Annotated in this window: 45 protein-coding genes, 1 tRNA gene, 2 pseudogenes and 1 riboswitch (1 of these 49 running past the window's edge); of the genes and pseudogenes, 19 read left to right on the top strand and 29 right to left on the bottom strand. The window is 40.8% G+C overall.

Annotated features, from left to right (window positions below; all coding sequences use genetic code 11):
• The 3 genes from N482_RS16090 to N482_RS16080 all read right to left on the bottom strand — a co-directional run.
• Positions 1-636, bottom strand: partial view of a hypothetical protein gene (locus tag N482_RS16090; protein WP_063377998.1) — the beginning only. It extends 1,017 nt beyond the left edge of the window; the window shows 636 of its 1,653 coding nt (coding positions 1-636); the start codon lies at positions 634-636; the stop codon falls past the left edge of the window.
• A 67-nt stretch (positions 637-703) separates the two neighbouring features.
• Positions 704-2,635: an alkaline phosphatase PhoX gene (locus tag N482_RS16085; RefSeq protein WP_063377997.1), complete on the bottom strand. Its 1,932-nt coding sequence runs from the start codon at positions 2,633-2,635 to the stop codon at positions 704-706.
• Positions 2,636-2,778: 143 nt separating this feature from the next.
• Positions 2,779-3,327 carry a lipocalin family protein gene (locus N482_RS16080; protein WP_155730614.1) on the bottom strand — a complete coding sequence of 183 codons (549 nt, stop codon included), beginning with the start codon at positions 3,325-3,327 and terminating at the stop codon, positions 2,779-2,781.
• Between the two features lie 116 nt (positions 3,328-3,443).
• Between N482_RS16080 and N482_RS16075 the strand changes: the two genes are divergently transcribed.
• Positions 3,444-4,004, top strand: a complete 561-nt coding sequence (locus N482_RS16075; RefSeq protein WP_063377995.1) for a DUF6942 family protein — start codon at positions 3,444-3,446, stop codon at positions 4,002-4,004.
• Positions 4,005-4,014: 10 nt separating this feature from the next.
• Here the strand turns inward: N482_RS16075 and N482_RS16070 are convergent, their stop codons facing one another.
• From N482_RS16070 to N482_RS16055, 4 genes are read right to left on the bottom strand one after another with little or no spacing between them, the layout of a single operon-like run.
• Complete coding sequence (locus N482_RS16070) at positions 4,015-4,686, bottom strand: class I SAM-dependent methyltransferase (protein WP_063377994.1); 672 nt, start codon at positions 4,684-4,686, stop codon at positions 4,015-4,017.
• 49 nt (positions 4,687-4,735) lie between these two features.
• Positions 4,736-8,389 (bottom strand): AAA family ATPase, encoded by a 3,654-nt coding sequence (locus tag N482_RS16065; RefSeq protein ID WP_063377993.1) that lies wholly within the window; start codon positions 8,387-8,389, stop codon positions 4,736-4,738.
• Positions 8,389-9,606 carry an exonuclease SbcCD subunit D gene (locus N482_RS16060; RefSeq protein ID WP_063377992.1) on the bottom strand — a complete coding sequence of 406 codons (1,218 nt, stop codon included), beginning with the start codon at positions 9,604-9,606 and terminating at the stop codon, positions 8,389-8,391. Before N482_RS16060 ends, N482_RS16065 begins: the two co-directional genes overlap by 1 nt.
• 55 nt (positions 9,607-9,661) lie before the next feature.
• Entirely contained in the window at positions 9,662-9,898 is a 237-nt protein-coding gene (locus N482_RS16055) for a hypothetical protein (RefSeq protein WP_063377991.1), read from the bottom strand.
• A 501-nt stretch (positions 9,899-10,399) separates the two neighbouring features.
• Here N482_RS16055 and N482_RS16050 point away from each other — a divergent pair.
• Positions 10,400-10,897, top strand: a complete 498-nt coding sequence (locus N482_RS16050; protein WP_063377990.1) for a DUF6702 family protein — start codon at positions 10,400-10,402, stop codon at positions 10,895-10,897.
• A gap of 52 nt (positions 10,898-10,949) precedes the next feature.
• Here N482_RS16050 and N482_RS16045 read toward each other — a convergent pair whose 3' ends face one another.
• Together N482_RS16045 and rtcR are read right to left on the bottom strand one after the other, a co-directional pair.
• Positions 10,950-12,389 carry a metallophosphoesterase gene (locus N482_RS16045; protein ID WP_063377989.1) on the bottom strand — a complete coding sequence of 480 codons (1,440 nt, stop codon included), beginning with the start codon at positions 12,387-12,389 and terminating at the stop codon, positions 10,950-10,952.
• A 95-nt stretch (positions 12,390-12,484) separates the two neighbouring features.
• Positions 12,485-14,101, bottom strand: coding sequence for an RNA repair transcriptional activator RtcR (gene rtcR / locus N482_RS16040; protein WP_063377988.1), 1,617 nt, complete (start codon positions 14,099-14,101; stop codon positions 12,485-12,487).
• A 299-nt stretch (positions 14,102-14,400) separates the two neighbouring features.
• Here rtcR and N482_RS16035 point away from each other — a divergent pair.
• From N482_RS16035 to N482_RS16015, 5 genes and pseudogenes are all read left to right on the top strand, one after another.
• Positions 14,401-14,476: transfer RNA gene (locus N482_RS16035), tRNA-OTHER, on the top strand.
• Positions 14,477-14,682: 206 nt separating this feature from the next.
• A complete protein-coding gene (locus N482_RS16030) occupies positions 14,683-16,305 on the top strand; it encodes a slipin family protein (RefSeq protein WP_081228004.1) in 1,623 nt (540 codons plus the stop codon).
• Positions 16,298-17,524 carry an RtcB family protein gene (locus N482_RS16025; protein WP_063377987.1) on the top strand — a complete coding sequence of 409 codons (1,227 nt, stop codon included), beginning with the start codon at positions 16,298-16,300 and terminating at the stop codon, positions 17,522-17,524. The genes N482_RS16030 and N482_RS16025 overlap by 8 nt, the downstream gene beginning before the upstream one ends.
• A gap of 2 nt (positions 17,525-17,526) precedes the next feature.
• Positions 17,527-18,566, top strand: a pseudogene (gene rtcA / locus N482_RS24430) (RNA 3'-terminal phosphate cyclase).
• A 2-nt stretch (positions 18,567-18,568) separates the two neighbouring features.
• Positions 18,569-19,375 carry a nucleotidyltransferase domain-containing protein gene (locus tag N482_RS16015; protein ID WP_063377986.1) on the top strand — a complete coding sequence of 269 codons (807 nt, stop codon included), beginning with the start codon at positions 18,569-18,571 and terminating at the stop codon, positions 19,373-19,375.
• Positions 19,376-19,409: 34 nt separating this feature from the next.
• Here the strand turns inward: N482_RS16015 and N482_RS16010 are convergent, their stop codons facing one another.
• Entirely contained in the window at positions 19,410-20,279 is an 870-nt protein-coding gene (locus tag N482_RS16010; protein WP_063377985.1) for a LysR family transcriptional regulator, read from the bottom strand.
• A 91-nt stretch (positions 20,280-20,370) separates the two neighbouring features.
• On the opposite strand from N482_RS16010, the gene N482_RS16005 reads away from it, so the two are divergent.
• Positions 20,371-20,871, top strand: a complete 501-nt coding sequence (locus tag N482_RS16005; RefSeq protein ID WP_063377984.1) for a lactoylglutathione lyase family protein — start codon at positions 20,371-20,373, stop codon at positions 20,869-20,871.
• 159 nt (positions 20,872-21,030) lie between these two features.
• Here the strand turns inward: N482_RS16005 and N482_RS16000 are convergent, their stop codons facing one another.
• From N482_RS16000 to N482_RS15995, 3 genes are all read right to left on the bottom strand, one after another.
• Positions 21,031-21,306, bottom strand: a complete 276-nt coding sequence (locus tag N482_RS16000; protein ID WP_063377983.1) for a response regulator — start codon at positions 21,304-21,306, stop codon at positions 21,031-21,033.
• 2 nt (positions 21,307-21,308) lie between these two features.
• Complete coding sequence (locus N482_RS24930) at positions 21,309-21,473, bottom strand: hypothetical protein (RefSeq protein WP_155730612.1); 165 nt, start codon at positions 21,471-21,473, stop codon at positions 21,309-21,311.
• Between the two features lie 307 nt (positions 21,474-21,780).
• On the bottom strand, positions 21,781-22,170 hold the full coding sequence (locus N482_RS15995; protein ID WP_063377982.1) for a DUF3224 domain-containing protein: 390 nt from the start codon (positions 22,168-22,170) through the stop codon (positions 21,781-21,783).
• A gap of 101 nt (positions 22,171-22,271) precedes the next feature.
• Here N482_RS15995 and N482_RS15990 point away from each other — a divergent pair, with 101 nt between their 5' ends.
• Both N482_RS15990 and N482_RS15985 read left to right on the top strand, forming a co-directional pair.
• Complete coding sequence (locus tag N482_RS15990) at positions 22,272-23,069, top strand: helix-turn-helix transcriptional regulator (RefSeq protein WP_063377981.1); 798 nt, start codon at positions 22,272-22,274, stop codon at positions 23,067-23,069.
• Between the two features lie 412 nt (positions 23,070-23,481).
• On the top strand, positions 23,482-26,286 hold the full coding sequence (locus N482_RS15985) for a methyl-accepting chemotaxis protein (protein WP_231100877.1): 2,805 nt from the start codon (positions 23,482-23,484) through the stop codon (positions 26,284-26,286).
• Positions 26,287-26,440: 154 nt separating this feature from the next.
• On the opposite strand, the gene N482_RS15980 is transcribed toward N482_RS15985, so the two are convergent.
• The 3 genes from N482_RS15980 to N482_RS24420 all read right to left on the bottom strand — a co-directional run bounded on the left by N482_RS15980 (position 26,441) and on the right by N482_RS24420 (position 27,994).
• Positions 26,441-27,040 (bottom strand): hypothetical protein, encoded by a 600-nt coding sequence (locus N482_RS15980; RefSeq protein ID WP_063377979.1) that lies wholly within the window; start codon positions 27,038-27,040, stop codon positions 26,441-26,443.
• Positions 27,041-27,120: 80 nt separating this feature from the next.
• Positions 27,121-27,657, bottom strand: a complete 537-nt coding sequence (locus N482_RS24425) for a LysR substrate-binding domain-containing protein (RefSeq protein ID WP_081227999.1) — start codon at positions 27,655-27,657, stop codon at positions 27,121-27,123.
• 49 nt (positions 27,658-27,706) lie between these two features.
• Positions 27,707-27,994, bottom strand: a complete 288-nt coding sequence (locus N482_RS24420) for a LysR family transcriptional regulator (RefSeq protein ID WP_081227998.1) — start codon at positions 27,992-27,994, stop codon at positions 27,707-27,709.
• Positions 27,995-28,406: 412 nt separating this feature from the next.
• Here N482_RS24420 and N482_RS15970 point away from each other — a divergent pair, with 412 nt between their 5' ends.
• The 3 genes and pseudogenes from N482_RS15970 to N482_RS24415 form a co-directional block, all read left to right on the top strand.
• Positions 28,407-29,012, top strand: a complete 606-nt coding sequence (locus N482_RS15970) for an HAD family hydrolase (protein WP_063377978.1) — start codon at positions 28,407-28,409, stop codon at positions 29,010-29,012.
• A 124-nt stretch (positions 29,013-29,136) separates the two neighbouring features.
• Positions 29,137-29,862, top strand: a complete 726-nt coding sequence (locus tag N482_RS15965) for a YebC/PmpR family DNA-binding transcriptional regulator (protein ID WP_063377977.1) — start codon at positions 29,137-29,139, stop codon at positions 29,860-29,862.
• A 150-nt stretch (positions 29,863-30,012) separates the two neighbouring features.
• A pseudogene (locus N482_RS24415) lies at positions 30,013-30,180 on the top strand (transposase domain-containing protein); the annotation flags it as partial.
• Between the two features lie 156 nt (positions 30,181-30,336).
• On the opposite strand, the gene N482_RS15960 reads toward N482_RS24415, so the two are convergent.
• Positions 30,337-31,044: a TorF family putative porin gene (locus N482_RS15960; protein ID WP_081227994.1), complete on the bottom strand. Its 708-nt coding sequence runs from the start codon at positions 31,042-31,044 to the stop codon at positions 30,337-30,339.
• Between the two features lie 481 nt (positions 31,045-31,525).
• Between N482_RS15960 and N482_RS15955 the strand changes: the two genes are divergently transcribed.
• Together N482_RS15955 and N482_RS15950 are read left to right on the top strand one after the other, a co-directional pair.
• Positions 31,526-33,103: an alkaline phosphatase D family protein gene (locus N482_RS15955; protein ID WP_063377976.1), complete on the top strand. Its 1,578-nt coding sequence runs from the start codon at positions 31,526-31,528 to the stop codon at positions 33,101-33,103.
• A 229-nt stretch (positions 33,104-33,332) separates the two neighbouring features.
• Positions 33,333-33,782: an Hsp20 family protein gene (locus N482_RS15950; protein ID WP_063377975.1), complete on the top strand. Its 450-nt coding sequence runs from the start codon at positions 33,333-33,335 to the stop codon at positions 33,780-33,782.
• 85 nt (positions 33,783-33,867) lie between these two features.
• Here the strand turns inward: N482_RS15950 and N482_RS15945 are convergent, their stop codons facing one another.
• From N482_RS15945 to N482_RS15930, 5 genes are all read right to left on the bottom strand, one after another.
• Positions 33,868-34,263: a hypothetical protein gene (locus N482_RS15945; protein WP_063377974.1), complete on the bottom strand. Its 396-nt coding sequence runs from the start codon at positions 34,261-34,263 to the stop codon at positions 33,868-33,870.
• Between the two features lie 204 nt (positions 34,264-34,467).
• Complete coding sequence (locus tag N482_RS24920) at positions 34,468-34,638, bottom strand: hypothetical protein (RefSeq protein WP_155730609.1); 171 nt, start codon at positions 34,636-34,638, stop codon at positions 34,468-34,470.
• Positions 34,639-34,741: 103 nt separating this feature from the next.
• Entirely contained in the window at positions 34,742-36,973 is a 2,232-nt protein-coding gene (locus N482_RS15940; protein ID WP_063377973.1) for a DUF4955 domain-containing protein, read from the bottom strand.
• A gap of 88 nt (positions 36,974-37,061) precedes the next feature.
• A riboswitch (cyclic di-GMP riboswitch) is annotated at positions 37,062-37,159 on the bottom strand.
• A gap of 496 nt (positions 37,160-37,655) precedes the next feature.
• A complete protein-coding gene (locus tag N482_RS15935) occupies positions 37,656-38,657 on the bottom strand; it encodes an ATP-binding protein (RefSeq protein ID WP_063377972.1) in 1,002 nt (333 codons plus the stop codon).
• A gap of 136 nt (positions 38,658-38,793) precedes the next feature.
• Positions 38,794-40,971, bottom strand: a complete 2,178-nt coding sequence (locus N482_RS15930; protein ID WP_063377971.1) for a malate synthase G — start codon at positions 40,969-40,971, stop codon at positions 38,794-38,796.
• Positions 40,972-41,206: 235 nt separating this feature from the next.
• Between N482_RS15930 and N482_RS15925 the strand changes: the two genes are divergently transcribed.
• The 3 genes from N482_RS15925 to N482_RS15915 all read left to right on the top strand — a co-directional run bounded on the left by N482_RS15925 (position 41,207) and on the right by N482_RS15915 (position 45,995).
• Positions 41,207-42,811 (top strand): isocitrate lyase, encoded by a 1,605-nt coding sequence (locus N482_RS15925; protein WP_063377970.1) that lies wholly within the window; start codon positions 41,207-41,209, stop codon positions 42,809-42,811.
• A gap of 475 nt (positions 42,812-43,286) precedes the next feature.
• On the top strand, positions 43,287-45,323 hold the full coding sequence (locus N482_RS15920; RefSeq protein ID WP_063377969.1) for a tetratricopeptide repeat protein: 2,037 nt from the start codon (positions 43,287-43,289) through the stop codon (positions 45,321-45,323).
• A gap of 192 nt (positions 45,324-45,515) precedes the next feature.
• Complete coding sequence (locus N482_RS15915) at positions 45,516-45,995, top strand: hypothetical protein (RefSeq protein ID WP_063377968.1); 480 nt, start codon at positions 45,516-45,518, stop codon at positions 45,993-45,995.
• Between the two features lie 36 nt (positions 45,996-46,031).
• Here the strand turns inward: N482_RS15915 and rmuC are convergent, their stop codons facing one another.
• From rmuC to N482_RS15885, 6 genes are all read right to left on the bottom strand, one after another.
• Positions 46,032-47,489, bottom strand: a complete 1,458-nt coding sequence (gene rmuC, locus N482_RS15910; RefSeq protein WP_063377967.1) for a DNA recombination protein RmuC — start codon at positions 47,487-47,489, stop codon at positions 46,032-46,034.
• Positions 47,490-47,631: 142 nt separating this feature from the next.
• A complete protein-coding gene (locus N482_RS15905; protein ID WP_063377966.1) occupies positions 47,632-48,321 on the bottom strand; it encodes a response regulator in 690 nt (229 codons plus the stop codon).
• The gene (locus N482_RS15900; protein ID WP_063377965.1) at positions 48,321-48,527 is read right to left on the bottom strand and encodes a hypothetical protein; all 207 of its coding nucleotides are present in this window, start codon (positions 48,525-48,527) and stop codon (positions 48,321-48,323) included. The genes N482_RS15905 and N482_RS15900 overlap by 1 nt, the downstream gene beginning before the upstream one ends.
• Positions 48,528-48,853: 326 nt before the next feature.
• The gene (locus N482_RS15895) at positions 48,854-51,952 is read right to left on the bottom strand and encodes a DEAD/DEAH box helicase (RefSeq protein ID WP_063377964.1); all 3,099 of its coding nucleotides are present in this window, start codon (positions 51,950-51,952) and stop codon (positions 48,854-48,856) included.
• Between the two features lie 146 nt (positions 51,953-52,098).
• On the bottom strand, positions 52,099-53,064 hold the full coding sequence (locus N482_RS15890) for a ParB N-terminal domain-containing protein (RefSeq protein WP_063377963.1): 966 nt from the start codon (positions 53,062-53,064) through the stop codon (positions 52,099-52,101).
• A gap of 18 nt (positions 53,065-53,082) precedes the next feature.
• Positions 53,083-54,312 (bottom strand): AAA family ATPase, encoded by a 1,230-nt coding sequence (locus N482_RS15885; protein ID WP_063377962.1) that lies wholly within the window; start codon positions 54,310-54,312, stop codon positions 53,083-53,085.
• Between the two features lie 706 nt (positions 54,313-55,018).
• Here N482_RS15885 and N482_RS15880 point away from each other — a divergent pair.
• On the top strand, positions 55,019-56,233 hold the full coding sequence (locus N482_RS15880; protein WP_063377961.1) for a hypothetical protein: 1,215 nt from the start codon (positions 55,019-55,021) through the stop codon (positions 56,231-56,233).
• Between the two features lie 57 nt (positions 56,234-56,290).
• On the opposite strand, the gene N482_RS15875 is transcribed toward N482_RS15880, so the two are convergent.
• Complete coding sequence (locus N482_RS15875) at positions 56,291-57,160, bottom strand: DNA replication terminus site-binding protein (protein ID WP_063377960.1); 870 nt, start codon at positions 57,158-57,160, stop codon at positions 56,291-56,293.
• Positions 57,161-57,671: the final 511 nt, after the last annotated feature.

The following is a 57,671-nucleotide window of genomic DNA, read 5'->3' as shown; positions in this document are numbered from 1 at the left end:
GATCATGACATCACCCGTTGAGCCATTCGTTGGCCAAAATGTGCTAGGAAAAGGCTTGTAGTTAAAAGCTACCCAACCACTGCCATCACGAGCAAATCCCAATTCATCAAACGCTTTTTCAGGGAATGCGAGATCTTTAATCGGTGTTATCTCACCCTTCCAACCAGCATCTTTAGAAATTTTTTCGATAAATGAGCTGTAGTTGTCTTGCTTTACCCAGTTAGTAATTTCTTGATCTGAGATCCCTTTGATAAGCTCAGTTCGGTCAATAAACAAATTTTTCCAGTGGTTAGTTAAACCGAGATCTGAAAATTCGTAATCACCTTGAAGATCACCATCATTCATCACATTAGGACGATTTTTTTGTTCATGATAAGACTGATGACACGCATAACATGGGTTGTTAACCCCATCAGTTTTGGTATAGCACTGAGGTGGTATCACAGATTCTGGATTATAGACTTCATCGTGTTCAATATATGCTGTAGCAGGAATATCATCACCATTTTTATACGGTGCTCTCACGACATCTTCTGATGCCTCAGTTGGTAAGTTTTTGCTCTGTTGCAGCATGTCAGAACATCCACTTATAAGCATTGCGGCAGCGATTGTGGTAATAAGTAATTGGTGTTGCATTTGTATGACTTCCATTTTAAAAGCGAAAAAAGCGGTGCCTCAGCACCGCTTTAGTTTTTAGTTATTGTTATTTTGATTTCGGGTCATACATCCACAATGTATTGTTGTACTTCCAAGATGCGCTGTGGTCTTCACCTATTAGAATACGGCCATCACGCATAACAATTACGTTGTCAGGCTGCGCCAGCTGGCTAGCATCACAACGAACGTCTGACGTTAATGAAGAGCGGTAAGTAGAACCCATTACAACAGGTTCGATTCGCGTTAAGCTGTAATTTTCATCAATATGTGCACGGTAAACACCTCCACAATCTTTAACGCGCGAGGAAAGTTGAATATCTCCTTCACCGTCAATCATGGTGTTGTCGATATCTGCAATACCTATGTAGAGATATGCTTTTTCAACTACCTCACCTTCAACCACATCTTGGCCTGAAACCGCCTCTAATACACGATCGTGGTTAATTGCCAAACCTTCTAGCTTGCGCCACTCTGCTGTAGCACCTTTTAGGCGAGCGGCTTGACGTGCTTCAAGGAATGCCACACGGTCATCCATTGGTTTACCAGCTGTGATGGGAGAACCACCTTCTTCGGCTGTGGGGTAAGTGGCTTTACCGTCTACCCATGCCTGTACATCTTCCATTGAGATATAGTTCGTTTGACCATCAACGTAGCTGTCCGGAGCAATCCCATCGTACTCGGTGATCCATTCTAAAATTGCAGCGTTTGTGCCAGTTGCAATCTCAACCCACTCAACATCAAACCCAGTTACAGCTGGATCTGAAAGACCTTTATCCTGAGTTAGTTTCGCACCATATAACGTACCGGAGCTTAAGTCTTCAGCATTATCTGCAACGAACTTGAACAATACGCCACCAGTGTCATCTTGAGATGAATAAACGGTGCGGCGGTCAGGCATTACAACCGCGTTCTCGTGCTCGTAACGACCGATAGTGTAGTGCTTGTCTACGACTGGTGTATTAGAAAGCGGAGATTTCACTTCTGCGATATAACCATAGCGGTAAGGGTTTGGTGACTCCGGCGCCAAAAAGTCTCTAAATTGTTGTAAGCGAGTGCTAACAACTGGTGCATTCCAGTCTGGGCTTGTTGTTGTATCAACGGTTGAGTTTACAATCCACTCTTCAGAAGTCAGTGGAGTACCCCACGGAGATACTGAACCAAAACAGTTTGCAGCAGTCCCTTTCACCGCATCAAAGTCGATCATCATCGCCTGCTCAACGCTCCAACGACCCGTTGCGCTCTTGCTCATTTTCAAGCGACTCATGCCACCTGGGTAGTCTTCCCAGTTAGTAAATAAGTAACCTGTATTTTCTGACTCGAAGATAAAACCATTAAAATCAGGCATATCATTTTTAATGATTTCTTGGCCAGAAGTCATACCATAAATAACACCTAAACCACCATCTAAACCATCCTCTCCTAAGTCAGCATATGTATCACCACTTTGACCTAGGATTTGGTACTGACCGATTGCCGTAACGATAGTTTGTTGTTCAAACTCAGTTTCATGTAAAGGCGCATCCACCAAGTTACGAGGAAGCTCATTAAAGTTCACACCGGTCAATACACCAACTGTGCCGGTGTTAAATGGGCGATTGTTAAATGAGTCAACAGCAGTGTTTTCGTCACTCGGGTGTTGCGCATTAAAGAACAAGTCGCCTTGCTCAGTTAAGAATATTCCCGTTACCTCAGACCCAGTTGGCACCGTTGCAATTCGTACAAGGCCAGAACCACCATTAATGCCATCTATGCCGTCAGCGCCATTTTGACCATCAACACCATTTTGGCCATCAGTACCATTCGACCCATTGATACCGTTTGTGCCGTCTTTACCAGTTGTGCCATTATTACCAGCTTGTCCCGTTTCACCTTGGACACCCTGTTCCCCCTTAACACCTTGTGCACCGTCATCTCCATCACAAGCAGTCAAAGCCAGAACAACAGCACTGGCAATTAACGAATAGGCTATGCGCTTCATTATTATTACTCCGATTAGTTTTGCTACATTGGGTTTGTTTATAAGCGAACATAGCCTGAACGGAGGAAATGACATTAGAATTTATGTACTATGAAACTTTTCCGACAAAAACATGACTAAATTAATGCAACTGTAAAGGGGGCTTACAAATTTTTAGCCATTATATGCTTCATATATATGAGTTCATCTACTGAGTAGCCTAACTGCTTTACTGTTTCTTCAAAGTCTTTCAAGACAGCCTCTGAGACTTTGGGAGTTCGAGATAACAGCCATAAGTAATCCTTGTTATAGCTTGTGACATAGGCATATTCATAGTTCTCCTTGTCTAGTTTAAAAACCACATAACTGCCATAAAAAGGACCAAAAAACGACACTTTCAGATGACCTAAAGTTGGGTCTGAGACAAACTTAGCAACGCCCTCAGCTTGTTTCCATTGACGTTCTTCAACCACATAACCACGATTCAGCACAGACATCGTACCATCATTTTGTAATTCATAAGTTGCGGTCACGCTGTCCATACCTCTTTCAAAGCGGTGATCTAACCTTGCTATCTCATACCATACGCCTTGATATCTCTGAATATCAAAGCTTTTTACGGGCTGCACGCCTTCGGGGATCCCTGTACAACCACCAACACTTATTACACCCAAAATTATAAAAACAATCCTTAAAAATTGACCTTTCAACATGATAAACTCCATGATTCTGATTTAATCTGTAGTATTGCAATCGTTTGATACGGCGTTAATCCCGCATACGATCGCTTCACTGAAAATACATAAGCCATTGAAATAAATAATAGATCATGAAAATACCAACTCAAGGGTTTGGCGCCACACGTGGCCTATTAGCCGTCTATGTAGAAAATCGGCCACCTTTAGAAGAATACAAAAACCTTAATAAAATTATACCATTACAGCAGGGTGAGATAGAGTATATCAATCAGGAGTGCGGTAATGGGTGGCGCAAAGTCTTTAACGTTTTTAGCAAATTTATCGCAGAACTCAGTCACCCAGATCACAATTTTACTAAGTTAAAAAAAAACGACACTCGTTGGCAAACTTATCGCGATAGCACCTTGTTACAGGGCCATAGCCAAGAGGCACTGATTTTCAGCGCGCCGGATCTAGCACAAAGCCACTATACTTGGCATATCATCGCAGGCCGTACTTATGCTAAGCTGTTATTCAAAGATCAGCTTTTTACCAACTCACTAGTTTGGTTAGATGAAGAGTTTGCAATTGATGAAGTGAACAAGCTGATAGTGTGTCCTTACTTTGACTACAGACAACTTAGCAATATAAAAATTGCTAAGTTGGTCGCTTTAATTAAAGATGGGGCAGGGGGAATACACCAATCCACGTAGGCAATGCCTTTTAATTACGCTTATAGCTATTGACGGCGCTAAAACCTAGCGCCTTAAAGTAAACTAAAGGCGTCGAAAACCCAGCCTTTTCAAGTAAAGTGGTTAAACCCTCTAAACTGATGGGATAAAATTCCTCGACGAAATTACGGCGCATTTTTTCGACGCCTTGTTCAGTCAAACCCAATACGGTATGACAAAGTTGAAACTGTGCCTCACGCTCAAAGCTACTCTCAGGAAGCATAAGATCGGCTAAAAATAACTTCCCTTCAGACTTAAGGTTGTGGTTAATCTGAGTAAGTAAATCGTCTTTATCGCCATTGTCCCGAACGAAGTGCATTACTAATAAACACAACGTCGCATCCGCCTGAAATGTATTTTCAGGCAGTTTACCATGATGAATCGTGACGCGGTCGCGAATACCCAAGTTAGTAAAATTTTGATCTGCTATCTCTAGCATATCCGCTGACACATCCTGTGCAATAAAATGCCAACCTTGATTCTGCTCAGCAAGCTCTATAATTTCACGTCCCGTGCCAGCCCCAACTACCAAAATGGTCGCGTCTTGCACCAACGTCACCCTTAATTGAGCAGCCGTAATTTGATGCAAAAGCGCATAACCGGGTACTAGCTTGCCAATACGCTGGTCATAATTGAGTGCTTCTTCACCTGTAAATGCTGGCATTTTCTTTCCTTATCGATGTGTTTTAATCCAGTCAGACCCAGCTTCAGTATCAAGACGCATGAGTTATCACTGTCGAGTACCCGCCGGCTTGTTTCTTTATTTGAACTTGTGTCGCTACTCGTTCTGTCATTTGTGCCACGTGGGAGATCACGCCTACTTTTCTCCCTTGCGATTGCAGTGCATCTAATGCGTCCAACGCCACACTGAGTGTTTCAGGGTCCAAAGTACCAAAGCCTTCGTCTATAAATAGGGAATTGATCTGTACTTGATTAGACGACAAAGATGCCAGCCCCAACGCTAAAGCAAGCGACACTAAGAATGACTCACCACCAGATAATGTATTAACGCTCCGCTGTTCATCAGCCATATCTCTATCAACAATGGCTATTTCTAAAGATTGACCTATTACGGTCAATCGATAGCGCCGAGATAAACTACTCAAGTGGTGATTTGCATAATGAAGAAGAATTTTTAACGTCTGAGTCTGCGCCAAGTTACGCATTGTCTTGCCTGTCGCATCGCCTAATAGTCGATTAAGTAGGTGCCAATTTTCGTAGTCATTTTGCATTCGCAGCAGTTCATCTTGATGGGCTCGTATTTTTTCAACGTTGTCATGATGAGTTTGTAAACTCACTGATAACGTAATTAGTTGCCCATTAAGTGCCTCTTGCTGCTGCGACAATGACTCTAGATGTTCATTCAGCGTTTCTTGGCTTGGCTTAGGGCTGTCAACCGCACAGTGCTCTGCCATATTTTTGTCTACATGTTGCAACTGAGAACGCTTTTCTACCAACTTACACTCGAGTGTTTGCGCCTGTTCAATTAACGGCTGCCATTGTGATTTTTGTAGCAAAAGAAGCTCATTAACCAACGCTTCATTGAGCTCATTATATTGCTCCGATGCCCCCTCCAACCAAGTCAAAAAGCGTGTGTGGTTATCGTCAAGTACAGCTTGGTACTCCTGACACTGCGCTGTTAGGTGTTTTAACTTGATTGCATGTTCATCTTGCTCTTTAAGTAACTGCTGCAACTTATCTTTTTGCGTCTGCAATCGTGCTTTTTTAGCGGCTTCTGACGCTTGCAATTGCTGCTGCCATTGATCCGCGCTTTGCTCGAGGGGCAACAAGGCAGCTCGCTTACTTTTTGTTGTGTCGCACAACGTAACTTGTTGTGAAAGTAGTACAGACACGTCCGCTACTTGTTGTTTAACTTGTGCAAGTAATTGCTCTTTAGCATGAAGTTTGGGCTGAATATCTGTGATATTTTGCCCTAATTGATTCAGCTGACTGATTTTTTGTTGCTGTGACTGTACTTCGTTCGCAAGGGTTTCAGTTGCATTATGTGGTTCTAGCTCAAACTGTGATAACCACAGAGGTTCAGAGTACACTTCTGTAATTCGTACCTTCAGGCTTTTGGATAACCTAAGCAGCTCTTCATTACGTTGCGCCTTGCTGGTTAATAATTGCGTATACTCTTGAACTTGAGCTTGATGTCTACTCAAAGCTGCGTGCGCTGTGTTTAATTGCTGTTGTAATTCTTGTTGTGCCTGAAACTTCTGTTGCTGTGCTTTGCTAAGCACGCTATATCTCGATAATCGCTCTTCTATTTCAAGCAGTTGCAATTCATATTTTGACGCATCAGCAAAGGTCGGGGGCAACTCATTAAGTAGTGCTTTGTTTACTTTTTGCTTTTGCACAATCTGTGCATTTTGCTGCAACGAGGCTTGCAATTGACCGTTAATTTGCTCTAAATACGACACCACCTCATGGTAGCGTGTTTGAGTTTGAGCACGCGCTTTTTCAGCTGCTTGATACTGACTTTCAAAGTCATTGATCAACTGCTGCCAATGCGTATCAATATGCTCGACGTGATAAGGGTGTTCAGTCGCACCACACACCACACACTCTTTACCATGCTCTAATTGTGCTCTCAATGCACTAATGTTGTCACTCGCACGCAATTTAACTTGATGTAAGTTATCTTGCGTAATAAGCAACTGCTGCCTTGTCAGCTCATCTTGATGTTCAGCATCTTTACGTTGCGCATTGGCACTGTGCTGTTGATGTCTGAGGCTGTCAATTTGTGTTTGTAATTGGAGCAACTCATTATCTAATTGAGTTTGCTGCACAATCGCTTGCTGGGCTTTTTGCACTTGAGACTTTTGGAACTGCAATTGCTCGTAATCTAGTTCAGCTAACTCCCGCTGAATTTGAGTTAGCTCAACCTGACTTTGCTCTAAGCTCTGTTCAAATTCTTTGCACTTAGGCTCTGCTGTTTGCAGTGCAGCCTGTGCAGCCTTAAGCTGGGGATCTATAGATTGTTGTGCCCCAACAATCGCGCTTTTTTCATCAAATGCGGCTAAGTATTGTTGTAAAACTTCATTGATCTCTTGCCAATGTTCTGTTATTTCGAACAGGGCAGGTTGCTTAGCCAGCAATGCTTTAGTTTCATCATGCTGTGTCGTTAAACTTTGAATGTGTGAGTTCAATGCTTGATGTTCAGCTACATGATTTTTCTCTGCACTTTGCAGCTGAGTTAATTGACTTCGATGTTGTTCTGCAAGCGCAAAATGCTCGGCACAAATACCATCGAGCTCTCTGACACGTAAAATGTCTGGACCCTGTTTTATTAAGGCTTCTTGAGCACTGCTAACAGCGGCATTTGCTGATTTAAGTTCTTGCTCTTGAGAAGCTATCTGGGGCTTTAAGTCAATTTTCGAGAGCGCTTGGATTGCTTCTTGACTGCGTTGTAGCACCTGTTGTGTTTGCGACTTTTGTTCTCGATTGTCAGAAATTTGCTGGACTACCAACGCGAGTTTAGCGCGCTTAAATTCACTTTGGTGCTTGGACAACTCAGCCTCAGTTTCAGAAACTTCAGTCGCTAACTCGTCATGCTGTTGCTGTAGTTTGTGCTTTGTAATATACCAAGCCAATTGTAACTCGGTTACTTTGAGCTCAGTTTTAAGTGTGTTTTGTTGTGCATTGAGTTGCTCAAGTTGAGCTTGCCTGTCAGCGAGCTCCTCATCACTCAGCAGTACGATATCACCTATTTTCTGCTTAAACCTGTCAAGCGCATCTAATTTACCCTTGTGCGCTTCATAAATGGCCTTTCCAACATGGCTAAATTGTTCTGTACCCGTTAAACACTCCAATAGTTGTGCCCGTTCATCTGCATTGGCTTTTAAAAATGCTGCAAAATCATGTTGAGCCAATAAAACAGCACGAGTAAATTGTTCAAAATTAAGACCCAGCAATTGCTGCAAAAGTTGTTTCGCTTTAGACTTCTGGGCTAAAACCTGCTCGTCATGTAATCTAAGCACCAGATGTTCAGCGTCTTTTATCCTGCCATCAACTTTGTTTCGTGCTCTGGCGACTTGCCAACGAGCGACGTATTGCTCACCGTCTTGTCCGATAAACCCAACCTCGGCAAATCCAGACACCGTGCCACGGCGCAATAAGTGACGCGGATCATTGAGTTTGATGTCATCACCATTAAACTCCACTTTGTTTTTCGAGTCAGATTTAAGCCGTGCAGTTTTGCCATAAAATGCCAAGCATATCGCATCCAACATGGTGCTTTTACCTGCGCCTGTCTCTCCGGTTATGGCAAATAACCCAGTATCTTTTAGAGGCGCAGTGGTAAAATCAATCTCGGCTGTAGGCAAAGAGGCCAAATTCTGGATTTTGATTGTAAGTATTTTCATTATTTATCATGCTCGCTCAACGAAACCAAAACCTCTTCTAGGCACTTTTGGAGTGCGCTAGAGGGTACTCCTTGCGGATCGATTTGCTCTTTGTACGCCAATTCTAATAACGTTGTGGGCGCAAGCTCAGAGACCTTTCCTAGGTCATCGAAGATGACTTCATCATCATACTCTGTCTGCTGAGTAACCCGCTCAATACCGCAAAAATTCACGGGCTTATTTTCTAATGCCTGTTCTATTTTGTGGCGAAATTGACTATCAGTTTCACTGGCATTCAAACGCAAGCGCAAATACGGTTTTGGCGCTTTGTCACATGAGGGTAACTCGAGCGCGTTTATTGCCTCACAAAGCTCTACCAAGGTCGCTCCCCCCTTATCAGGAAGCAGAATAACCTCCTTGTACCTTGGCACATAACGGGCTGACACAGCCTTGACTTGTGACTTTTCAAATTCGACAAGCACAACTTGATGCTTATAGTTCCGCTCAGCAAAAGACATTGGCATAGGCGTACCGCTATAGCGAATACAGTCATTGTTCGCAACTTTTTGCGCCTTATGTAAGTGCCCTAACGCGACATAATCAGGTAACTCTCCAAATACATCTGCATGGATTGAATCAAATCCACCAATTGTTATATTGCGCTCAGAATCTCCAGAAATATCACCCCCTTTAGCGTGCAGATGTCCCATTGCAATTATGGGCGCACCTTTGTCGGCAATTAACGCATAAGCACTTTTATAAGCTTGCCTAACTGCATGCGCGTAACTGCTTTCATCGTTATCTAAATGCGTGATATCTGCACTGCGTAAAAATGGCATGGCCACAACATTAACTTTGCCTGCGGGCATAATCAAAGTCTTAACGACATTTTTTGGATTGTGTTTTTCAAATCGTCCAACAACATGCGTATCAAACTGCTGTAATAGAGGTTTAGCTGTTTCAATGCGATTCGCAGAGTCGTGATTACCAGCAATAATGACAATGTGTAACGCTGGCAAGAGGTCTTTCACTTGTTTGATAAAAGCGTAGAGTTGCTGCTCAGAAGCGGCTGGAGGCGTTGCAGTATGGTATATATCACCACTGACTATAAGCAGATCAGCTTCAATTTGCGCAAGCTCTTGGCAAAGCCAATCTAAAAATGCTTGATGCTCTGTATAGCGACTGTGTTCGTAAAACTGTTGACCGAGATGCCAGTCAGACGTATGTACAACCTTCATGCAGCGTTCCTTTCCTATTTAGGAACGCTAATATAACATTGCTTGGGGCTATTTATTAATAGCTCAAGCGCCACCACATGAAAATTATTACAGGTAAGGCAAGTAACAAAAGCATAGGCGCACGATAAAGCTTGTTTTGCTTCGCTTCTAAACGCTTGATAGCTGAACGCTCATTGCACGCAGCCACTTTATCAACATAACAGTAACCGTTTTCAAGGTACTCTTTACAATTTTGTTCGTCAGCAGGTATTGCAACCAGCTTCTCTTGTTTTTTTAGTATGTAAAAGTCCATACTGCTCACCACATTTCTTTTCGATAAACGGGTATACATAAATGAGCAAAACTAACGCCAGTTTTACCCAAAATGAGAAAGAGCGCGATTTTAATGATAATTCCAACCAAATATCAACAGTCTTATTGTGGTTTTTGAATTTTTTTTCAAAATAGAGACAATAAATTTGAAAAATGCACAACTGACGTACCCGTCAAATTGCTAATTTATCATCACTTTGGTCAGTTTTAAGACTAGCTTTGACTTACTGAATCACTTCTGAACCACTTTTAACGTTGTACAAATTTTTACCAACTACCAATAGCCTACTGAATTTATTACGTAAAATAACAGCACAAGACAAATATTAAATTGTCAGCCTCGCTAAAAAGGTCAAAAAGTCGACTGTTTTGCTTCCCTATTCAATAAAAAAGCACAATAATCCTTCTTCATAATAATTAAAATAAAGTAGACTATAGGTAAGTGAGTAAACACTATCAAATCCTGAGAAGGAGTTATTTTATGCGAACTTGGCTTTTCGCCGGGCTCAGCTTGATGTTGACCTTTGCAGCACAAGCGCACAAGTTAAAAGCATCTATTGCAACAGCAAACATATTTCCCGAGCAGGGAAATATCCAAATTGAGTATCGCTTTCACCTGCATGATCTTGAACATGCCTTAGTACACCTGTTCAATGATCACAAAAATGTGTACCAAAATACAAAGGTTCAGCAAGCATTCGCTGATTATGTATACACACATACATCCCTCCGGCGGTTAAATGGCCAAGCTTTGGCTTTATCAGCAGCGACAGTAAAAATAGATGCTAAGTACCTTTGGGTATATCAAGAGGCACAATTTGCTAAAGGCACACCACTAAAAGGGCTAAAAATGCGCCATGGGGCACTTAGAGATATTTGGCCCGACCAAATTAATCTGGTGAACTTTAGAGGAATTGGAAAAGTCAAAACGATGCATTTTGACAAAGATGATAATTGGTTGGCGGTCGCATTTGATTGAGCCCAGATTGATTAGTTTAAGTAAAAAAGGGCGATAGGCCCCTTTTATACAATTACTGACATACTTGCTCACCACGCGCCGAAAACTGCGAGTCACAGCGCAAAAACGCCTCTCCTTGTTCATCAAAAAATCGGCCATACCAGCCAAAGTAGCGATCCAATTCAACCTCTAAAAAGCCAAATTTTGCCTGCTCATTACCGTTGGCTTCCAATCCATCTACAACGGCTTCAAAATTGGTGTAAGGTAATTCTTCGCTGAGGGTAACCCCACTATTACCCACCACAATTTGTGGCGGACGCTTATCCTGTTTGTCAAAACTAAGAGATTGGTAAATATGCATGTGACCAGATAACAGCAAAGCGACCTGCTCAGGCAAACGGCCTAACGGGGTATTGGCTAAAGCGCGCTGCATCATGATATTTAAAGTATTATCGGTGGCCACATTATTCACTCCCCAAAGTGGCCTGTGTGTAACTGTCCAAATTGGCTTATCTGGATATTTACTTGCAAATTTTTGCAGCCCTTCATATTGAGCTTGATACTGTGCTGTCAAATCATTGGAGAATCTATCATCACATGCATTAGCAGTATCTTGCACCCAAATATTAAGCTTTTCTAGCTTCAGCATATAGGGGTCAATCATAGTAATTGAGGATACCGCAGTCGTAGGTGGGTTAGAAAAGCTACCTTGTATTGGGCAAGCGCGCTGAGCGATACCACTCTCTATATTAGAGCCGGGACCAAAAAAGTAGAACCAACCAAGCCCAGCTCGACTACAAAGTTCATGATTACCTCTTGCAAATACCCAAGGTGCCTTGGTTAAAATCGCATCTGCTGAGCTAAAAAAGTCAGCGCGCCAAGCTCTCCATGTATCTGGTTTTGGGCTACCTGTTGCGTTTTGACTATAGTAGGTTTCGTCTAAACCGCAGGTTTTGCCACCATAGCCGCCATCCCCCGCATCATACGCGTAGACACCTTTACTAATGCTGCCACTGGTTCCGCGATAGTTGTAATCCCCCATATGTAATAGCAGGTCCACTTCACGCTTAGCACCTTCATCAATGAGTGTTTTAAACGGCTCAGCGGGGCCATTGCCATCACAGACATGTGCTTTACAACCCGAATCACCATACACCTGAATACGTTTTGGATTGAGCGTCATCGCATCGAATCTAAGCTGTGTGCCACCCACAAGATAAGATTGCCCTTCAGATACACGAGCTTCACACACTGTTATAGGGAAGTTAGCGCCTGGGTGCAAACCACGAATACGCATTTTGCTGCGCTTGCCCTCTGAGTCTTCAAGCTCTGGACAGAGCGCAGCTTGGTTTTGGATACCGGGTATTATGGCCCGAATATAGAGCAGTGTGTCACCTTGGTTGCTTGGCGCAAGCATTGCGTAAGCAGTGATCACTTCGGCTTTTTTTAAGGGTTTTGGGCTGCTACAACCGGCCAAAATAGCTAACCCCAATATAATACTGACGAATCGCATTGTCGCTTTCCTTCTAATCGCGTCACTAATTCCTTGTTTAGTGTAGTAAAACCTCTGTAAAGGGGTATTACAAAAGCTTACTTACACACAACGCATTATTTTGCCGCTGCAATATCTCGCCACTTAATATCGAACTTGGCCAAGTACTTTTGTAATCGACTTGAGTCATTACTAGTGGCTTTTTGAGTCCTGCTAACGTCAAACAACACGCGCCCAGCGGCAGCCATGCTAGGGCTTTGCAAACATATGGTGACTACATACTCTAATTGCTGACGATCAAACATATCAAGTTGATAAATTTGCTCGTCACTCATGACTAATGATAAGCAAGATCCATGCTGTAACGATTGGCTCGTTTGCCAATTACTTTCGAGCCGTGCGACTTCTTCAGCCACATCCTCTTTGCTGATCCGCGAAGAGTCGGCCAATGTGGCCAAACGGATCATCGACGATCCTAGATCCCTAAAGTTACCTTGCCATGTGGCTTTGGCGCTGTGAGCAAAATTCAGATAAGCAGCTCTTGCCTCTTTATTGAATCGTACTCTTCGGCCTTGCGCTTGACTGTATTTGTCTAATTCAAAATCGATGTTGGCGTCAATATCTTCGCGCCTATCTTTTAAAGCTGGGAGCTGATAGGTCCAAAGGTTGATACGAGCAAGTAAGTCTTCTCTAAATGTCCCCTCTAATACACAAGCTTTTAAATCACGATTAGTACCCGCGATCAGCTGAAACTCGCTCGTCACCTCTTGGTCACTGCCAACAGGGTGAAATTGCTTATTTTCAATCGCTCGCAGCAGCATCGCTTGTTCTTCAAGTCCTAACTCACCCACTTCATCCAAAAACAGTAGCCCCTGATCTGCCGCCTTTAAAAAGCCGTCTCGCGCCTGCTGCGCACCGGTGAATGCGCCTTTTGTATGGCCAAATAGAGCAGCCATCGCATTTTCACCTTTGAGTGTTGCGCAGTTGACAATCACTATCTCGCCTTGCAAGGTTTTACGCTGCTTTTTAAGCAAAAAGATCCGAGAAGCAAGCTGGCTTTTGCCCGCGCCAGTTGGGCCGGTTAATAAAATGGGCGCATTGGAGCGTATGGCGACTTTTTCGATTTGCGCAATCAAGCGGTTAAACGCAGTATTTTTTGTCTCGATGCCCGCTTTGAGAAAGCTCTCACCTTGACGGCGCTCAATATCAAAGCGCTCAGCCAACTGGTCGTATTTTGAGAGATCTAAATCAATGGTCTGCACTTTGCCCACAGATTTATTGTCATTATGCGGGTCAGGTGATGTTTGTATTAATCGCCCTGGAAATTGCCGGCTTTCAGTGAGCAAGTAGCTACATATTTGTGCAACGTGGGTCCCCGTGGTGATGTGAAATAGATATTCTTGCGCATCCAAATCAAATTCAAGTGTGCGGCAAAAGTCATACAATTTGGCGTACACCTCACCAAAATCCCAAGGGTCGTCAAAATTGATTTCAACCAAATGCACGGTTGTTTCAGGTGATACGCTCTCAATGTCAACGGCAACATTATTTGCTAAACGTGTACTTTGTCTGCCATGCAGCAAATACAAGCGATTTATGATCAAATCGTCTTGGCTTACCAATGAAATATTTGGACGCCAGCGATGCCAACGGTCAACCCGTTTACCAATAAAGTCCAATTGCGTGCCAAGCAAGCTTACAGCCACAACTTCTTTCAAAATACACTTATCCATTCGGATATATCAATATCTAAATGGAATCATTTTTAAAATAAAAGCGCAATAAAAAATATACGCACTGACTCACAAAAAATAATTTTCCCTATTTAAATCAATTAACTAAAAATTAATTTCGACGTTTTGAAAACCTTTGGCACATCACTTGGAATACCTATTTCGTAGTTTGATAGCGTGTTTCTGAATAACACCGCGGTGCGACTTACACTGTAAGCACGTATTCCGAGTTCAGCTACGTCAGTGATGGGTACTGGAAATGGAAACACTTTAAGTGTGGGGTTCAATTCCCCTAATTTGATAGATAGCTCAATGGTAGAGCCACGAAATTTATACATTCGTTTGCTGCGGGTTCGAGTCCCGCTCTAATCACCATAAATAAAAGATAGAAACGTTATTAGTTTCTACATTGAACTGCGCTGAAAAGCGCTGAATTATGCAAGTAGCCGCCACTAACACTAAGTTGGGCTTCGCTGAACACACTGAATCAATGGCAAGCTGGATGCTCCCCATTGATGCACTTATTTAGCCGGCCCAACGATAGCTAGCTGGCCGCTGCCATGCAGTACAAGGAATAAAAAATGAAATTTAAAAAACAACAAATCGTTGCAGAGACAAAACGTGTTTTCGTATACAAGAACAAGCAGTTTAAGTGTGTATTGACCTCTGGTAAACACACCTTTTGGGATTTTAAAAATGAACTCGAATTTGTGACACACAACATCGAAACGCTGTTCTTTGTAGCATCGGACGCTGAGCGTCTGTACCACTCAAACCCAGAAGTTCAAGCGCACATCAGCCACTACAAATTAAATGAGCAAGAAATCGGCTTGCTGTACTTCAATGACGCTTTGAAAGGTGTAGTAGCACCGGGTGAGAATCTCTATTTATGGCAAGATGCAGGTGATATCCATTTGGAAAGAGTGGATATCAGCAACGACTTTTATGTCGATGAAAAAACCTTAAAGCTGATTGAAAAAGCAGGGTTAAACCTCGCTTCAAAACTTATCCGAACAGCGAAAACCACCGTTTGTAAACCGGTTTACCAAATACAGATTGAACGCGACCACGTTGGCTTATTGTTTGTAGACAATAAACTTGTCCAAGAGCTACCAGCTGGGAAGTACGGAGTATGGCAGTTTGGTCGAGAGATTGAACTCAAAACGTTCGATAGCAAAAAGGTATCGGCAGAAGATGCCAAAGATATTTATCACAAGAACAGCGAAATGCAGAGCATTGAACATCAAAGGTTGGGAAGCCAAGAAGTTGGCCTATTGTATGTAAATCAAATTTTGAAGGGCATTGTACCGCCAGGGGAATACCTTTACCTGTGGAAAGCAGCGGGAAATATCCATTTAGAACGAGTCGATATCAGCGCGGATTTTTATGTTGAAAAATCGATCTTCGCACAAGTAAATAGTATAGGGTTAAATAACACCACAAAACTATTTAAAACAACAATGAGTGAGGCGTGCAAACCAATTGTCGATATTTCTATCGACAGTGGTCATATCGGCTTGTTGTATGTGAACAATCAATTACAACAAACGTTGACGCCAGAGCGCTATGGCATTTGGCAATTTAACCGAGATATTGAAGTAAAGATCTTCGACTTGCGTACACTGATGTTAGAAGTATCTGGGCAAGAGATATTAAGTAAGGACAGAGTCAGTCTTCGTATCAACCTAAGTGCCAGCTTTCGAATCACCGATGCCGTGCAGGCGGCTTCAAGCGTTGATGACGTAAATTCATTCGCGTATAACGCCCTACAGCTTGCTTTAAGAGAAGCTGTAGGAACACAAAACCTAGATGATTTACTGATCGATAAACTGCATATCAACGAAACCGTGAAAGAGCTTGTTAGTGAACAACTTGCAGGGATAGGGGTACAGTTAATCAGCGTCGGAATGAAAGATATCATTCTGCCAGGGGAGATGAAAGCAATACTTAATCAAGTAGTCGAAGCGCAAAAGGCTGCGGAAGCCAATGTGATTAAACGCCGAGAAGAGACCGCAGCAACACGAAGCTTACATAATACGGCGAAAGTGATGGAAAACAACCCAACACTGATGCGCTTAAAAGAGCTTGAGGCCTTAGAAAAGGTTGCAGACAAAATTGAAAGCTTAACCGTTTATGGCGGCTTGGAAGGGCTCATGAACAACGTCGTAAACCTAGGTCAAAAACAAGGGGGCCAACATGTGTAAGCCACAATACGAGTTACTAGATAACAACACCAAGCATCCGATAAAGGCTTGGACGAAAGGCGTTCCTTTCGAGCCCGAGGCACAGCAGCAACTCAAAAATATAGCGTCGATGGATATCGTACACTGTCACATCGCAGTGATGCCAGACGTGCACCTAGGTAAAGGCGCGACCATAGGTAGTGTTATACCTTCAGTGGATGCCGTTATCCCAGCGGCAGTCGGTGTGGATATAGGCTGTGGCATGGTCGCTACCAAAACCACACTCAAGGCCTGTGACTTACCCGATAACTTAAAATCGATACGCAGCGCTTTTGAAGCAGCTGTACCGCATGGCCGTACAACAGGGCGAGGGAAACGTGATAAAGGCGCTTGGGGAAATATACCCAAGCTGGTGCAAAAGGAGTGGCTGGCGTTGGAGAAACGTTTTGCACAAATTTGTGCAAAACATCCAGCAATCGCCAAGAGCAACCATGTAAACCACTTGGGTACAATGGGTACAGGCAACCACTTTTTGGAGCTTTGCCTAGATGAAATGCAAGATGTATGGCTGATGCTGCACTCAGGCAGCCGTGGCGTGGGTAACCGAATTGGCACATATTTTATTGAGCTGGCTAAAAAAGAAATGCAGCGCCATCAGCAGCACTTACCCAATATGGACCTTGCTTATCTTAAAGAAGGCAGTCTCTATTTCGATGACTATGTAGAAGCCGTTGAATGGGCTCAAGACTTTGCTGCAAAGAACCGTGAGATTATGATGTTCAATGCATTAAAAGCGCTCAAAGATGCACTATCAGTCCCTTTCGAGACCATAGATATTGCGGTTAACTGTCATCACAACTACATCTCCAAAGAAGTGCATTTTGGTAAAGCTTGTTACGTCACACGAAAAGGTGCGCTTCGTGCCGAGCAAGGTGAAATGGGGATCATTCCAGGAAATATGGGCGCCCGTTCATACATCGTTAGAGGTCTTGGCAATGCAGACAGCTTTAATAGCTGTAGCCATGGTGCAGGACGTGTTATGTCGCGTACCAAGGCTAAAAAGGTTTATAGCATTGCAGATCATGAAGCGGCAACACAAGGGGTAGAATGTCGTAAGGATGCAGCCGTGATCGACGAGATTCCGCATGCCTACAAAGATATTGATAAAGTCCTGGCAGCACAGCAAGACTTGGTAGAAGTCGTGCACACATTAAAACAAATCGTTTGTGTAAAAGGATAAGAATGACAACCATAGCAAACAAACCAACTACTATTATTGACGGCTCGAAAGGAGAGGGCGGTGGCCAAGTGCTAAGAACCGCCCTTAGCCTGTCGATGCTACTCAACCAGCCCATAGAGATAAAAAACATCAGGGCGGGACGAAAAAAGCCGGGGCTAAAGCGTCAACACCTGACTTGTGTACTGGCCGCGCAGCAAATATGTGATGCACAAGTAACAGGGGCTGAACTTGACTCACAAAACATCACTTTTGTACCAGACCAAGTACAAGCAGGTGAGTATGAATTTAAAATCGGCACGGCTGGCAGCACAGTATTAGTTTGCCAAACTATTTTGCTGCCACTGGCGCTCAGCGGTAAGGCGTCCAAGGTGGTACCCATAATGGCATGTCACCTTCTCTGACCTTTTTTACTCACTCATTTATGCCTGCACTGCAAGGCATGGGGTTGAACTGCGAAGTAACAACACATAAGCTTGGGTTTTTCCCCGCAGGTGGTGGGAGTTGGCAAATAGACATTGCGCCAATTACGTCCCTTAAACCTTGTCAATTTGAGCAATCGGGTGAAGAATTGGAACTACAACAAAACAATTGTAATGTGCTCTCTATTGTCGCTGGGGTAAAAGACTCCGTAGCCGGTAGAGAAATAAAAAAGGCTCAATCACAACTGAACTGGACAAATGCAGGCACCGAGATTGACAGAGCAAATGCCTTCGGCAGTGGCAATAGCTTTCATTTAAGCGTGGGACAGGCTAAGCAAGTCGCCATGTTTGAGCAAATTGGCGAGCTTGGTCTCTCTGCTGAGCGAGTAGCGGGTCGTGCTGTTAAGTCGCTAAAGCATTACTTAAAGTCCGGTGCTGCGGTGGAAGAGCACCTAGCGGATCAACTGCTATTGCCCATGGCACTCGCTGGGGGCGGAAGCTTCACAACCACAGCACTGAGCAGCCACACAACAACGAATATTGACGTTATTGCGCAGCTCAGTGGCATAACAATTAAAACACAGCAATTAAACGAACACCTTTGGAAAGTATATTTGGACTAATAATGGATAAAGCAGTTACATCAATAGACCCTGAAGTGCACAGCGAAATCATGGCGCGTATTAAAAAGGCCGAACAAGAGCACAATGTAAAGGTCCTTTACGCAATTGAATCAGGCAGCCGTTCTTGGGGATTTGCGTCACCAAATAGTGATTATGATGTGCGCTTTATTTATATTCATCCCAAAGATTGGTATTTGTCTGTGATGTTAGAATACAAACGTGATGTGATTGAATACCCGATAGTAGACGATATTGACATAAATGGCTGGGAACTGCGCAAAGCACTTAAGCTTTTAAAAGCATCAAACCCAGCGGTAGGTGAATGGCTCAACTCACCGATTGTCTACATTAATGATGAAAATTTTAAGTCGCAAGTACAGGTGTTGTTTGCCCGCTACTACAGAACCGACCGCGGTCTATATCACTATGTAAATATGGCAAAAAGCAACTATCGAGGCTATCTCAAACAAGATATGGTGCCTTTGAAAAAGTACCTCTATGTATTGCGAGCTTTGTGTGCTGCAAGATGGATTGAAAGAAATGACAGCCCACCTCCCATAGAGTTTTCAGTGTTGGTAGACGGCGTGATTGAAGATACTCAGCTACTTGCACAAATAAACGCTGTTGTTGTGAAAAAACAACAAGCCACAGAAAAGTCAATGGTGCCTGTAATAACTCCTTTAAATGAGTTCATTGAATCAGAGCTCAATTATTTTGAAAACAATATCAATAAATCGGATAACCATGAACAAGACCCGAGCTATTTAGATGCCTTTTTTCAAAATAGACTCTCACATATTACCTGTTAGTAAAAATTTGATCTTTAGTGGTAATTAGTTACCACTACAACAAGCTACATACCTCTTGCACTACCACCTCAATGCGCTTTGGCCGCGATGAGTTTTGCCTTTTACATAAATATACCGTTTCAAAAACTGGCTGTGCTAATCTGTGAATGGCGATCTTTGATTTCTGCGTAAAGGCGTCAACGGCATATGCGGGTAAGATAGTAAACCCAAACCCCATCGCAACAGGCTGTAAAATTAGGCCTATTTGATTCGAAAAACCTTTCTTCTTCAGCATATTTGCATGCCCAAACTCAGCATAGTTTGCACCCAAGAGTAAACTGGCGTGGTGATTACCATCAGGGTGGTCAATAAAGCCAAGTTCACTGAGAGATTGCCAAGTAGGCTGCTCAAAACCGGCGGGAGTAATGAGCAAAAGCTGCTCTTTAGCAATTGCTTCACTATGCACTTCTTCCAGCTGACTTTTTACCGTCATTAAACCAATATCGACTGATTTATTGGAAATAGCCCGCTCGATTTCGGTATTCGGAGCAAAACGATGATCGATCAATAATTTAGGGTGCTTATCCTGCAAGGCCAGTAAGTGAGGATACAACTTTAAACCCAAACTGCCGGGAGATTGGATACGCACACAGCCTTCAAATGCGGGATCGTCACCAATTGTCTGTTCTAAATCAGTGAGGTCATCCAGTATTGACCGCCCTTTTATATAGAGTATTTCACCGACAGGGGATAACGAAAACTGCTTGCCTTCACGTTGAATAAGCGTTTGTTTCAATTGGGCTTCTAATTTACTTATATGCTGACTCACGCCCGACTGTGTCATATGCAGTTTTTCAGCTGTACGTGTGAAATGTGCTATATCAGCGAGGGTACAAAATGTACGCAACCATACCAAGTTAATCATTACAAAGAATTATTAAATAAAGAATAAATGATAATTTCATATTATAACCCTAAGCTTGTAATCTGCCCATAAATTATGAGGAGCACACACCATGAACAAGATATATCCACGCAACTTTTCTCACATTGGCATTTCAGTTCCTGACCTAGAAAAAGCAGTTAAATTTTATACTGAAGTTTTAGGCTGGTATTTAATCATGACGCCAACAGAGATAACCGAAGATGGCAGTGCGATAGGCGAGATGTGTACGGATGTATTCGGTGCAGGATGGGCGCGTTTTCGCATTGCACACCTCTCTACCGGCGATAGAATTGGTGTAGAACTATTTGAGTTCAAAAACCAAACAAATCCAGACAATAACTTTGAATACTGGAAAACCGGAATATTTCACTCTTGTGTGCAAGACCCCAATGTTGAAGAGCTGGCTGAGCGTATCGTTGCCGCCGGTGGCAAAAAACGTATGGAAAAACCTCGCTACTATTACCCCGATGAAAAGTCCTACCGTATGATCTATATGGAAGACCCGTTTGGCAATATCCTTGAAGTCTATAGTCATAGTTATGAACTGATTTACAGTGAAGGAGCATACTAATTCAACGCGCTAGGAACCAATAACTAAAAGCTAAAGTCTTTAATTTTTATACTGCCCTTTATAGCCTCAAGTGGACTGATTTTTGGTGTAAAGGGCATTGACAGATATGTGCTGTAGCAGTATCCAATATTACTTCCAAAGCCCTCATCCTCAAACAAACTAAACATGTCGTTCATCCGAATATTCACCTAGCACACCATAAAGAGTATTTACATCAATTGGCTTACCAATATGCGATACAAAGTCTTGAGACAAGTATCTATTTACATCTTCAACCATGACATTCGCTGTTAACACAATCACAGGTATAGTTTTATTGAGTGATTTTATTTTTTGCTGAGCTTCAATACCGTCTATTTCTGGCATGTGGATATCCATTAACACCAAATCATATTGGCTTTGCATAATTTTAATTAAATTGATGGTTATCGACATACCTAACCCAGTCCCACCATATTTACGTGTTGTCGATGAATCTGCTTGACTGAAACGCTCGAAGATACAGCCTGTGTTTCTTTTGTCATACCTATACCTGAGTCGAACAACTCAATCTTAACTGCTTGTTTTTGTGCGCTCGTTGTACGGCTAAGGACCACTTTCACTTAACCCTTATTTGTAAATTTAACCGCGTTTGAAGCTAAGTTTAGAACGATCTTTTTTACCCGAACAACATCTCCTATTCACCCGTCTTTAAAGTCATCATCAATAATAGTAAGGTGCTGAATTAGAACAATAAACATATGCTTTCCATTTAACCTACATAAATCCCGCTACATTAGTCCCATGTCAGTATGTGTGCAGAGTGTAATCTGCGATAATCAGCCTAAAACCATGAACACTTACATGACAGCAATTTTAAAAGCGCTCATGTGTTGTGGCTCATGCTAATTGAGCCCACTCAAAACCAATTTAACTGCGCTTTTCGAGGCAATACTTGGCGGTTCCACCTTCGCCTGAGGTGAATGTACCATGCGCACCTAAAATTGAATGCGTCGGCTCACATGCTACTACTTCAAACTCACTACCGGCAACTCCTTGGCTAAACTTGCCCTTATGCGATAGAACCAAAATATGAGTTTGTGCACCTAGCTCCATTTGAATAAGCTCGATACCACTAAAATGTGCACTACCTTCAGCATCATAAGCCATACTGTACTGAAGTTCACCAGAGCCTATTATATCCCCTTGATAAACATGTTTTACGACAGCGGTTGTTAGCTTTCCCCCCGCCAATACAACGTTTGATTCACGCGTTTGTTCTTGCCAATCTGTAATTTGAAACTCACCTTGCCATTTCATACTTCTCTCCGAGATGTTTTTAATTTTAAATTACATTAACATGTAGTTACTAGGTGGTATTGTAAAAACGCGTCACACCTTGCCAGCTACGAGGTTCGATAATGAAATCAAACAATCAGGCCATAAACGGTGTGCTACACCAAACTAAAAGCGCCTCAAATTACACTTTGAGGCGCTATTTCCCGTCAAAACAGTTAGCTCATTTAGTTGAACAATTCTGGTTAGTTAATTGGAATTTGCCCTCTGGTGTACAACACGTCCAAAAGAACTTGCCAGATCCGAATTGCCATTTGACTTTTTTACCGAACAAATGTGAGTTCCTAGGCCCAGTTAGCCGGGTGTATGACTATACAATGCGTGGGCAAAACGGAATAATTGGCGTGAAATTCAAACTCGGTGCATTAACCCCTTTGTTGCCAAACCCAATTGACGAGTACATCGATACGGTCATTACATTTCCTAGCTTTTTACACTGTGACTTATCCGCTCTAACTCACACTTTGAACCAAACAGACAATGACAAAGACCGCGTTGATGCTCTTGAGCAGGCACTTGATCCCCTTTGTGCTGATGTGCAGGTAACTAATGTTCAACAGATAACGACGCTTGTCGAACAAATAAAAAGCAACAATGCTATATATTCTGTCGACGACCTCGCAGGGCAAAGCGGTCTATCCAAACGGACACTACAACGCAAGTTTAAACAGTTTATTGGCCTTTCCCCGAAGTTTCTGATCCGTAAGTATCGATTGCATAATGCTTTAGCACTATTAGAGCAACACCCTAACGACATACACCATTTGGTAACCAAATTAGATTACGTAGATCAAGCTCACCTGATCAAAGACTTTAAAAATATCCTTGCCATGACGCCAGGCGCTTATATTCACGATATCTAACCCTTATATTCAGCTTACATTTAGAAATGTATTCAAAAGCACTGCTGCGGTTACAAAATACAACAAGGCGTCACACTCCTTTGCATGAGATTGGATGATTGCAACATGCAATAATTCTATACTTTTCCTCGTTGAGTAAGCGCATACCTAGTTACCTCGCTTTGTAACTCAAGCAGGTTTCCATGCAATTGTTTAACATGTTGATTTCCCCATGTCTTTTTAAGACTTTTTTGCGCGCAGTTACTGCGCGCTTTTTTTTTGCTTATACTTATATTAACTCCTCGCTTTTAAGTAACTCCTTGCATCGCTTTTTTCCTATTATCAAAATAACTTAACACTCTATTCGACTGGCACAACGCGCAATGTCAACTATATTTTTGCTTACATCCAATTCGTAATGACTCGGTGGCATATGATATTTTCATCAAGGACAGAACGTCTTAAAAGACAAACAATTCAAACGAAATACGATCTTATATTTAATAACCAGCCCATATTGACGTTAAGTGATGATGGAATGATAAAGGAAGTCAGTGATGCACTGCTTGAAAAGTTAGGCTACCAGCGCCATGAGTTAATCAACAAGCCTTACAAAATCATACTCAAAACGACACTGAATTTTGGTAGCCACAGTATCGCAAACCACTCATCAGACGAAGTGCAGGCGAGCAGTAAAAATAAACAAACGTTGTGGTTCCAATCATACCTCCTTAGCAATTTTGAACAGCCTCCTAATAGCGAATTGCATGATGCAACTTCGTTGTTGGTACTACACGATATAACAAGTTACAAAGAGGCAAATTCAGACTTTGTGGGAAAAATCGACGCAATAGACAGATCGCAAGCGGTCATTGAATTTAATATGGATGGAACAATCATTCATGCCAATGACAACTTTCTTCAAGTCATGGGGTATGAGCTGTCTGAAATAGTCGGTAAACACCACAGTATGTTTGCCGAGTCTGAATATGCACATAGCGAAGAATATAAAGGCTTTTGGCAGAGTTTAAATCAAGGCGAATTTAGTACCGGCGAGTACAAACGCCTTGGCAAAGGAGGTAAGGAAGTTTGGATCCATGCATCCTACAACCCTATATTCAATGCTCAAGGCCAGCCTTATAAAGTGGTTAAATATGCCTCAGACATAACACCAAATAAGCTACAGGCCGCTGATTTTCAAGGTCAATTGCAAGCGATTAGTAAGTCACAGGCCGTGATTGAATTTAACATGGATGGCACCATCATAAATGCCAATGAAAACTTTCTACTGACTATGGGGTATACATTAGACGAAATAGTAGGGCAGCACCATAGTATGTTTGCAGAACCCGATTACGCAGCAAGCAACGAATATAGGAATTTTTGGGCAGTTCTTAATGCGGGTAACTTTAATTCGGGTGAGTTCTTACGTAGAGGAAAAAACGGCAAAGAAGTGTGGATACAAGCCTCTTATAACCCTATTTTAGATTTAAATGGTAAGCCGTTTAAAGTTGTTAAATATGCCTCTGACATCACAGCCCAAAAAGCTCAAGCTGCGAATTATGAGGGACAACTTCAAGCAATTAGCAAATCTCAGGCAATTATTGAATTCAATATGGATGGCACGATTATTACTGCCAATGAGAACTTTTTGCAAACGACAGGGCATACACTCGCAGAAATCCAAGGTCAGCATCACAGTATGTTTGCCGATCCTGATTATGCGAACAGTCAAGCCTACGCAGACTTTTGGCACCAATTAAATCAGGGCAAGTTTGATTCTGGTGAATACCAACGCATAGGTAAAAACGGCAAAAAGATTTGGATTCAAGCAACTTACAATCCGATCTTTAATTCACGCGGTAAGCCGTTTAAAGTCGTAAAGTTTGCTACCGATATCACAGCACAAAAACTGCAAGGAGCCGACTTTGCCGGTCAGCTTGCCGCTATCCATAAATCGCAGGCAGTTATCGAGTTTAATATGGACGGCACCATTATTGATGCCAACGAAAACTTCCTAACTACAACAGGCTATACACTAGATGAAATCAGGGGCAAGCACCACAAGATGTTTGCACTACCAGAATACGCCACTAGCGTTGAGTATCAGCAATTTTGGCAACATTTAAACAAAGGCCAATTTGACAGAGGGGAATATCAGCGAATAGGCAAAGGCGGTAAAGAAATTTGGATTCAGGCTTCTTACAATCCTATTTTCGACTCAGATGGCACACCCTTTAAAGTCGTGAAGTACGCAACGGATATTACAACTAGAAAACACGCTATCTTTAGCATTAAGTCGGCAATTATGGCACTCGCAGAGGGTCAATTGAATCATGGAATTGACGATGATCTGGGTGGTGAATTCAATATCTTAAAAGATGCCATGAATGGCCTGATGAACAATTTAAATAGTATGGTGCTCGAAATCACAGAGGCCTCTAATCAGGTTTATCAGGGGGCACAAAGCATTGCTTCTGGTAATGAGCAATTAAACAGGCGCACAGAGAACCAAGGCGCAAGTTTTGAAGAAACAGCCTCAACCATGGAGCAATTAACGACAACCGTGCAGCAAAATGCAAAAAGTGCAAAGGATGTTTCACTGCATGCCGAAGAGGTCATGAAAAAAGCTCAGCAAGGTGGCGAAACAGTTTCAGATGCGGTTAACGCGATGAGTGACATAGAGGCATGCAGTAGCAGCATTTCAGACATTATTGGTGTCATCGATGAAATAGCATTTCAGACCAACTTATTAGCACTCAATGCTTCTGTCGAGGCTGCAAGAGCTGGCGAATCGGGTAGAGGTTTTGCGGTTGTGGCAAGTGAAGTCCGTAATTTAGCACAGCGCAGCGCATCTGCTGCCAAAGAGATTAAAGGGCTTATCCAAGATAGCTCCGAGGCCGTTTCAAAGGGCAGTTTGCTGGTGGCAGCGTCAGGTGATACATTTAAGCAACTCGTGACAGTAGTGCAAGAAGTAAACCTGATGATTTCGGAGATCACTGAAGCAAGCCAAGAGCAATCTGATGGTGTTGCAGCGGTTTCATCAACCATTGCGCAAATGGACAATGAAACTCAGCAAAATATTCACTTGGTTGAGCAATCAACCCATGCAAGTCAAGTGATGATCCAGCAAGCTCAACATCTGTTGCAGCAAGTATCAAACTTTAAGACAAGTACGAAGCAAGAGCTACTACTTGCTCCTGAGCCAAAAGGCACGCTCAGGTTAAACGTCGGGTGACTTAGATAAGAGTAAATAGCGATACTTTTACAGTTGCATGCTGTTCCCGCTTGGTTCATGCACAGCAAAAGTGGCGCATGTAATAAGTTCTGTCAATTAGTACTCAGAAAAGCGGCACATCGTTAACGGGGGGGTCGGCCATATTCGCACATGTTTATGGCCTAGCATCAATTTCATCTTCTTTGAGATCGAGCAAAGTTTCTAGTTCAAGTAAGGTTATCTCTCCTTGTTGATACCTTCTTTCTTGTTCCAAAATGTACAATACATATGAAGTGCTTTTGACAAATAGCTCTGGCATGATGCTTTTTGCTCGTTTCATCACGATTAATCTCTCGCTCAACTCGGTCAGAGACTCTTGGGATAGGTTTTTAATGAATATATGTTGTGACATCAGCGCGTCTAAATATTCAGGATATACCAGTGGATTTTTCTCAAAAAATGCGGCTTTTGCTTCTTTACTGACACTATCACTTAAACGCTCTTGGTAATGCTCGAGCAATAAAATGCTGTAATCTTGGCTTTCTTTAACGACGGCTTCTGCCGCATAGAGTAGCTTAATCAAATCCTCTCGCTCTTTCTCATTCGCGTCATAGTTACTGATCGTAATCGCCAGTAATACACCAATTAAGGTTGCGACTAGAGTTAAAACAAAGTTACTTGCCAACTCATTGCGATGTGTGAAATGCTTGAGCTTAGGAATAAATAATATGCTACTGCAAAATATCAAAACCACGGTCGTGACTAGGTAAATCATGTTGTTTGTTCTTTTTATTTTTTAATAACGCTGAGCTAATTTACTCAAATACTATGCGATAAACTAGTTCAAATGAAAAGTTAAACGCACGCAAGTTCGCGCCTGAATGTTTTAATTCGTAGCACTCGTGGCGATTCCAAATCATACATAAGGCGATATTGCGTGCCAGGTTCAAGCCCGTATGCATAGGGCTGAACTAGCATACCTTGCTCTATATAATGAGCAGCTTGTTTGGCTGAGCCCAAACAAACACCATGCCCAGCAAGCACCGCACTCATGGCAATATCGATATTGTTTACACGCAAGACCTGACAATGAGTGATATTTAGATCAATAGATAGACGTTCAAACCACTCAGGCCAATACTCTTTTGCAGCATAATCTATCAACCAACAACCTTTTAAACTGCTTGGTTCTTCTGTATCCAACTGTTTTGCAACGCTAGGGGAGCATAAAGGCACAATAGGGTCGTCAAATAAAACCTCGCAATGATACTCAGGATAAGGAGTTCTACCATAACGAATAGCAACGTCCACTTTTCCTTGGCGCAAATCCTCAGTTTCTTTAGAAGTAAGTACTTTCAATGTGATATCAGGATAAGTCGCGCAAAATTCCACATTACAGGTACAAGTACTAAAGAGGCAAAAGACTGTGTTGTTGTAATCGTTAGCTCACCGGCAAGAGGCTCACTTTGAATTTTTTTAGCCCTTCGATAATGCTATTGAACCCCATACAAATAGCCTCATGCAACACAGTACCTTGCTGAGTAACATGCATCTTTCGACCTTTACGATAAAACAGTTTGCACCCTAACTGCCCCTCAAGCTTGCGAATTTGTTGGCTTATCGCAGCCTGTGTAACATGGAGTTCTTCAGCCGCTTTACTATAGCTTTTCAGTCTCGCCGCGGCTTCAACCATTCGCAGCCCAGAAACATTAACCAGCTCTTTATACATAACCTCTACTTATGTAATAGTTAAGTTTATATCGTTCGAGTTACACTATTTTATATCACATAATCACTATCTCAGCAGTAAATGAGATATAAAACCACTGATAAAAATACAAAAAGTATAGTTAAAACCGAAAAACCACGGCTAAGGTGGATGGAGATAATTGGTCGAAAGCTAAATTTTAGCTATGTAAGCACTTACAAATAAGATAATTTGAACTTATATAAACCAACAACAATAATCAACTGACGGTAAGCCAACAATATAAGCTCTTTAAGGTCAGGGTTTTGACAAAATGGTAAGGCCAGTGACGATTCGAACAATTTTTAACTGTGATCTTTGCAACCTGATTTCGCGTATTCTATGTTTAAAGCAGACACTGTAGTCTTGCTATGGAATAAGAGGTAAGAATCGCATGATCAAAGGAATTATATTCGACTTGGATGGCACACTAGTTACTTCTAGTTTAGATTTTGCAATGATGAAAGCGCAGCTAGGGTGTCAAAGAGAAGATGACCTACTAGAGTTTGTCGACTCACTTCCATCTCCGTACATGCGTGAAGAAGCCATGGCACTCATACATCAACACGAACTACATGATGCCAACCAATGCGCGTTCATACCCGGTGCCCAACAAGCAGTTGACACACTATTTGACCAAGGGTTTAAACTGGCAATTGTGACGCGAAATTTTACAAAGGCTGCTCAAATTAAACTGCAGCGCTGTAATATGCCTATAGATATTATAGTAACTAGAGATGATGCCCCTGCCAAACCAGATCCGTCGGCGCTGCAAGGTATTGCTGAACACTGGAGCTTACCGAGTAACGAATGTATGTATGTAGGAGATTACTTATACGACATTCAGGCTGCGCATAATGCCAACATGATGTCTTGCCTTTTTGTTCAACAAGAAATGCCTGAGTACGCGCGTTTTGCAGACTGTATTTTATCAGATTGGAGCCTGTTCTCCGCATTGATTGAGCAAATTAACGTAAAAGCAATACATCAACTGGCCTGAATGAAAAGGCCAAATTGACACTTAATCTTGAAGATAGCTCACCTCAAACCCAATAGGGTATAGCCCAAAGCCTTTAGTCTTGCTAGAATCTTGGCCATTAAAATTTCAAATAACGAGAATTAAGATGGGTAGAGCATTTGAAGTCCGCAAAAACGCCATGGCAAAAACGGCAGCGGCAAAAACCAAGGTCAATTCTAAATACGGTAAAGAGATCTACGTTATAGCAAAAAATGGCGGTGCAGATCCTGAAACAAACCTATCCCTTCGACGCTTGATTGAAAAAGCTAAAAAAGATCAAGTTCCTGCACACGTTATTGAAAAAGCAGTCGAAAAAGCAGCTGGTGGCGCAGGTGAAGATTACTCGCCAGCACGTTACGAAGGTTATGGACCGGGTAACTGTATGGTTATAGTTGACTGCTTAACAGATAATCCAAACCGTACTATCAAAGATGTACGTTTGCCATTCACCAAAACAGATTCAAAGATTGGTAGCCCTGGTTGTGTTGCACATATGTTTGACCACTTCGCTATTTTAGGTTTTGCCGGAGATGATGACGAAGCAGTACTAGAAGCACTGATGATGGCGGACGTTGATGTCACAGACGTAGAAGTTGAAGATGGTAAAGTGTCAGTATTTGCACCAAATACCGAGTATTTCAAAGCCAAAACTGCACTGACTGAAGCTTTTGAAGGCATTACGTTTGAAGTGGATGAAATCACATGGATCCCACAAACGCACGTTGAAATCGAAAATGAAGACGACGTAGCGAACTTTGAAAAGTTCTTAACGATGCTAGAAGACTGTGATGATGTACAAAACGTTTATCACAACGCAATCGTTAAAAAGTAATTACTCGTATTACTAAAAAGCCAGCTTATGCTGCAATGCTGATCTATTAAGAAAATGATCAGTTGACCAATCCAAAAGGTCATGAAAAATCCGTAATTAGTTTTCTGATTACGGGTTTTTTATGGCAAACACTTATTTGTTCAACGTGTTATCAATGATTCATCACTAGAGTTGGCTCAACTGTCTACATTGTGTGAACACATTCCTGTTGAGTGGGTTGCACAGGCAGCAGAATTATCAACTAAAGTGACAATCAGAAGACGCAGACTTCCCAGCGATATGGTGCTTTGGTTAGTGGTTAGTGTGCACTTAGAGCGGGCTTGACGGTACTCTTTAAAGAAAAACGCCCTAGGCCAAGTAGACCTAGGGTCGTTAAGATGAATAAAAGCCGTTACCCTGTTAATCGCAAAGCAGCTCCTCTAAATCGAACAGCATTGAGCTTATGCTGGCTTTTTTATGGCCAATAAATATTCATTAAAGGTCAAATGTTCGAGAAACTGAAAATGCAATTCGCTCGTCAGATGTGTCAGAATCTATTGACGTATCCTGCGCGGCAATCTCGATGTCGAAGTTTGAAATACTGGTTGAATAAGCCAGCTCATAATAGTGATAAGATGTATCACTACCATCCCAGCTAAATTTGTCACCATCTAAAGAGTTTGAAACAGTATAACTGACAGTGATGTCATGATTTTCTGCAATTGAAAAAGCATGAGAAAGAGACGTAATCGTATGACCTGCCTCTGTGCCTGCATAATCCCAGCTATAGAAAAAGTTAAAGCTCGTTTGGCCCAAAGCATTTTCGTAGCCAAATTTCGTATACGCCTCTGGGTAGTTTAAATCACTGGAATCATCCCCTCCATAATAGCTATAGTAAGCAATCCCAACATCTAAGCTCCAAGTGCTACTTAAATCAAAAGTGCGCCCAAAGTAGATATCAACTTCAACATCAGTGCCATCGCTAAAATCAACGTTTGATGCCCAAGCTCCTGCGTACCAGTTCGTTTTTGTGTCGCTATAATCTAGACTCGCTTGAATTGCAAAATCATTTTCTGTCTGGCTAATACCGTTAAATGTATAGTCCGATGCGCCTGAAATAGTGCTAGACCAATCAGCCATTGCCAAATTGGATACCAGCATCAAAGGAAGAACAAAAAGGGGAGTTCGCAGATTTTTTATCATATTATTTATCTCAATGAACGTGAGTATATTACTACCACGATATTTCACTGTGATTTAGAGATTAACTCTCTGAATCACATTTTTACTTTTATTGTTAAAGTTTAGTGTAATTGGCAGGTTAAACAAGAGATTCACTCTAGTCTCACCGCGCTATTCATACTGGTAAAGTTGCTTTTTTTACAATGCAAAATTGAATTACAGTTACTCAAAGTAAGACGAAGTAAAAGGTGAAAAATAACTAGTAAAAAACTATCATTTATAAAATTCACATATAATACATAAACTTATAATTGTAAAAATAAATATACACACTTAATACAGCTTCAACACCTCTCCTATTAATAACTAATCTTCCCAAATATATAATTTACAATTTCGCATTTAAACAACCTAAACAAGCGTTCAAATCATATAAATGAAATCAAACTTTAACTTTTTGCATATTAACTATGTAAAAAAGCAAAAGTTAGAGTAATTACTTATGAACATATCCCGTCGCAGTTTTATCAAAGGTGGTGTCGTACTGTCCAGCTTGCCGTTAACACTCTCATTATCCGGCTGTACATTTTCAGAAAACCCGTTTAGTCATGGCGTTGCCAGTGGAGATCCGCTTGATGATCGCGTCATTCTTTGGACTCGAATCACCATACCCAAAGAAATAAGTGACAAAGTCGATATAGAGACACTAACCGTCAAGGTTAATTGGCAACTAGCCTCCGATACCAACTTTTCTTCTATAGTCGCCTCAGGCTATGTAATTACCTCTCAAGAAAACGACTTTACTGTAAAAGCAGATGCCACGGGACTGCGTGAAAATACCCGCTATTTTTACCGATTTATTATTGATGAGCTAGACAGCCCCTTAATTTCACCTGTTGGTAGGACCAAAACGCTCCCCATATTCAATGTCTCTAATATAAAACTCGCCATGGCTTCTTGTTCTCATTTTAGCTATGGCTACTTCAACGTTTACGCACGAATCGCTGAAATCTCCGATCTTGACGCGGTACTACATTTAGGTGATTACCTGTATGAATACGGTAATAAGGACATATATCGCAACCCATTTCTTTGGAACCGTAAAGTAGTACCAGCACATGAAATGGTTAGCCTATCTGACTATCGACAGCGCCATGCATGCTACAAGACAGATGAAGACCTACAGACACTACACCAAACACACCCCATGATTTGCATATGGGATGACCACGAGTTTACTAATGACACATGGCAAGGTGGTGCCGAAAATCACAATGAAGGCGAGGGCACTTGGCAAGCGCGCAGCCAAGCGGCAATTCAAGCCTATTACGAATGGATGCCAATCAGAGAGCCAAATAGTCTCAGCCGTGAAAAAGCATACCGCTGTTTTAAGTTCGGTGATCTAGCCGAGCTCAACATGCTAGATACTCGCTTCATTGGTCGCGATAAGCAAGTAGAAGTCAACGATCCGGTCAGGCTTGAGGAGCAGCGTTCATTACTTGGCTATGAGCAGGAGCAATGGCTTCAAGACAATTTAATAGACGCCAAACGCCAAGGTGTGAAATGGCTATTGTTGGGTCAACAAGTACAAATGATGCAAATTCAGATGTTGGGTAAACCTATAAATACAGATGCATGGGACGGCTATCCAGCGGCCCGAGCAAGGTTACTCGATTTTATTGAGGCCAACAATATCGACAACGTCGTTGTACTCACAGGCGATGTGCACTCATCATGGGCGGCTAATATTTGTAAAGACCCTTATGACGGGCGGCAATATAACCGCTTTACCCATGATGGAGCAGTTGCTGTAGAGATAGTCACATCGTCAGTAACTTCTCCCTCGATTCCAGTACCAGGGTTGCAACAAATTGTAGGTGATGTCGGCAAAGTTTTAATGCCAGAAAACCCCCACATACGTTATGTAGATTTGGCTAACAGAGGCTTTGTTACCTTAGATATCAACCATGAACGTTTAACGGCAAAATGGCACCATGTACCTTTTGTTGGATTTAAAAACGACCAGATACATATTGGCAAACAATTTACCGTATATTCGGGACAATCAAAGCTGCAATAGCACTTCAACACATCATCTACCCCTCTTGAAAAGCCCGGTATAAGGGCTTTTCAATTTTTTTTAGTTTTTTTACTTTATTTTCTTGAAAATCATTTTGCCCGTCCATAGATAGTGTATTGAGGACGCCGACAGGGTCCCAAACCAAAAATTAAGAAACTGTTATTAACCTTGTTTACTGGTTCATTAGAAGAGTAAACAAGCATTATCGCTTTAATGAGGATATATTATTATGCGCAACGTAGACCTAACTCCACTTTATCGTTCATTCATCGGTTTTGATCACTTAGCTTCACTTATGGACCGTGCTGCACACAATGGTAAGCAAGCAAGTTACCCACCATACAATATTGAAGCTTTAGACCAAGATAAGTACCAAATTACGATGGCTGTCGCTGGGTTTACCAACGATGAGCTACACATTGAGTCTGAGAACAATACACTCAGAATAAAAGGCCAAAAAGCCAATAAAGAAGACAAAACCGAACGTAAGTTTATCCACCAAGGCATAGCCGAACGCAACTTTGAGCAGAGTTTTCAACTTGGAGATCACGTACGAGTAATTGGCGCAGAATTAGAAAATGGCTTGCTTATGATTAGCCTTGAAAGAGAAATTCCAGAGGCACTAAAGCCGAGGAAGATAGAAATAGGTAAAGGCAAACTTTTAGAAAACGAAGGCTAAACTAAGCCAAAACTTGATGTTGATTACCCCTAGACAAGCCGCTTATGCGGCTTTTCCTGTTTGATGTAAACCCCCTTTACATCCCTTAGTACGTCCTTTCAATCGCACATAAATCGTTACTTATACACTGGCTTTGTTCAACTTTATCAATCGGGTGAAATGGCTTCTTTGTTCTCGGATTTATTCCTTTATCCAAACAAGCTTTTCTATGCTCAACTGACTCAATTGAGTTATTGAATGCATAAGCAACAGCAGAAATAATGGACGATGATACCATTATGACAGCAGGAATGAGTAAGTTACTGCTGATAGCTGGTAATTGACCATCTTCGGGTTTATACAAATAGTCAGACGACACCTCGGTCACCTCTCGTTCAAGGTTACAGGTCTCATCGTAGTAAACTTGCTTTTTAGGTGAGTACACACAGCCTGTCGCAAACAACAGCGCTGTAATGCATTGAAGACCAATTAAATTTTTCAAAAGTTGACTCTCCCTAATCCAGTTTTAAGTGTACAAAAATAGCACATTTATAATCTTTGATTGTAAGAAAGTGTTGGAGGGTAAGCGAAACATTCAGTGCTAAGTTGCAATGTTTGAGTAAAAGTCTATTAAGCAGCACAGGGGTGGCTCAGGTGAAATAAAGTGGCCCGAAATATTAAATTTCAGGCCTAAGTAAATGAGACATTAAAGAGTCACTTTATTACATAAATCCATATTTGCTTTATCTTTCAATTTTAAACAATACATAGAAGTTTCGTTTACTTCGATACCGTTAAAAGCAAATGTTGAAAACCAGCCAAATACTAAAGCTAGGCTAATTAGAGCATACTTTTTGTAAGGGGGTAGTGTTGCCATTGTTAATTACCTTGAATCATTCTTTGACCAACCTTTACAGGTTGGATTCATTAAATTTTGGACAAGCGCTTGCTATCCACACGGAGCAACACGCTCATTTATTTCATTGAAAAACATGTACGTTTTTAATCTCACCGATAAAAGGGTAAGTGCCTTTTACAGGAGAACCGACACTCAGTGGAATATCATTTTGCTCAGGAAGAACAACTTCCTTTGAACCGATGAAGTGGCCATTAATGTGTAATGAAAGCAAGTTCCCATTGAGGTGCATAACAAGTTTGTGCCAATTGCCATCTGCATAAATGCCCGCATTGACACCTTGTCCATTAACACGTGCGCTGATCACACCTTGTTTATTGACCTGAATGTAGAATGGATTTTGAGTGCCATAATTACCCTTAGATAAAGCAAAACCAGCTTTTTTCGTACTCCAAGTCTCGTATTTAAACTCCAGCTCAATGCGACTGAAATGATCAATATCGCCCAGCTCTACACGCTGACCGGAACCATTAAATGACCCTTGATAGTCGCCATAAGCTTGTCCATGTAAACCATTTCCTGAAAGGTCGCACACACTTTGTACAAGAGACCATGCGCCGACTAAACCATCTCCAGTCACGTGCTTTGCACAGCGGCGCTGCATTAATTGTGCATCATACAGACTCACAATATCAGTTACTGGCTGTATATGAGCTTGTGGCACATTAGCCAAGCTCGCATCATATCTTTGTTGGCTCTCAAAGCCATTGAAGCCTGCGCCGTTTAAGCCGACAACATATGGCATGATCACTCGACCATACTTGCTGTCATGACGCATAAATGCCCACTTATCGATCTCGTCATTTTGTGCGGTGTTTGTCACATTCCAAAATACTAAGTGCTTTAAATGGTTTGGCTGAGACCCTTCAGATCCACCCATAAATCCATAGTTCCATCCGCCTTTACTGTTCTCAATGAGATTACTGTATGGCATATTTGCATGTAAGTTGTGAAAGCGTTTCTCTGAGTGCGTTGAACCAGAAATCACGTTGCCCGCAGCTTTATGTGAAAATCCAGCTGCATGCCAATGTTCGGCTTGGTCGTCAATATCACGAGCCAACACATGGGTAGACGAGTTTATATCTAGACTTAAATGTCCTGGATTTCCGGTAAATTTAATGTCTTTCAGCGTCATCGCTGCACCATTTACCACGGTAATACCTTGGTTTACATCGACGATATCAACATTTCTCAGCCAGCCATTTGCCACGCGAGAAATTCGCAACGCACTCCAACCACCATCATGTACACCACTTAAATGATGCTTAAATTTGGCCTGCCAATTACCTTGGATAGTCAGGTTTTCAATACCGACATTTTCAACTAACGTTGCCTTTTTTAGCCCCCAGTATCCATCACTTTGAATCTCATGATGAATTGGTGCAGCAAACGTGATTTGTTCACCGTCAATTGCTGTAATTTGATGGTACTCTTGGGAGCGCAATCCTTTTTTAATTAGCCCCCACTTACCATCTAATTTGTAAGGTGATAACGCTTTGGCAATCGTTTCTTCACGAGGGTCAAAGCGAGATAATTGAACCCACTGGCCTACCTTCAGTAAGCTACTATCACCCACTCGTACAGAGCGAGTTGAGTGTCTGGGGTGTGCAGAAATTATATCTGTGATAAACCTTTCGCCACTGGGAGACACTTTTTTTTGGCTAACTCCCTTAACACGAGGGTCACGGTTGTCGTAGTTGTACCCTATTTCGAATAAATAGGGGCTTGTCCACATTTTTGATGGATAAACCAAATCAAGGTGCTTATCCATATATAAAATACTTTGCTTGCTCTCGCCCCGTAAAATCATATTGCCGCGAGACAACTTAATCGATGCGTTCGCGCGGCTTTTTCTGCCAACGGCAGTATCGGACATATCAAGGAGAGCAATATCAGCTTGTGTATTTAAATCATATATTCCATTGGGGAAATAAATAATTGCACCACTTCCTCCTGCATCAATATACTTTTCGGCCGCTGCAATCGTATCTCTTACAGCTTGCTTATCAGATTGGCCTAATTTTATATCAGCACCAAAGTCGGTCACATCAAATGTGCGATACTCTAAGCTGTCTACATCGGGTATCCCTTGATTTGAAAATTGGTAGCCTGCATATGAGTAGTTTGCAAGGATCTTATCATCCGAGATATTGGTATTAGGATCTCTTAGATCCGACTGCTCAGATCTGGACTCTAGATAGGTATACCAAAAGTCATTTGCATACCCTTGTAAAGGAAAAGTGCTTGCGATAGCGCATAGTGCCGACACAAGTGTTTTGTTTGGAAAGTTTTTCATCTCTAACCTCAATTTGCTAGTGATATAGCGATATTGAGTAGATCTGGCACACACTTCCTTAATGAGTATTCATAACATTCCATGATTATGAAGCAACCCCGCTATCGTGGGCCTGCATGAAAATACAGAGCCTTTAGACCGGAAGCTTTGCGTCCTAGGCTTTCACCCAGTTTGCCAGTAACTACAGTTTGTGTAAATTTAAAAAGGAATTTATAGGAAGGTTCCAAGTACGTCAAACATAAATTAGAGCAAAAATCCTAATTGATTGTTCAACAGGGAATTAAAATTCGTACTAAACCACTTAAGCACCGTTTTTATTTTCTGTTAAACACCATAAATACCCGAAATTGAAACAACAATATTACTTGTAAAAGGACATAAAGGGAATTGTTCATCTTTGCTGACGGTATCGAAAAACAGCTTGGCACGCTGAATTTAAAATCAAAAAAAGAATAAACAGTCACAAAACGAATTCTGTATGTTCAGGCTAAGCGATACGTAACAAGGCTTCGTAGCAGAAAGTAAGCGGGCCGTTAATACATAACAATCTCATAAATTTATTCTCGAAAAACATAAGGTGAACTGGGCTCCCCCCAACTGTGGGCAACTATCTACTTCAATCGAGCCAAGGTATCGCTGTACAATTTTGGCGCTAAACGCTAAAGCAATGCCAAAGCCACGCTCAGGTCCTTGATTTAAGCTTAAAAATAGCCTCTCTTTGCTGTACGTTTATGCCATCTCCATCATCACTAATGGTAAATATCACGTACTCCTTATCCACCACCACTTTAAGTAAACATCGAGAGTGGCCGTATTTTACGGCGTTTTCCACAATGTTGGAAAGCGCCATAGAAAGGTAGCTTTGTTCCGCTTTAATGTAAAATGCGGTATTTGGCAATTGCACTTCAAGCGCATCATCAAATTTGTCTATTACATAGTTATATAACATCTTTTGCCCATCGATAGTGACAGGCATAGCTTCATCTAGACTATGCTGAAGCCTTGCAAAATCAAGCATATGAAGAAGCAATCGCTCCACTTCATCATCAGTTTCGACTAGCGTATCTAACCCCATTCTAACACACGCCAGAGGCGTCCTAAGTTCATGAGACAGGCCACCAGCGAGCAGTTTCACATCATCCATCAGCACATTAATTTTATCGGCCATCTGGTTGAAAGACAGTTCTATATCACACAAATACCATAATCTACCGACCTTAAGTCGTATATCTAGTTGCCCTTCACCAAATCTATTAGCGGCTTGCCTTAACTTCACAAGACGGCATATAAATGGCGCAAGAAACGCTATCATAACGATGATCAATAACCCATAAAATGAGAGCGTTAAGCCTAAGCTTTGATCGTCTGTAAGACGATGTTTATCATATTGATACACAAGAATTGCACCACCTCGAGTTAACAGATGAACCATTACTTGCTCTTGGGTTTCAAGATAAATGACTTCTCCTTGCTGGAGCTGCTGACTTAATTGCGCAGGCAACGGGTACGTATCCTGCTGACGTATTACAACCGATGTATTGCGGGTATTGATTTGAGGGAACCCCTTCAAGTCAATTTTCGCACTGGCAGCCATGGCACGTAATATCGGTAAAACAAGCTCAATTTCATCATTTGCAATCGGCTGAGCCTCGACTACGTCTGACGTGTAAACCTGATCAATCACCTGGTCCAGTAAAATACTGGCGAGCAACAAAACAATTTATCAGGAAAACATGACAAGGTTATTCGTCAAGGGGGTTTACACCTTGTAGCTATGTATAGTGTACAAGGTGTAATTTAATTGAAGCTATTACAAAGGGCTAAACATCCAATGCTTTACGCTTACGTCTATATGCATGAAGCAGGGGCTCTGTATAACCGTTGGGCTGCTCTCTACCTTCAAAAACCAAAGCTAACGCAGCTTGGTATGATAGATTTTCAGAATTAGGGTGGCCATTACTACACATAGCCTGATAGTTGGGGTCTGCGCTATTTTGACTATCCACAACACCCGCCATTTTAGCAAAGGTATTATGCACTTGCTCTTTAGTACAGACCCCATGAGCAAGCCAGTTTGCGATATGCTGACTGGAAATACGCAGTGTCGCTCTGTCTTCCATTAAACCAACATGCAAAATATCAGGCACTTTCGAACAGCCGATACCTTGGTCAATCCACCGTACCACATAGCCCAATATGCCTTGGATATTGTTATCTAACTCAGCTTGTATTTCTGCGTCAGTCAATTCAGGGTGTCGCATTAACGGCGGAGTGAGTAATTCAGATAAACTATCTGACTGATGTTTCAACATACATTGCTGACACGCTTTAACATCAACTTCATGATAATGCATGGCGTGAAGTGTTGCCGCCGTTGGTGAAGGTACCCATGCTGTACTTGCACCGGCGCGCAATTGTTCAGCTTTTTGATCCATCATTAGTGCCATTTTGTCCGGTTTTGCCCACATGCCTTTACCGATCTGCGCTTTTTCAATAAAACCATGTCTAAGGCCTATTTCCACGTTTTGCCTTTCATAGGCCGCAATCCAAGATTGAGATTTTATCTGCTCTTTAGGTAAAACAGCCCCTGCATGCATAGAAGTGTGGATCTCATCTCCCGTTCTGTCTAAAAACCCGGTATTGATAAATACAACGCGTGACTTAGCGGCATAAATACATGCACTTAAATTTACTGAAGTACGACGCTCTTCATCCATAATGCCCATTTTGATGGTATTGGCTGGCAAAGATAAGAATCGCTCTATTTCGCTAAATAAAAGCTCTGTATATGCGACCTCTTCAGCGCCATGCATTTTAGGTTTGACGATATTGATACTGGCAGCCTTTGAGTTGCGGTGCCCTTCTTTTTTTTGCAGATCATGTAATGCAGCAGTAGCGCTAAAGATCCCGTCTAATATGCCTTCAAAGACCTCATTACAATTCATATCAAGTATTGTCGGTGTAGTCATCAAATGGCCGACATTGCGCACAAACATCATAGCACGGCCACTCAAACTGAAAAGCTCGCCATTCAATGAGGTATATCTTCTATCAGGACTAAGCTCACGCGTTATTTTTTTACCTCCCTTTTCGAACTCCTCTTTTAATGTGCCAGTGTTAAGCTCTAGCCAGTTGCGATAGACTTGGATCTTGTCCTGTGCATCCACTGCTGCCACAGAATCCTCACAATCCATAATCGTTGTGAGCGCAGACTCTAAGATCACATCTTTGATCCCCGCTTTGTCAGCCTTGCCTATGGGATCTTCGGGATCAATGATCAATTCAAAGTGAAGTCCATGATGCTTGAATAGCAACACACTAGGGTTTTGAATTAGACCTTGATAACCAACTAATTGAGCACAATCGCATAGCGACACTTGCCTGCTGTCATTTAGTGTGATGACAAGTGCATTGTCGACAATAGCATAGTGCGTACTTTCTATGTGAGAGCCGCTGGTTAGCGGTAATACTTTATCCAAGAATTGCCGAGCATAAGCCATGACTTTAAACCCCCGTACAGGATTATAAGTTTCACTTTTCTCGGCACCATCCGCCTCTGGTAACATATCTGTACCGTATAGCGCATCGTATAAAGATCCCCACCTAGCGTTCGCAGCATTGAGTGCAAAACGCGCGTTGTTTACAGGGACCACTAACTGTGGCGCAGCAACCTGAGCAATTTCAGGCTCTACCTGCAAAGTTGATATTTTGAATTCAGAAGGTTCAGGCTGCAAATAACCAATAGTTTCTAAAAATGTCCGATATTTCTCAGCATCCCATACTGGATTTTCGACATGAAAACGGTCGATTTTTTCCTGCATTTCGTCACGTTTAGCTAGAAGGGCTCGATTGATAGGTGTGAGTTTATTGATAATGGTTGCGACACCTTGCCAATAGACTTCTTGATTCAGTGATAGCCCTGACAAAAGCTCCTGATTCACAAATTCATAGAAGCAGCTATCGATCGTTAAGCCAGCTTGTTGGATAGTTGCGCTCATAGCAGAGGTCCTATTAACGATATTTTTTTGAACGGGTTATTCAAAAATAAATCAATTTGTACAAAAACAAACCCCCCAAGCCATTCATTTAAAATATATTCATAATAACAACTATAAATTTAAAAAATCTAAAAAGTCATCCTAGTGTTTAATTAAGCGCCACGACACCCCTCACATTTTACGTTGTGGCAAACCGATTCAACCTAGCGTACTACTCGTTCGAAGGATAAAAACTATGAGTGATTATCAAACACAGATTGACCGCTTCACTACACTTTGTGAGTCAAAAAACCTTAATTGGCAATCAATAAACCCTGAATTTGCAAGCAGAATGCACTTGCAAAACCGATTCAAGACAGGTCTTGATATCGCTAAACACACCGCCAAAATCATGCGAGAAGACATGGCTCGTTACGATGCAGATCCGACGCAATATACTCAGTCTTTAGGCTGTTGGCATGGTTTCACAGCTCAACAAATGATGATGGCCGTGAAAAGACACAAAAAAACCACAAAAGGTGCATACGTTTATTTAAGTGGTTGGATGATTGCTGCACTGCGCTCCGAATTTGGACCGCTTCCAGATCAAAGCATGCATGAAAAAACAGCAGTGCCGAAATTGATTGAAGAGATATATACCTTCTTAAAACAAGCTGACGCCAGAGAACTTGATCACCTCTACAAAGCGTTGGACAGTGCTAAGGCTAACGACCAAGATTACAGTGGTATCCAATCTGAAATCGACAATTATGAGTCACACATTGTCCCAATCATTGCAGATATAGACGCGGGCTTTGGTAATGAAGAAGCAACTTACCTATTAGCAAAACAAATGATTGAAGCGGGCGCGTGCGCCATTCAAATCGAAAACCAAGTCTCAGACGCAAAACAGTGTGGCCACCAAGCTGGTAAGGTAACGGTTCCTCACGAAGACTTTTTAGCAAAGATAAATGCTGTCAGATATGCATTTTTGGAGCTAGGTGTAGAAGATGGAATTATCGTTGCCCGTACAGATTCACTCGGTGCCAGTTTGACACAAAAAATCCCCGTATCTCAGCAAACGGGCGACATTGCAAGCCAATATACCGCATTTTTAGAGACGCAAATCATTGAAGATGTAAGTCAGCTCCAAGACGGCGACATGGCCATAAAACTAGATGGCAAGCTACAAAAACCGACTCGCTTAGATAATGGCTTATATCAATTTAGAGAGGGTACTGAAAAAGATCGAGTGGTCCTCGATTGTATCACGAGCCTCCAAGCTGGTGCTGACTTGTTGTGGATTGAAACTGAAAAGCCTAACGTTGCCCAAATCGCCGAGCTGGTTAATCGTGTGCGTGAACAAGTGCCTAATGCCAAATTAGTGTATAACAACTCACCGTCGTTTAACTGGACATTGAAATTCCGTGAGCAAGCATATAATGACCTAAAAGCACAAGGCGAATCACTAGATGCTTATCCAGATCCTAGCCTTGATCCTAAAGCACTTATGGCGTCCGAGTTAGATGGTACTGAACTCGCGCGTATTGCTGATGAAAAGGTGAAAAGCTTCCAAATGGATGGCGCACAGCTAGCTGGGATTTTCCACCATTTGATTACTTTACCAACATACCATACAGCAGCACTAAGCACGGATATCTTATCCGAAGGATACTTTGGTGACCTTGGCATGCTGGCCTATGTCAGAGATGTGCAAAGACAAGAAATTAGAAGAGAACAAGCTTCAGTAAAACACCAAGACCTCGCTGGTTCCAATATTGGTGACACTCACAAAGAATATTTTAGTGGCGATAATGCACTCAAAGCAGGTGGTGAAACCAATACAATGAACCAGTTTTAAACATTGTTATCCCGACAATTAGGGCCTAAGGGCCCTTTTTTGCGATAAAAACTATAACCCCCCTACGCAATGCATGTTTTTACAGTACAGATCACGTTTTTACTCACTATAGAATTCTTGGATCAATAAAATACTAGCTACGTTTAATTTTGCTTTTAATGAGTGAAGTTAGGCTCAAATAGATTAATTCGCAGCGTGTTTAGGCTATAATCTGTGTTTATTAGTGCAGCTAATTAAATAATAGAGCACAAAACACCCATTTCTGTTGGCGCAAAGCAATTTTTTACCAACTGCCTAGATAATTTAGATCTCTATTTTACTAACAACTTTTGTATATAAATCATTTTTTTACTAACACGCCTTTTTACAGAGCAAAATTTTACTTACTCTGAAATGTAAAGCCCCTTTACATGATCCATATTTGTCACACATTTGTTGCATAGCATGCGACGGTCTTGATTTAACTTGAAAAATTATGAAGAAAATATTCGTTCCTTTGTTACTAGCCTGCATACTCTCTACCCAGAGCGCCTCAGCGAGTATAGATGTAGAGGAATTAGAGACCCTAGAGAAGCAAGGAAAGTATCAAATTGCACTAGATTTAATAGAACCTTGGCGTCTGGAAAACCTCAGTCAGGAAAAAGCGCTTGAAGTCTTATTGTTACAAGCAAAAATCTATCGCAAACAGGGACGATTTGAAGAAGCAATATCCACTTTGGATTACATTGAACAAAACCACTACTTAAATACACCGCTTGTGCGCACTCTCAACAATGAAAAAGGCATAAACTATCGTCGAATGTCACGTTTAGAAGAGGCTGAGAAACATTACTATCGAGCATTAAAAGCCGCGCAAGAACTAGAAAATAACACTTTAATTGGCCTCGCCTATAGTAATTTAGGCGCTTTGTATGACCATAAAAATCAGCTTGCACAGGCCATGCAATTTCAGTTGAAAGCTCAGGGCTATTTGAAAGGTAGTGACAACCATTCAATAAAAGCCAGCAATTTCTATAACCTAGGCGATATCTCTGTTAGGCTAGATGACTACGAACAAGCCGAGATATTTTTTCGCTGGGCACTTGCGGAAGATAAAAAGCATGGCGAAATAGTTGCCATTGCAGACAGTGCTCTGAGATTGTCCCATGTCTCATTTAAAAAAGAAAATTACGCTTTGGCAGTTGAAAACATTAATGAAGCACTTAAGTACCTTACTCAAACCAACGCCAATGAAAGCCTTTCTCGTGCTTATCATATGCTTGCCAGTAGCCACATGAAACTACAACAACCTGACGAAGCACTTATTAACGCCCATTTGAGTTTAGACTTTGCAAATAAAGCTCAAAGCTCAGTGCAATTGATTTATGCTCATATTAGTGTGTCGAAAGCTTACCTCAGCTTGAAACAACCGCATTTAGCACAGAATTATGTGACAGATTTGGCGGATTTAGTCGTTGAGGAAACGCATTCACCTCTAGCGATACATTATTATGAAGTCGCCGCTGATCTGGCGTCCCAACAAAAAAAAATGGATGTTGCATACGCCTTCCTTCACAAGGCGCTTATTGCACGCAAGTTAAATGATGTGAGGATCAACAACCAAAGGGCACAAACATTTAGAAACAGTATTAGCAGCTTAGTGCAGCGGCAGCAATTAGAAGTATCAGAAAAAGAAAAAGCTTTGGCACAAAGCCAGCTTCAACATAATAAATTGATGCAAAAAGCTTGGATTATCGCTGGTTTGTCGGCACTTTTTATCTGCGTATTGCTGACTTATATTTATTTCATCAAACATCGCTCCGCTAATTTGGCAGCTAAATTGTACCAACAAAACTTAAAGCAAAAAGAGAAGTTACTAGCTGATATTTCTCACGAACTCAGAACACCTTTAAGTGTATTAAAACTCCATATAGAAGCATTAGAGCACAACTTATTCGACGACAATAGCCGCGCATACAGTAAGATTAATGACAAAATATCGCAGCTCAATGCGCTAATTACTGATGTATATCAACTGTCTCAAGCTGAAAACAACGCCATTGAGCTTAATGAACAAATTCAGTGTGTAAGAACGCTCTCTGAAAACTACAGTTATGATATTCAGCGCATGACAGAAAATCATAAACTTGATTTTAGCAGGGAAATTAGTATTCCAGAGGGCGCGACCATTAACATTGATAAGCCAAAATTAGATCGTGTTGTTACTAACTTATGTAAAAATACCTGCCTTTACACTGACAGTCCAGGACGCGTAATTTTCAAGATGTATCAGCATAAGGATTACTTGAATATTGAGTTTCAAGATTCTTCTCCGACTGTCACAGACGAAGAAATTCCTAAGCTTTTTGAAAGACTCTACCGTGTAGAAAGTTCTCGCAGTCGCGCCACTGGCGGTTCTGGATTGGGCCTATCAATATGCAAAAGCTTAGTAGAGTTGATGTCTGGAAATATAGATATCAAACGTGGATCATTAGGCGGGCTAGATATTTCCATTTCCCTCCCTATAAAGTAATACATCAATTACCAAAAGCATACAGGCGCATTGAAATCACACATGTGCCATGATTCCGAAAACTAAGAAAAAATAACTACCTAAGGAAAATTCTTATCCAACTGCTCCGAGCACTTGTGCTTTCTTATTCGCTCCATTTTCTATCCACATTACCTTGTTTTAATAAGCAACATGAACGGGAGGAATTAATTTATGTCACAGCGTACAATGAAACATGATGATTGGGTGAAAATAGCCGAGCGAAAGAGAAGTCAGTCAAAAGTACGAACTAAAACAAATAAGGTATTACCTTTTTGGTCTTTGTTGCTTGCAGGCTTTCTGATCTTAGCATCAGCATGGAATTATTGGGCAGATAGCAACTCAAAAACGATTGTACATGCAGATATAAGTGTTGAAGCACAAAAGCGTATCAACCGCTATTTTACAAAGCAGTTTATGATGGGCAGTTGGAAATTAAGCCGTATTAACTTTAACGACGGCGAGCTAAATGTATTTATTCAGATCCCAACAAGGCTAGCAATGACAAGCAGCGAGATTAAAGGATATATTCAGCAATCGCTTTGCCCTCATCCTAGCAGTAAAGTATGGAATGATGTAAGAAACAACGCGCTTTACATTTTCCTCTATTCCGACAAGCCTAGAAATGGCGACTACGCTTTGTGTACTAGATAAAAAAGGGCCTTAGGCCCTTTTTTCGTGTATTTATAATTACTCAAGTTCTAACTTTGCTTTTTCTAACAATTCTTCCGGCAAATCTTTAGACACAGCAACACCCAACTCTTTAAATTCAGATGCCTGTTTAATTAAATTACCTTTTCCAGCGTAAAGCTGTCCAAGAGCTTTTTCATACGTTTCCTGTGCTTTCTCGAGTTGTTTACCTACGCCTTCCAAGCTATGCAAAAAGCTATTCAATTTGTTGTAAAACTTTTCAGCTCGCAGCGCCAGCTCTTTGCTGTGTTTGCTTTGCTCCTCAAAACGCCAAAGCTGCTTCACAATATTTAGACTTGTTAGTAGGGTAGTTGGTGTCGCAACTAATACTTTATTTTCAAGAGCATATTGATAAAGGTCGGGTGCATACTTGATGGCTTCAACAAACGCTGACTCTACCGGAATGAACATAATTACCACTTCAGGCGAGTTCAAACCAGGCAGTCGCTCGTAAGATTTATCACCTAACTCTTTGACTCTCGCTTTGACTGCTGTCACATGATCTTTCAAAGCTTGTTGCGCAAGCATATCTTCTTGCGTATTAACGTAACGCGTATATGCATTTAAAGAGGTTTTTGCATCAACCACAAGATGCCTATTTTGTGGTAAATATACGATAACATCAGGGCGAAACTTGCCCCGTTCGGTAGTAAAGCTCACTTCTCGTTTATAATCATAACCGGGCCTAAGACCCGCACTATCCAGTACATTTTCAAGCATTAACTCACCCCAATTACCTTGGGTTTTAGTCTGGCCTTGTAATGCTGTGGTTAGTTTACTGGCTTGATCTGTCATCGCCTGATTATTGGCTTGTAAATGAAGCAACTCGGTTTGCAACGCCGCTCGCTGTTTTAACTCTTCACTATGAATCGCTTCCATTTTGTCACGGAAACCTTTTAACTCCCCCTGTACAGGAGTCAAAAGATGCTGAATTTTCTCCTGACTACGACGTGCAAATTGCTGGCTTTTTTCTTCGAAAATCTTACCCGCCAAATTTTCAAATTCTTGCTTTAAAGTCTCTTTAGCCTGCTCCAATTGCTGGATTTGCGCCTCAAAAGCTCGTTGCTTCTCAGTTAATGTTGTTTCCAAATCCGTCAATTTCAGTTCTAGCTGGTGCGCTCGGTCTTGTTCACTTTTTAGCTGTGATTGAACTTGTTGCCACAGAGCATAGTACTCTTTAAGTTGCGTGTGTTTTTCAGCTAGACGAGCTTGATATGTCTGGGCCTCACCATGCAGTTTTAGCTGCTGTTGTTTGGTATCGGCTAGCTCAGCTTTCATTTCTTGATTAGCAGATTCCAGCATGGCTAACTGGTTTTGTGTAATGAGTAGTTCATTTCGGCTTTTTTGCTTTACAAAAAAGATAATCACAGAAAATAAAATACTGACCGATAAGGCACCTACCCCTAACAAGGTGCCAATAGTGCTCCACGGTAGGGCAGACCAAGTAGTCCAAAACATAGTATGACTCTTTAGATTAAATCTAGTTAAATCATACCTGAGTACTTAAGATCATTCACTTAGATAGAGGGAGGAAAATAGAACTTTTACAAGAGAAAAGCTAAGAGTTAGCCATAATCAGCTAACTCCAGTAGGTATACTATCAACTATCAATGTGCTGTTCGTTAAAGCGGTAACCAGCCCCATAAACAGACTCTACTATTTTTGGTGAAAACTCGATATTTTTAATTTTTTTGCGGATATTTTTGATATGACTGTCTATAACTCTATCCGAAATATCGAAATTGTCTGGTTGAATGTGGTCAAGGATCTGCTGTCTAGAAAATACTCGATTTGGAGCATTGTAAAGCATTGCAAACACATCAAACTCGACTTTTGTCAGACTCAAAGATTGCCCTTTCAATGAAACCAACAATTGCGCTTCGTTAACTTCAATCGCAGGCTTTTCAGGAGCCTGTACAGTGCTACAGCGGCGCAAAATTGCTTTAATGCGCATTACCAACTCTGCGGCACTAAACGGCTTACATACGTAGTCATCAGCACCAAACTCTAAGCCTTTAAGGCGATCGGCTTCAGAAACTTTTGCTGTTAACATGACGATAGGGACCATGGAAAATTCGCGGATTTGTCGCATACATGCAACACCATCCTGATTAGGCAACATGATGTCCATTAAAATGGCATCCGGGCTATTAGTTCTTACCCAATCAACCACTTCTGCGCCGTCAGCAATATGTGATATTTGAAATCCAGATGCTTTAAAAAACAGCATCACCTGTTCAGCAATATCAAAATCATCTTCGACAATCAAAATGTGGTGTGTTTCTTCCATTAGTTTCTCTTTTTAGCTTTTAATACTCTTAGTTGCTGCTTCACTTGTTTTTTCAAGCTAGAAGACAATGTATCATCAAATAACAACATGCCTAAGATACTTGCCAAGTCTTCAGAGCTTGCAACTTCATTAATCAGATCATAGTCGCACAGCGATTGAGGTTCAATAAAGTTTAATTGCGAAATTGAGTTTTCATAGCACAACATAGTTTACCTGCCTTAAGTCCAATTCATTTGGTGTTTTTCCTGTGTGTGTATTAAAGAGAAAGAATATGGATCAAATGTGGAACAAAACCAGAAAAAAGGGTAATTGCAATTACACTATATTACACGAGGCCGAAATATTTCCGTCTGAGCCCCAATTCTATTGATGAGCTTACAGAAAAAGAAAAACCAGCTCATATTGAGCTGGTTTATTACAAAAAAACGTAACGTAATTAATAAGGGGAAATCAACATGTGCTCATTGTTTAACTGCTCTAACAACGTGCATAAGAGTAGACTACGGCCCCTTTTAAAAGTTCAAAATTAATTTTAACTTTTTATCAATTCAAGCATTTGAGCTTCATTAAACTCACTCAAGTTCACGCCAGCATCAGCAAATAGGGCGTCTACCAGTGCTTGTTTATCTTTTTGCATCTGAAAAACTTTTTGCTCTATCGAGTTTGCTACAATTAACTTATAGACAAATACAGGTTTATCCTGACCAATTCTATAGGCACGATCTGTGGCTTGATTTTCGACCGCTGGGTTCCACCAAGGGTCAAAATGAATAACCGTATCAGCTTGAGTCAAATTAAGGCCCGTTCCACCCGCTTTAAGCGAAATTAAGAACACATCGACTTCACCCTCTGTAAACCTTGCAATGGCTTTATCTCGCTGCCTTGTTTGTCCTGTCAGCATCGTAAATGGAATATTCTTATCATCACAAAGTTTAGAGATCATATCTAGCACGGTCGTAAACTGGCTAAATATGATTATTTTGCGTCCTTCTTCAAGCAGTATTGGTAAGTGTGCCCCTAGCCATTTAAATTTTGCGCTCTCTAAATATTCAGTGCCTTTGTCGACCAACCTAGGATGACAGCAAATCTGTCTTAACTTTAACAAAGCATCTAAAAAGGCAAGCTTACTGCTTTCAACGCCTTGTTCTTTGAACAAGTCAATTAAACTCGATTCAATTTGGCTCTGCACGTGTTGATACAATGTGGCTTGCTCTGAGCTAAACTCTAACTTTTTAATGAGCTCAGTCTTTGCAGGTAGTTCTCGTACAACCTCAGACTTGGTTCTTCGTAATATAAACGGCGCTATCAAAGATTGCAGCTCTTTCGCCTTGCGACTGTCACGTTCCTTTTCAATAGGAATTTGAAAGTACTGTTTAAATTGTTGCTTTGTACCCAATACATCAGGCATTACGAAATCCAATAGTGACTTAAGCTCCATTAAGTTGTTTTCAACAGGAGTACCACTTAAACACAGCTTGAATTCAGCACCTAATTGTTTAACACACTTAGAGATCTGCGCAGTTTCATTTTTAATGTATTGCGCTTCATCTAATACAATCGAGTCGAAATGTAGCTCAGAGTAGTGCGCCAAATCGCGTTTCAATAAAGGGTATGTAGTTATAATAAAACGGGCTTGTGAAACTTGATTCAGTTGTTTATCACGGTTACTACCGTGAACCGTTAAAACCGGTAAATGCGGTGCAAATCGTTTAAACTCATTTTGCCAGTTACCTACCAAAGAAGTTGGACATACAATCAAAGAGGGTTTAGTTACCAACGTATTGTGTTGTGAAATAAAGTAGGCGATCACCTGTAGGGTTTTACCTAGTCCCATATCGTCAGCTAGAATTCCTCCTAACTGATGGCGGTTCAAGAACTTAAGCCAGTTCACGCCTTGCAGCTGATAATCTCTTAGCGTAAACCTGTCATTGCTCGCTCCCAGTAATGATGCATCTTCATTTACTGGTTTGTTTAACTCTCCAAGGTAATCAAGCAATCGTTCATCGTCAGAGACACTTTCTACGGCATCCAATTCAAAAAGTTTTTTCGCATATGACAGCGGAAATTTGAACTGAGAGCTCGACAAGTAATAACTAAAACGCGACTTTAAAAGCAGAAGCTCTTCATACATATTTTTTGAAATAGCGTAGTACTGCTCAGCAATTTGAACATATTGAAATACGTTCGCAATAGAGTTTACTTCGTGATTAGGAACTTTGTCCCAATCAAGCAATATCAATTTATCATCAAACATAACTTTGCCGATGACATGATGTTTCTTGTCACGCTTCAGTTGTAACGTAACTTTTGGTACTTGGACTTTTTTGGTTTGCTGAATTTCGTCAACTTGCCACATCTTACGCTGCAAGTAAGGACGCACCTCACAGTTGTACCAGTGGTATGCTACTTCGTCTTCGACCGGTAACCTAAATCCGTCGCCTTGAGCTTCAAAGCCAAGGCCTAGCAACATTTTCTCGCACCGATTAAGTTGCTTTTCAGTCGAATATTTAGTTTGAGATTCAAACAGAGACAGCGCTAAATGTTTAAATTCGCCCTCAGTCACACCAAGCTTTGCAACTAATTTGTTTTTATCCAACAGCCGTTCATAACCACTTGGAGGCGGAATAACGTTATCAGCAAATATGTCTTGAAAACGCTTAATCACAGCCTCGATTTTGTCTTTTTGAATGCTCGGCATGGTTTGCAGATGTGCAATCTCAGATGCGCTTAACTCTGACTCTATTCGCCCAAGCAACATACTTTCTGTATCTAAATAAACCGGCGGATCAGACTTAATTAAAAGCCACTGCTCAACACCCGTTAATTTACTCTCGAGCTTAAAGGTGTCCTTTTCAACCTGCCAAGTAAAGTCTAAGTGTTGCATATGACCAAATTGCAATGGCTTACGACTATTCCCGTAAAAACACCGTTTTGTAGCTACAAGCTGCTGTAGTGCTGCAAATCCCCAACTACCTGATAGCTCAAAGTGACCAGGTGTATTTTGAGAACGAACCCAACTGAACAGCTTATAGTCACTCTCTAATATGTCTTTGGGTGGAACATGAGCGTTTAATTGCTTTTCGGTTAGCGCTCGGCCTAACGGATAATGTCCATCAGGTTTGTGAGGAGACATTTTTGGATTTACAAGTAATTCATTACCACGGTGCTCTAGTACAAATAACAGTACATTTGCAGCGTTTAAATCGGTTGCTTGTTGTAACAAAGACAACTCATTAAACCAATCATTTACAATGAAAGACTCACCAAAGCCACCAGAATGCTCTACTTTAAGTTTCAGTAAAACAGCTGCTATATGACGACATTTTGCATTATTTGAACAGGAGCATTGAGCTTCGACGGAAGGGGTCCCCTTGATTTGCTCAATTTTTATATGCTGGGTAAAGGTATTTCCATAATTCCCTAATACTTGTGCGTCAATCCGCGAAAAGTCATCGGTATGTTCCAAAAAGCAGATCTGATCATCATTCAGATACTCTTTTGCCTTGGCCAACATAGCAGAACTAAAATACTGCTTAAGAAAGCGCTCTGATAACGGAAACTGTGAAGACTGTTCCTGTTTAATTTCTTCAAATAAAGCTAATAGCTGCTCTTTAGATAACTGCGAGGACATTTTTTAACAAGTAACAAGACGTAAAAGACCAGTATATGAAATTACGGTTTTGAGCTAAAGAGGAAAAGCCCACAAAATTAGGAAAAACTGACTGGTTGGATGTGAAAAAGGCATATGCATGGCCTAGATCTCTAGGCCACAACAATTTAATTAAAACTGTTTAACAATTTTTGCAATTGTTCTAAGCGCTTATCAGTCAGTACCTTATCATCTATTTTCACGGTAACGGCACCAGAATTAATGCTCCGTTGCACTTTGACAAACTTATTTTCTAGCAAGCATTCATTTCGGTTATAAGTTTCTGCTTCAAAGGTCGTCAGGTATTTGGTAATCTCTATCGCACGCTTTTCGTCACTCATAGCTTCATTTTGAAACTCTGCATGAGCCAAACCAGACACTTTGCTTGCAAACTGTTCAGGACTATCTTTCAATGCGCCGATTAATTTTTTCGCTACTTCTCGCCCCAAATGATTAGGAGTCGGATACATTAGGACAATTTCCCTGTCAATCTGCTCAAAGGCCTTAATTGAATCAGCAACTGCGGTATGAGAAACCCCTTCTAATCCAGCAATCTCTCTATATGAGCCTTTTTTACCGCTGTCTTGTAGTTTTTTACGTGTTTGTACGTAAGCTTTACCAAGCTCCCAGAGACTTGGCGCTATGTATTGATCTGAAGATACAGCAAGCGCTTTAGCGTCCTCTTCTGTAAAGTCCTCTGAGCTAAAAACCACATAGTTAGCCTTGGCAAGCAAACATGCCTTGCGACGCCTTGAGCCAGAAAGCACAAGCAAAGATGTACCTTGTTTCCAGCATAGCGCTGGATGCATATTCCTACCATCTTCTTGTATCGCTGGTAATATATCCGTTACTGATTTTTCATTTAGCAAAGACTGTTCACGACGGTTTTTTCCGTAAACGGACGTTTCTATCTCTATATCTTGCCAAGGGATCACTTTACAGATCAGTTTTATCTGACGATTTGGATCACTAGGTGCTGGCATTATAACCTCTTGACCTGCAGACGCTTGTCCCAATAAGTCATCTAGACTACTACTTTCTACAGGTGTTGCAAAAGGGTCTATTCGTGTATCGTTTTTACGTTTTCTAGCCATATTTTAGCCTGTATTCTATTAGTCTAAACTTGATTGGGTAGATACCCAATTGGAGCGTATTAGCATTTCTAATTCATCAACAACATCTTTGATATTTTCTTGTGATTTAAGCAAAGACTCTCTGCTTGCGAGTGAATCAGACGTTTTTTGATCGAAAATGGTATTAAAAGAAGAAGAACTAGCTGTAATTGCTGAGCTATGGTTAATCGGGTAACTCATTACCTGACGTCCAAAAGCAGTTCTTACGTCTTTAACAATATCTCTTTGTGAGTGATTACCTTTTACATAGTTAGTAACGAGGAACTGCATAAAATCCCAGCCTTCGTGACCTAATGCTGCTACGGTGTGATAAATTTCACCCAAACGTTTTAGGTATTTATTATTCGCATCAAAATCTACAGCTTCTGGGTGAACTGGAATCAGCATTGCTGTAGAGGCCATGAGCGCGTTGTAGAACATAAAATTCAATGAAGGCGCTGTGTCTATCAAAATTAAATCAAACTCATCCTGAACTGGCTCTATGACACGCTCTTTAAGCTTATGATAATGTCTTGTTTGATCATAACCAGAAGATTCTTTTAATTCCGTTGCTGTTTCGTGCTCAAAGTAAAAATCATCCATACCTGATGGTAGAAAACGAATATTTGGAATATGCGTTTTTTGAAACGACTCCGAAACTAGCTGTGGCCAAGTTTCTCCTTCTTCTAATTCGATACAATCCCGCATCAAGTCTCCAACAGTTATCGGCTCGTGATCATCTGAAGGAAAAAAGCTAGAAGAAGATCCTTGAGGATCGAGATCGATTATCCCGATTCGATAGCGCTTGATGTTAGTTGTAGCCAATGCAGCAGCCAAATTAACAAGCGAAGTCGTTTTGCCACAACCGCCTTTTAAGCTATTTATCACGATAACCTGGAGCTTGTCTTGATCAGATCTATGATCAGACTTGATCCCTAGAGTATCTGCCATTGCGAAAATATTGCTCAGCGTATATGCATAATGGCCATTCGCGCCTTTCTGGATACTTAAATGATCAAAATCACCTTGGTCGTGGCGCCTTTTCAACGTTCTATTGTTGACACCTAAAAGATCAGCTGCTGCTTTTTGGGTATAAGTACGCAACTCTTTATCTTCTGATTTTAAATGTGCACGATAGTGTTGAATACGGCCTTCAAGAGATTTTTCGGCAACCTCTGCTGTTGCTTTCAACAATTTATAAGTAGAAAGAGCATTGCTATTGATAGACATACTAATATTCCTTAACCTGATACATATTATTATAATGTCCATTAAATGAAACGTAAACATATTAAAAGCATGACATCTTAAAAAGTCACTTTAAAATTTACCTATAAGATTAAATAAAGAGATTAGATATGGTTAAGTATTAAGGTAATAAAGGTTAAGGGTTATGAATATTACAATAAATCATTGTTTTTTAAAAACAAATTAAATTTTAATAGATCAACAAAATACGTAGTAAAGATCCGATCTTTATCTACATTGAGATCACAAATATACTAAGCAAAAATTGACCAGTTAGTTAAATCACAGGTTATCAACAGACTTATGAACATTTCATCGCCTTGAGATCAATAAAATACTAACTAGATCTCTAAAGGTATCCACAAATTTTGTAAAATAGGTCTCAATTTGTTGGTAAAGATCAGATCTATACTACAGATAGATCTGATCTTTACTAATTTGTATTGCATTTATGCACAGCAGCCCGATCAATCTAGCTGTTTTTGGTAGTTTTGCGTTGAATTGTGGTTAAATCGCTTTGTTTATGTAACTAGTTGGTAAAATAACGATCCCAATTTTGCTGTATGTTGGTAAAAAACTGATCTTGGCAAAAAATTGAATTCAGATCACTTTTTTACTAACTTAACTATTTAACTTTTGCCTTTGAATGTGTTGTTATTAGCTGTCGAAAGAATCTGGAAGTAAAAAAATGAACCGTAAGGTAAACATCTCTGTTGATAATCTACCTGACTCACTTCGTGGGCAAATCCACGGAGTTGAAAGTGCTATAGATAATGAAAGTCTTGCGCTGTTTACAGACAACAAAGATGTACGAATTTCTTTAGAAAGTACGAATCATGGCCTGCGAGCATACTCAAATACTTTCAATCATTATGACCTTTGGGGTAGATTTGTTCGATCAGGGCACAAAAAGCTTCCATTAGAAGAAGCTCCTAAAAAAACAATTATAACGCGTAGAATTTCTGAAAAGGTAGATGGCATTCTATACGATGGAGAAATTAAGATTACTCCAGCTGTTGTAAGTAGTAAAAAAGAAGGAGAAGAAACCGAATATCTTGTCTGGCCTTCAGATAGAGAAGAGAAGGTAGAACGAGCTTTAATTCGTCTTGCTTCAAAGGGCAAAATTGTAAAAATAAATTTTAAGTCCGGTATTCAATATGCGGTAATTTTCTCAATGAATGAATTGGCGCAAGAGTTGAAAGCTGTTGGCCAATCAATGCCATATCCGCAAATAAAAGAGTCATTAGAAGCACTTCAAGGTTCAAAGTTGTCCTTTAAATACAGAGCTACTGACACTAAAAACAGCGATGTTGACGATTCTTTTTATGAGTCAAATATGAATTTTCTATCTTCTTTACATTTTAGTGGTAAAAAAGGACAGGGAGGCAATATTAAATGTGTCGCGTGTTTGAATGCATTTGTGCACAATATGATCGACAATTTAGAGTATAAAGGATACTACTTTAATAGTGCACAAGAGCTAAAACGAGGTTTGTCTCGATGGATGATGTTGAGGCTTTATCATTTATGGCGTTATGCTGCCCCAGGTAAAACTTATCATTTTAGATTATTATCGATAATGGAAAAGTATGGTTCTATATACTCTTCAGATGAAATTACCGACAACAAGTTGAAAGCGCTTCGTAGAGATATGACTACGACAATGAAAGACTTAATTGAAAAAGGCGCTATTTCAGAATATAACATTTCAAATGTTAAAAATGAGCAATCAGGAAAGATCATCGATTACGTATATGAAATGCATCCATCTGCACAATTTTGTGAAGAAATTCTTGCTCTGAATAAACATAACAAACGAATTGAAATTCAAGGTGGCAAAAGACTTGTCGAAAGTGCTGAAATAATTGATGAAGATATTCTAGAAGAAATAGTGAAAAAGTAATATTTTAAAGGATAGTGAATTATGTTAAATTGTCTATCCTAAGCTTTATACCTAATATTAGTCTAAGTTTTCCAAGTAAATTCGCTCAATCAAGTAACTATAATCTTTTTTTCTTACGTCGACATTTGCACTGTTATAACTTGGCAGCTCCCCAAGTTTCGTTTCGCTTTGCGGATTTAGTAATATGAAGGGAAGTGCTGCACTTACGTGATATCTATTTTTTGCTGAAAACCTAACATTTACTTCTGGTGTTACCCTTGTTGGACGTTTTATCCTTAACTTACTCTTTTCACTCAGACTTCCCACTCTAAGTTTTTCTGACTCAACTATTTGCATCCAATTTTGTTGATCTATAACTCGCGGGTTTGAATATCCTGAAGATTTATTTAGCATTTCTAGTGCTACTTTTTTAGATAATGTAATAGAAGAATGCTTTTTCATCCATGTAAAACGTACAGAATAGGGGATTGTTTCTTCAAAATGGATATTTCGATAGGCTGCTAACGTTATAAGGTTTGGTACTGCATTATGGACCGCTTCAAATCTGGCATCATTGTTATTTATTTCTAATATAGACTCTTTAAAACTTTTCTTCGCTTTATTTACTTCAATAATCCGTGACTTTAAAGATAAGTTCGGATCATTGATTGCTATTAATCCAGGATGTCTCGTAAGTATTTTTCCACTTTTTTTATTCCCAACAAAGACATCTTTATAACCGGATAAACATTTTTCAAGCGCAATATCACCAGTTATTTTTGAAACACTTATGTTGTCAGGTGCTTTTTTTTCGTCTTCTTCTGTGACTTCAGGTAGCAAATAATAATTACAATTTATAATTTCCGAACTTTTAATTTCATCGCAAAAAATATTTATTTGTTCGAATAGGTAGTCGAAGTTACTTCGTAAGTTAAATTTGGTATTCATATAATAAACTTATGTATGATGTGTTCCTTTAATTATAACTAAAAATCTTTGTTTCCGCCAATCTACTTTAAATAATCAATAGAGGATAACAGTTAGAACACATCATACATAAAAGGAATAAGTAGTGCGCTGTTTGCTTTGTAATTAAATATATGTTGGGATTTTAAAATTAAATTTTAAGTAATTAAAGTATGATGTGTTCTCTATATTATAACCCAATAACAATACTTCTTTCAATTTTTCTGATATCTAAGTAAACCAATAGTGAAGCTAGTCGACCAGTGTAGATCTATTTTGTTAAGAAATGCTTAAGAAGGTTGTGATGAAGAATGTGATTCAAATGATTTTAAGTATGATGTGTTCCTTGATAGTATAGCGAAAATTACACTATTAACCAATCTTTATTGAGTTTTGACTTTTAACCGTTTTACAGTTCTTCTATAAACCAAAGAGATAGTAGTTAGTTTATAACGTTAAACTACGGCTTTACTTTGACTCACAAGTTTGACTC

This window comes from Pseudoalteromonas luteoviolacea NCIMB 1942 (genome assembly GCF_001625595.1).
Classification (GTDB): Bacteria; Pseudomonadota; Gammaproteobacteria; order Enterobacterales; family Alteromonadaceae; genus Pseudoalteromonas; species Pseudoalteromonas luteoviolacea_A.
This window is presented reverse-complemented; position numbering and strand designations above follow the sequence as displayed.

Bases quoted from the DNA above. Each gene is read 5' to 3' on its own strand.
- N482_RS16085 (WP_063377997.1), bottom strand. From the start codon at position 2,635: ATGAAGCGCATAGCCTATTCGTTAATTGCCAGTGCTGTTGTTCTGGCT.
- N482_RS16080 (WP_155730614.1), bottom strand. From the start codon at position 3,327: ATGTTGAAAGGTCAATTTTTAAGGATTGTTTTTATAATTTTGGGTGTA.
- N482_RS16075 (WP_063377995.1), top strand. From the start codon at position 3,444: ATGAAAATACCAACTCAAGGGTTTGGCGCCACACGTGGCCTATTAGCC.
- N482_RS16070 (WP_063377994.1), bottom strand. From the start codon at position 4,686: ATGCCAGCATTTACAGGTGAAGAAGCACTCAATTATGACCAGCGTATT.
- N482_RS16065 (WP_063377993.1), bottom strand. From the start codon at position 8,389: ATGAAAATACTTACAATCAAAATCCAGAATTTGGCCTCTTTGCCTACA.
- N482_RS16060 (WP_063377992.1), bottom strand. From the start codon at position 9,606: ATGAAGGTTGTACATACGTCTGACTGGCATCTCGGTCAACAGTTTTAC.
- N482_RS16055 (WP_063377991.1), bottom strand. From the start codon at position 9,898: ATGGACTTTTACATACTAAAAAAACAAGAGAAGCTGGTTGCAATACCT.
- N482_RS16050 (WP_063377990.1), top strand. From the start codon at position 10,400: ATGCGAACTTGGCTTTTCGCCGGGCTCAGCTTGATGTTGACCTTTGCA.
- N482_RS16045 (WP_063377989.1), bottom strand. From the start codon at position 12,389: ATGCGATTCGTCAGTATTATATTGGGGTTAGCTATTTTGGCCGGTTGT.
- rtcR (WP_063377988.1), bottom strand. From the start codon at position 14,101: ATGGATAAGTGTATTTTGAAAGAAGTTGTGGCTGTAAGCTTGCTTGGC.
- N482_RS16030 (WP_081228004.1), top strand. From the start codon at position 14,683: ATGAAATTTAAAAAACAACAAATCGTTGCAGAGACAAAACGTGTTTTC.
- N482_RS16025 (WP_063377987.1), top strand. From the start codon at position 16,298: ATGTGTAAGCCACAATACGAGTTACTAGATAACAACACCAAGCATCCG.
- N482_RS16015 (WP_063377986.1), top strand. From the start codon at position 18,569: ATGGATAAAGCAGTTACATCAATAGACCCTGAAGTGCACAGCGAAATC.
- N482_RS16010 (WP_063377985.1), bottom strand. From the start codon at position 20,279: ATGATTAACTTGGTATGGTTGCGTACATTTTGTACCCTCGCTGATATA.
- N482_RS16005 (WP_063377984.1), top strand. From the start codon at position 20,371: ATGAACAAGATATATCCACGCAACTTTTCTCACATTGGCATTTCAGTT.
- N482_RS16000 (WP_063377983.1), bottom strand. From the start codon at position 21,306: ATGTCGATAACCATCAATTTAATTAAAATTATGCAAAGCCAATATGAT.
- N482_RS15995 (WP_063377982.1), bottom strand. From the start codon at position 22,170: ATGAAATGGCAAGGTGAGTTTCAAATTACAGATTGGCAAGAACAAACG.
- N482_RS15990 (WP_063377981.1), top strand. From the start codon at position 22,272: ATGAAATCAAACAATCAGGCCATAAACGGTGTGCTACACCAAACTAAA.
- N482_RS15985 (WP_231100877.1), top strand. From the start codon at position 23,482: ATGATATTTTCATCAAGGACAGAACGTCTTAAAAGACAAACAATTCAA.
- N482_RS15980 (WP_063377979.1), bottom strand. From the start codon at position 27,040: ATGATTTACCTAGTCACGACCGTGGTTTTGATATTTTGCAGTAGCATA.
- N482_RS24420 (WP_081227998.1), bottom strand. From the start codon at position 27,994: ATGTATAAAGAGCTGGTTAATGTTTCTGGGCTGCGAATGGTTGAAGCC.
- N482_RS15970 (WP_063377978.1), top strand. From the start codon at position 28,407: ATGATCAAAGGAATTATATTCGACTTGGATGGCACACTAGTTACTTCT.
- N482_RS15965 (WP_063377977.1), top strand. From the start codon at position 29,137: ATGGGTAGAGCATTTGAAGTCCGCAAAAACGCCATGGCAAAAACGGCA.
- N482_RS15960 (WP_081227994.1), bottom strand. From the start codon at position 31,044: ATGATAAAAAATCTGCGAACTCCCCTTTTTGTTCTTCCTTTGATGCTG.
- N482_RS15955 (WP_063377976.1), top strand. From the start codon at position 31,526: ATGAACATATCCCGTCGCAGTTTTATCAAAGGTGGTGTCGTACTGTCC.
- N482_RS15950 (WP_063377975.1), top strand. From the start codon at position 33,333: ATGCGCAACGTAGACCTAACTCCACTTTATCGTTCATTCATCGGTTTT.
- N482_RS24920 (WP_155730609.1), bottom strand. From the start codon at position 34,638: ATGGCAACACTACCCCCTTACAAAAAGTATGCTCTAATTAGCCTAGCT.
- N482_RS15940 (WP_063377973.1), bottom strand. From the start codon at position 36,973: ATGAAAAACTTTCCAAACAAAACACTTGTGTCGGCACTATGCGCTATC.
- N482_RS15930 (WP_063377971.1), bottom strand. From the start codon at position 40,971: ATGAGCGCAACTATCCAACAAGCTGGCTTAACGATCGATAGCTGCTTC.
- N482_RS15925 (WP_063377970.1), top strand. From the start codon at position 41,207: ATGAGTGATTATCAAACACAGATTGACCGCTTCACTACACTTTGTGAG.
- N482_RS15920 (WP_063377969.1), top strand. From the start codon at position 43,287: ATGAAGAAAATATTCGTTCCTTTGTTACTAGCCTGCATACTCTCTACC.
- N482_RS15915 (WP_063377968.1), top strand. From the start codon at position 45,516: ATGTCACAGCGTACAATGAAACATGATGATTGGGTGAAAATAGCCGAG.
- rmuC (WP_063377967.1), bottom strand. From the start codon at position 47,489: ATGTTTTGGACTACTTGGTCTGCCCTACCGTGGAGCACTATTGGCACC.
- N482_RS15905 (WP_063377966.1), bottom strand. From the start codon at position 48,321: ATGGAAGAAACACACCACATTTTGATTGTCGAAGATGATTTTGATATT.
- N482_RS15900 (WP_063377965.1), bottom strand. From the start codon at position 48,527: ATGTTGTGCTATGAAAACTCAATTTCGCAATTAAACTTTATTGAACCT.
- N482_RS15895 (WP_063377964.1), bottom strand. From the start codon at position 51,952: ATGTCCTCGCAGTTATCTAAAGAGCAGCTATTAGCTTTATTTGAAGAA.
- N482_RS15890 (WP_063377963.1), bottom strand. From the start codon at position 53,064: ATGGCTAGAAAACGTAAAAACGATACACGAATAGACCCTTTTGCAACA.
- N482_RS15885 (WP_063377962.1), bottom strand. From the start codon at position 54,312: ATGTCTATCAATAGCAATGCTCTTTCTACTTATAAATTGTTGAAAGCA.
- N482_RS15880 (WP_063377961.1), top strand. From the start codon at position 55,019: ATGAACCGTAAGGTAAACATCTCTGTTGATAATCTACCTGACTCACTT.
- N482_RS15875 (WP_063377960.1), bottom strand. From the start codon at position 57,160: ATGAATACCAAATTTAACTTACGAAGTAACTTCGACTACCTATTCGAA.